This is a genomic window from Acidovorax sp. FG48, assembly GCF_057809085.1.
Window position 1 is genome coordinate 1 of the sequence record NZ_JBMDJH010000025.1, and the last position, 51,670, is coordinate 51,670.

General features: G+C 62.4%; 77 protein-coding genes (1 of these 77 cut by a window edge). 52 read left to right on the forward strand and 25 right to left on the reverse strand.

Going from position 1 to position 51,670, the window contains the following annotated elements:
- The 5 genes from ACODSU_RS22680 to ACODSU_RS22700 all read right to left on the reverse strand — a co-directional run.
- Window positions 1–184: hypothetical protein (locus tag ACODSU_RS22680; protein WP_488844989.1), on the reverse strand; the 184-nt coding region annotated here is incomplete at its 3' end.
- Window positions 181–672 carry a hypothetical protein gene (locus ACODSU_RS22685; protein ID WP_488844991.1) on the reverse strand — a complete coding sequence of 164 codons (492 nt, stop codon included), beginning with the start codon at window positions 670–672 and terminating at the stop codon, window positions 181–183. The genes ACODSU_RS22685 and ACODSU_RS22680, both read right to left, overlap by 4 nt.
- A complete protein-coding gene (locus ACODSU_RS22690; protein ID WP_488844993.1) occupies window positions 669–851 on the reverse strand; it encodes a hypothetical protein in 183 nt (60 codons plus the stop codon). Before ACODSU_RS22690 ends, ACODSU_RS22685 begins: the two co-directional genes overlap by 4 nt.
- 148 nt (window positions 852–999) lie before the next feature.
- Entirely contained in the window at window positions 1,000–1,281 is a 282-nt protein-coding gene (locus ACODSU_RS22695; RefSeq protein ID WP_488844995.1) for a hypothetical protein, read from the reverse strand.
- Window positions 1,278–2,168 carry a recombination-associated protein RdgC gene (locus ACODSU_RS22700; protein WP_488844997.1) on the reverse strand — a complete coding sequence of 297 codons (891 nt, stop codon included), beginning with the start codon at window positions 2,166–2,168 and terminating at the stop codon, window positions 1,278–1,280. The genes ACODSU_RS22695 and ACODSU_RS22700 overlap by 4 nt, the downstream gene beginning before the upstream one ends.
- A 9-nt stretch (window positions 2,169–2,177) precedes the next feature.
- Here ACODSU_RS22700 and ACODSU_RS22705 point away from each other — a divergent pair, with 9 nt between their 5' ends.
- A complete protein-coding gene (locus ACODSU_RS22705; RefSeq protein ID WP_488844999.1) occupies window positions 2,178–2,528 on the forward strand; it encodes a hypothetical protein in 351 nt (116 codons plus the stop codon).
- Window positions 2,529–2,544: 16 nt separating this feature from the next.
- Here the strand turns inward: ACODSU_RS22705 and ACODSU_RS22710 are convergent, their stop codons facing one another.
- The 14 genes from ACODSU_RS22710 to ACODSU_RS22775 form a co-directional block, all read right to left on the reverse strand.
- Window positions 2,545–3,648 carry a hypothetical protein gene (locus ACODSU_RS22710; protein WP_488845001.1) on the reverse strand — a complete coding sequence of 368 codons (1,104 nt, stop codon included), beginning with the start codon at window positions 3,646–3,648 and terminating at the stop codon, window positions 2,545–2,547.
- Window positions 3,649–3,657: 9 nt separating this feature from the next.
- Complete coding sequence (locus tag ACODSU_RS22715; protein ID WP_488845003.1) at window positions 3,658–4,392, reverse strand: hypothetical protein; 735 nt, start codon at window positions 4,390–4,392, stop codon at window positions 3,658–3,660.
- Complete coding sequence (locus ACODSU_RS22720) at window positions 4,385–5,218, reverse strand: ERF family protein (protein WP_488845005.1); 834 nt, start codon at window positions 5,216–5,218, stop codon at window positions 4,385–4,387. The genes ACODSU_RS22715 and ACODSU_RS22720 overlap by 8 nt, the downstream gene beginning before the upstream one ends.
- A 96-nt stretch (window positions 5,219–5,314) precedes the next feature.
- Window positions 5,315–5,536, reverse strand: a complete 222-nt coding sequence (locus tag ACODSU_RS22725; RefSeq protein WP_488845007.1) for a hypothetical protein — start codon at window positions 5,534–5,536, stop codon at window positions 5,315–5,317.
- Entirely contained in the window at window positions 5,533–5,718 is a 186-nt protein-coding gene (locus tag ACODSU_RS22730) for a hypothetical protein (RefSeq protein WP_488845009.1), read from the reverse strand. The genes ACODSU_RS22725 and ACODSU_RS22730 overlap by 4 nt, the downstream gene beginning before the upstream one ends.
- Window positions 5,715–5,927: a hypothetical protein gene (locus tag ACODSU_RS22735; protein WP_488845011.1), complete on the reverse strand. Its 213-nt coding sequence runs from the start codon at window positions 5,925–5,927 to the stop codon at window positions 5,715–5,717. The genes ACODSU_RS22730 and ACODSU_RS22735 overlap by 4 nt, the downstream gene beginning before the upstream one ends.
- Window positions 5,924–6,115: a hypothetical protein gene (locus tag ACODSU_RS22740; protein WP_488845013.1), complete on the reverse strand. Its 192-nt coding sequence runs from the start codon at window positions 6,113–6,115 to the stop codon at window positions 5,924–5,926. The genes ACODSU_RS22735 and ACODSU_RS22740 overlap by 4 nt, the downstream gene beginning before the upstream one ends.
- On the reverse strand, window positions 6,112–6,351 hold the full coding sequence (locus ACODSU_RS22745) for a hypothetical protein (protein ID WP_488845015.1): 240 nt from the start codon (window positions 6,349–6,351) through the stop codon (window positions 6,112–6,114). The genes ACODSU_RS22740 and ACODSU_RS22745 overlap by 4 nt, the downstream gene beginning before the upstream one ends.
- Window positions 6,348–6,539 (reverse strand): hypothetical protein, encoded by a 192-nt coding sequence (locus ACODSU_RS22750; protein WP_488845017.1) that lies wholly within the window; start codon window positions 6,537–6,539, stop codon window positions 6,348–6,350. Before ACODSU_RS22750 ends, ACODSU_RS22745 begins: the two co-directional genes overlap by 4 nt.
- An 86-nt stretch (window positions 6,540–6,625) precedes the next feature.
- Window positions 6,626–7,123, reverse strand: a complete 498-nt coding sequence (locus ACODSU_RS22755) for an HNH endonuclease signature motif containing protein (RefSeq protein ID WP_488845018.1) — start codon at window positions 7,121–7,123, stop codon at window positions 6,626–6,628.
- Window positions 7,124–7,569: 446 nt separating this feature from the next.
- A complete protein-coding gene (locus ACODSU_RS22760; RefSeq protein WP_488845020.1) occupies window positions 7,570–7,875 on the reverse strand; it encodes a hypothetical protein in 306 nt (101 codons plus the stop codon).
- Between the two features lie 653 nt (window positions 7,876–8,528).
- On the reverse strand, window positions 8,529–8,825 hold the full coding sequence (locus ACODSU_RS22765) for a hypothetical protein (protein WP_488845022.1): 297 nt from the start codon (window positions 8,823–8,825) through the stop codon (window positions 8,529–8,531).
- Window positions 8,826–9,084: 259 nt separating this feature from the next.
- A complete protein-coding gene (locus ACODSU_RS22770; protein ID WP_488845024.1) occupies window positions 9,085–9,291 on the reverse strand; it encodes a hypothetical protein in 207 nt (68 codons plus the stop codon).
- The gene (locus ACODSU_RS22775) at window positions 9,288–9,686 is read right to left on the reverse strand and encodes a hypothetical protein (protein WP_488845025.1); all 399 of its coding nucleotides are present in this window, start codon (window positions 9,684–9,686) and stop codon (window positions 9,288–9,290) included. The genes ACODSU_RS22770 and ACODSU_RS22775 overlap by 4 nt, the downstream gene beginning before the upstream one ends.
- 72 nt (window positions 9,687–9,758) lie before the next feature.
- On the opposite strand from ACODSU_RS22775, the gene ACODSU_RS22780 reads away from it, so the two are divergent.
- The 3 genes from ACODSU_RS22780 (at window position 9,759) to ACODSU_RS22790 (ending at window position 11,344) form a co-directional block, all read left to right on the forward strand.
- Window positions 9,759–10,451 carry an SOS response-associated peptidase gene (locus ACODSU_RS22780; protein ID WP_488845028.1) on the forward strand — a complete coding sequence of 231 codons (693 nt, stop codon included), beginning with the start codon at window positions 9,759–9,761 and terminating at the stop codon, window positions 10,449–10,451.
- Window positions 10,448–10,756 (forward strand): hypothetical protein, encoded by a 309-nt coding sequence (locus ACODSU_RS22785; RefSeq protein ID WP_488845030.1) that lies wholly within the window; start codon window positions 10,448–10,450, stop codon window positions 10,754–10,756. Before ACODSU_RS22780 ends, ACODSU_RS22785 begins: the two co-directional genes overlap by 4 nt.
- Before the next feature lie 198 nt (window positions 10,757–10,954).
- Window positions 10,955–11,344, forward strand: a complete 390-nt coding sequence (locus ACODSU_RS22790) for an HNH endonuclease (protein ID WP_488845032.1) — start codon at window positions 10,955–10,957, stop codon at window positions 11,342–11,344.
- A 41-nt stretch (window positions 11,345–11,385) separates the two neighbouring features.
- On the opposite strand, the gene ACODSU_RS22795 is transcribed toward ACODSU_RS22790, so the two are convergent.
- The 4 genes from ACODSU_RS22795 to ACODSU_RS22810 form a co-directional block, all read right to left on the reverse strand.
- Window positions 11,386–12,354: a P63C domain-containing protein gene (locus ACODSU_RS22795; RefSeq protein ID WP_488845034.1), complete on the reverse strand. Its 969-nt coding sequence runs from the start codon at window positions 12,352–12,354 to the stop codon at window positions 11,386–11,388.
- Between the two features lie 108 nt (window positions 12,355–12,462).
- Window positions 12,463–12,690 (reverse strand): hypothetical protein, encoded by a 228-nt coding sequence (locus ACODSU_RS22800; protein ID WP_488845036.1) that lies wholly within the window; start codon window positions 12,688–12,690, stop codon window positions 12,463–12,465.
- 295 nt (window positions 12,691–12,985) lie between these two features.
- Complete coding sequence (locus ACODSU_RS22805; RefSeq protein WP_488845038.1) at window positions 12,986–14,158, reverse strand: GIY-YIG nuclease family protein; 1,173 nt, start codon at window positions 14,156–14,158, stop codon at window positions 12,986–12,988.
- A 31-nt stretch (window positions 14,159–14,189) separates the two neighbouring features.
- Complete coding sequence (locus ACODSU_RS22810) at window positions 14,190–14,879, reverse strand: S24 family peptidase (RefSeq protein WP_488845040.1); 690 nt, start codon at window positions 14,877–14,879, stop codon at window positions 14,190–14,192.
- A gap of 69 nt (window positions 14,880–14,948) precedes the next feature.
- Here ACODSU_RS22810 and ACODSU_RS22815 point away from each other — a divergent pair, with 69 nt between their 5' ends.
- The 30 genes from ACODSU_RS22815 to ACODSU_RS22960 all read left to right on the forward strand — a co-directional run bounded on the left by ACODSU_RS22815 (window position 14,949) and on the right by ACODSU_RS22960 (window position 36,806).
- Window positions 14,949–15,176, forward strand: coding sequence for a helix-turn-helix domain-containing protein (locus ACODSU_RS22815; protein ID WP_488845042.1), 228 nt, complete (start codon window positions 14,949–14,951; stop codon window positions 15,174–15,176).
- Between the two features lie 150 nt (window positions 15,177–15,326).
- Window positions 15,327–15,575, forward strand: coding sequence for a hypothetical protein (locus ACODSU_RS22820; protein WP_488845044.1), 249 nt, complete (start codon window positions 15,327–15,329; stop codon window positions 15,573–15,575).
- Between the two features lie 90 nt (window positions 15,576–15,665).
- Window positions 15,666–16,082: a transcriptional regulator gene (locus ACODSU_RS22825; protein WP_488845046.1), complete on the forward strand. Its 417-nt coding sequence runs from the start codon at window positions 15,666–15,668 to the stop codon at window positions 16,080–16,082.
- Window positions 16,079–16,342, forward strand: a complete 264-nt coding sequence (locus ACODSU_RS22830; protein ID WP_488845048.1) for a hypothetical protein — start codon at window positions 16,079–16,081, stop codon at window positions 16,340–16,342. Before ACODSU_RS22825 ends, ACODSU_RS22830 begins: the two co-directional genes overlap by 4 nt.
- Entirely contained in the window at window positions 16,342–16,623 is a 282-nt protein-coding gene (locus ACODSU_RS22835; protein ID WP_488845050.1) for a hypothetical protein, read from the forward strand. The genes ACODSU_RS22830 and ACODSU_RS22835 overlap by 1 nt, the downstream gene beginning before the upstream one ends.
- On the forward strand, window positions 16,620–16,820 hold the full coding sequence (locus ACODSU_RS22840; protein WP_108624710.1) for a neutral zinc metalloprotease: 201 nt from the start codon (window positions 16,620–16,622) through the stop codon (window positions 16,818–16,820). Before ACODSU_RS22835 ends, ACODSU_RS22840 begins: the two co-directional genes overlap by 4 nt.
- Window positions 16,820–17,650 (forward strand): hypothetical protein, encoded by an 831-nt coding sequence (locus tag ACODSU_RS22845; RefSeq protein ID WP_488845052.1) that lies wholly within the window; start codon window positions 16,820–16,822, stop codon window positions 17,648–17,650. Before ACODSU_RS22840 ends, ACODSU_RS22845 begins: the two co-directional genes overlap by 1 nt.
- The gene (locus tag ACODSU_RS22850) at window positions 17,647–18,999 is read left to right on the forward strand and encodes a replicative DNA helicase (RefSeq protein ID WP_488845054.1); all 1,353 of its coding nucleotides are present in this window, start codon (window positions 17,647–17,649) and stop codon (window positions 18,997–18,999) included. Before ACODSU_RS22845 ends, ACODSU_RS22850 begins: the two co-directional genes overlap by 4 nt.
- Before the next feature lie 181 nt (window positions 19,000–19,180).
- Complete coding sequence (locus tag ACODSU_RS22855; RefSeq protein WP_488845056.1) at window positions 19,181–19,471, forward strand: hypothetical protein; 291 nt, start codon at window positions 19,181–19,183, stop codon at window positions 19,469–19,471.
- Complete coding sequence (locus tag ACODSU_RS22860; RefSeq protein ID WP_488845058.1) at window positions 19,468–19,815, forward strand: RusA family crossover junction endodeoxyribonuclease; 348 nt, start codon at window positions 19,468–19,470, stop codon at window positions 19,813–19,815. The genes ACODSU_RS22855 and ACODSU_RS22860 overlap by 4 nt, the downstream gene beginning before the upstream one ends.
- A 5-nt stretch (window positions 19,816–19,820) precedes the next feature.
- Window positions 19,821–20,264 (forward strand): DUF1367 family protein, encoded by a 444-nt coding sequence (locus tag ACODSU_RS22865; protein WP_488845060.1) that lies wholly within the window; start codon window positions 19,821–19,823, stop codon window positions 20,262–20,264.
- Window positions 20,265–20,329: 65 nt separating this feature from the next.
- On the forward strand, window positions 20,330–20,734 hold the full coding sequence (locus tag ACODSU_RS22870) for a DUF968 domain-containing protein (protein ID WP_488845062.1): 405 nt from the start codon (window positions 20,330–20,332) through the stop codon (window positions 20,732–20,734).
- The gene (locus tag ACODSU_RS22875) at window positions 20,721–21,461 is read left to right on the forward strand and encodes an HNH endonuclease (protein ID WP_488845064.1); all 741 of its coding nucleotides are present in this window, start codon (window positions 20,721–20,723) and stop codon (window positions 21,459–21,461) included. The genes ACODSU_RS22870 and ACODSU_RS22875 overlap by 14 nt, the downstream gene beginning before the upstream one ends.
- Window positions 21,458–21,604: a hypothetical protein gene (locus ACODSU_RS22880; protein ID WP_488845066.1), complete on the forward strand. Its 147-nt coding sequence runs from the start codon at window positions 21,458–21,460 to the stop codon at window positions 21,602–21,604. Before ACODSU_RS22875 ends, ACODSU_RS22880 begins: the two co-directional genes overlap by 4 nt.
- 18 nt (window positions 21,605–21,622) lie before the next feature.
- Window positions 21,623–22,129, forward strand: a complete 507-nt coding sequence (locus ACODSU_RS22885) for a hypothetical protein (RefSeq protein WP_488845068.1) — start codon at window positions 21,623–21,625, stop codon at window positions 22,127–22,129.
- Complete coding sequence (locus tag ACODSU_RS22890) at window positions 22,126–22,332, forward strand: hypothetical protein (RefSeq protein WP_488845070.1); 207 nt, start codon at window positions 22,126–22,128, stop codon at window positions 22,330–22,332. Before ACODSU_RS22885 ends, ACODSU_RS22890 begins: the two co-directional genes overlap by 4 nt.
- A 38-nt stretch (window positions 22,333–22,370) precedes the next feature.
- A complete protein-coding gene (locus ACODSU_RS22895) occupies window positions 22,371–23,033 on the forward strand; it encodes a terminase small subunit (RefSeq protein ID WP_488845072.1) in 663 nt (220 codons plus the stop codon).
- Window positions 23,030–24,613 carry a terminase large subunit gene (locus ACODSU_RS22900; protein ID WP_488845074.1) on the forward strand — a complete coding sequence of 528 codons (1,584 nt, stop codon included), beginning with the start codon at window positions 23,030–23,032 and terminating at the stop codon, window positions 24,611–24,613. The genes ACODSU_RS22895 and ACODSU_RS22900 overlap by 4 nt, the downstream gene beginning before the upstream one ends.
- A 5-nt stretch (window positions 24,614–24,618) precedes the next feature.
- Window positions 24,619–24,828, forward strand: coding sequence for a hypothetical protein (locus ACODSU_RS22905; RefSeq protein WP_488845076.1), 210 nt, complete (start codon window positions 24,619–24,621; stop codon window positions 24,826–24,828).
- Between the two features lie 4 nt (window positions 24,829–24,832).
- Complete coding sequence (locus ACODSU_RS22910; protein ID WP_488845078.1) at window positions 24,833–26,965, forward strand: portal protein; 2,133 nt, start codon at window positions 24,833–24,835, stop codon at window positions 26,963–26,965.
- Window positions 26,962–27,384 carry a hypothetical protein gene (locus ACODSU_RS22915; protein ID WP_488845080.1) on the forward strand — a complete coding sequence of 141 codons (423 nt, stop codon included), beginning with the start codon at window positions 26,962–26,964 and terminating at the stop codon, window positions 27,382–27,384. The genes ACODSU_RS22910 and ACODSU_RS22915 overlap by 4 nt, the downstream gene beginning before the upstream one ends.
- Window positions 27,384–27,833, forward strand: a complete 450-nt coding sequence (locus ACODSU_RS22920) for a hypothetical protein (protein ID WP_488845082.1) — start codon at window positions 27,384–27,386, stop codon at window positions 27,831–27,833. Before ACODSU_RS22915 ends, ACODSU_RS22920 begins: the two co-directional genes overlap by 1 nt.
- Complete coding sequence (locus ACODSU_RS22925) at window positions 27,830–28,270, forward strand: hypothetical protein (protein ID WP_488845084.1); 441 nt, start codon at window positions 27,830–27,832, stop codon at window positions 28,268–28,270. Before ACODSU_RS22920 ends, ACODSU_RS22925 begins: the two co-directional genes overlap by 4 nt.
- Before the next feature lie 36 nt (window positions 28,271–28,306).
- A complete protein-coding gene (locus ACODSU_RS22930; protein WP_488845086.1) occupies window positions 28,307–29,341 on the forward strand; it encodes a hypothetical protein in 1,035 nt (344 codons plus the stop codon).
- A 168-nt stretch (window positions 29,342–29,509) separates the two neighbouring features.
- The gene (locus ACODSU_RS22935; protein ID WP_488845088.1) at window positions 29,510–30,610 is read left to right on the forward strand and encodes a N4-gp56 family major capsid protein; all 1,101 of its coding nucleotides are present in this window, start codon (window positions 29,510–29,512) and stop codon (window positions 30,608–30,610) included.
- A 71-nt stretch (window positions 30,611–30,681) separates the two neighbouring features.
- A complete protein-coding gene (locus ACODSU_RS22940; RefSeq protein WP_488845090.1) occupies window positions 30,682–31,083 on the forward strand; it encodes a hypothetical protein in 402 nt (133 codons plus the stop codon).
- 85 nt (window positions 31,084–31,168) lie between these two features.
- Window positions 31,169–31,519 (forward strand): hypothetical protein, encoded by a 351-nt coding sequence (locus ACODSU_RS22945; protein ID WP_488845092.1) that lies wholly within the window; start codon window positions 31,169–31,171, stop codon window positions 31,517–31,519.
- A 2-nt stretch (window positions 31,520–31,521) separates the two neighbouring features.
- Window positions 31,522–32,193 (forward strand): phage adaptor protein, encoded by a 672-nt coding sequence (locus ACODSU_RS22950; protein WP_488845094.1) that lies wholly within the window; start codon window positions 31,522–31,524, stop codon window positions 32,191–32,193.
- Between the two features lie 189 nt (window positions 32,194–32,382).
- Entirely contained in the window at window positions 32,383–34,656 is a 2,274-nt protein-coding gene (locus ACODSU_RS22955; RefSeq protein ID WP_488845096.1) for a hypothetical protein, read from the forward strand.
- The gene (locus ACODSU_RS22960) at window positions 34,656–36,806 is read left to right on the forward strand and encodes a hypothetical protein (protein ID WP_488845097.1); all 2,151 of its coding nucleotides are present in this window, start codon (window positions 34,656–34,658) and stop codon (window positions 36,804–36,806) included. The genes ACODSU_RS22955 and ACODSU_RS22960 overlap by 1 nt, the downstream gene beginning before the upstream one ends.
- Window position 36,807: 1 nt before the next feature.
- Here ACODSU_RS22960 and ACODSU_RS22965 read toward each other — a convergent pair whose 3' ends face one another.
- Together ACODSU_RS22965 and ACODSU_RS22970 are read right to left on the reverse strand one after the other, a co-directional pair.
- Entirely contained in the window at window positions 36,808–37,062 is a 255-nt protein-coding gene (locus tag ACODSU_RS22965; protein ID WP_488845099.1) for a hypothetical protein, read from the reverse strand.
- Window positions 37,063–37,205: 143 nt separating this feature from the next.
- Window positions 37,206–37,802: a DUF4124 domain-containing protein gene (locus ACODSU_RS22970; protein WP_488845101.1), complete on the reverse strand. Its 597-nt coding sequence runs from the start codon at window positions 37,800–37,802 to the stop codon at window positions 37,206–37,208.
- A 93-nt stretch (window positions 37,803–37,895) separates the two neighbouring features.
- Between ACODSU_RS22970 and ACODSU_RS22975 the strand changes: the two genes are divergently transcribed.
- The 18 genes from ACODSU_RS22975 to ACODSU_RS23060 all read left to right on the forward strand — a co-directional run.
- Complete coding sequence (locus ACODSU_RS22975; protein WP_488845103.1) at window positions 37,896–38,852, forward strand: hypothetical protein; 957 nt, start codon at window positions 37,896–37,898, stop codon at window positions 38,850–38,852.
- 1 nt (window position 38,853) lies between these two features.
- Window positions 38,854–39,357: a hypothetical protein gene (locus ACODSU_RS22980; RefSeq protein ID WP_488845105.1), complete on the forward strand. Its 504-nt coding sequence runs from the start codon at window positions 38,854–38,856 to the stop codon at window positions 39,355–39,357.
- Between the two features lie 12 nt (window positions 39,358–39,369).
- Window positions 39,370–39,819, forward strand: a complete 450-nt coding sequence (locus tag ACODSU_RS22985) for a hypothetical protein (RefSeq protein WP_488845107.1) — start codon at window positions 39,370–39,372, stop codon at window positions 39,817–39,819.
- A gap of 8 nt (window positions 39,820–39,827) precedes the next feature.
- A complete protein-coding gene (locus ACODSU_RS22990) occupies window positions 39,828–40,322 on the forward strand; it encodes a hypothetical protein (RefSeq protein ID WP_488845109.1) in 495 nt (164 codons plus the stop codon).
- Window positions 40,322–42,370: a hypothetical protein gene (locus tag ACODSU_RS22995; protein WP_488845111.1), complete on the forward strand. Its 2,049-nt coding sequence runs from the start codon at window positions 40,322–40,324 to the stop codon at window positions 42,368–42,370. Before ACODSU_RS22990 ends, ACODSU_RS22995 begins: the two co-directional genes overlap by 1 nt.
- Before the next feature lie 554 nt (window positions 42,371–42,924).
- Window positions 42,925–44,604 carry a hypothetical protein gene (locus ACODSU_RS23000; protein WP_488845113.1) on the forward strand — a complete coding sequence of 560 codons (1,680 nt, stop codon included), beginning with the start codon at window positions 42,925–42,927 and terminating at the stop codon, window positions 44,602–44,604.
- A 2-nt stretch (window positions 44,605–44,606) separates the two neighbouring features.
- On the forward strand, window positions 44,607–45,587 hold the full coding sequence (locus ACODSU_RS23005) for a hypothetical protein (RefSeq protein ID WP_488845115.1): 981 nt from the start codon (window positions 44,607–44,609) through the stop codon (window positions 45,585–45,587).
- Window positions 45,588–45,590: 3 nt separating this feature from the next.
- Entirely contained in the window at window positions 45,591–46,640 is a 1,050-nt protein-coding gene (locus tag ACODSU_RS23010; protein ID WP_488845117.1) for a hypothetical protein, read from the forward strand.
- A 52-nt stretch (window positions 46,641–46,692) separates the two neighbouring features.
- Window positions 46,693–47,049 (forward strand): hypothetical protein, encoded by a 357-nt coding sequence (locus ACODSU_RS23015; RefSeq protein ID WP_488845119.1) that lies wholly within the window; start codon window positions 46,693–46,695, stop codon window positions 47,047–47,049.
- Window positions 47,042–47,542, forward strand: coding sequence for a hypothetical protein (locus ACODSU_RS23020; RefSeq protein WP_488845121.1), 501 nt, complete (start codon window positions 47,042–47,044; stop codon window positions 47,540–47,542). Before ACODSU_RS23015 ends, ACODSU_RS23020 begins: the two co-directional genes overlap by 8 nt.
- Window positions 47,543–47,551: 9 nt before the next feature.
- Window positions 47,552–48,058 (forward strand): hypothetical protein, encoded by a 507-nt coding sequence (locus ACODSU_RS23025; RefSeq protein ID WP_488845123.1) that lies wholly within the window; start codon window positions 47,552–47,554, stop codon window positions 48,056–48,058.
- A gap of 3 nt (window positions 48,059–48,061) precedes the next feature.
- Window positions 48,062–48,640, forward strand: coding sequence for a hypothetical protein (locus ACODSU_RS23030; RefSeq protein WP_488845125.1), 579 nt, complete (start codon window positions 48,062–48,064; stop codon window positions 48,638–48,640).
- 8 nt (window positions 48,641–48,648) lie between these two features.
- Window positions 48,649–49,164: a DUF4376 domain-containing protein gene (locus ACODSU_RS23035; protein WP_488845127.1), complete on the forward strand. Its 516-nt coding sequence runs from the start codon at window positions 48,649–48,651 to the stop codon at window positions 49,162–49,164.
- A complete protein-coding gene (locus ACODSU_RS23040; protein ID WP_488845129.1) occupies window positions 49,139–49,456 on the forward strand; it encodes a hypothetical protein in 318 nt (105 codons plus the stop codon). Before ACODSU_RS23035 ends, ACODSU_RS23040 begins: the two co-directional genes overlap by 26 nt.
- 127 nt (window positions 49,457–49,583) lie before the next feature.
- The gene (locus ACODSU_RS23045; protein WP_488845131.1) at window positions 49,584–49,907 is read left to right on the forward strand and encodes a phage holin family protein; all 324 of its coding nucleotides are present in this window, start codon (window positions 49,584–49,586) and stop codon (window positions 49,905–49,907) included.
- Complete coding sequence (locus ACODSU_RS23050) at window positions 49,904–50,473, forward strand: lysozyme (protein WP_488845133.1); 570 nt, start codon at window positions 49,904–49,906, stop codon at window positions 50,471–50,473. The genes ACODSU_RS23045 and ACODSU_RS23050 overlap by 4 nt, the downstream gene beginning before the upstream one ends.
- Window positions 50,470–51,033: a hypothetical protein gene (locus ACODSU_RS23055; protein ID WP_488845135.1), complete on the forward strand. Its 564-nt coding sequence runs from the start codon at window positions 50,470–50,472 to the stop codon at window positions 51,031–51,033. The genes ACODSU_RS23050 and ACODSU_RS23055 overlap by 4 nt, the downstream gene beginning before the upstream one ends.
- 7 nt (window positions 51,034–51,040) lie before the next feature.
- Window positions 51,041–51,670 carry the 5' portion of a Gp49 family protein gene (locus ACODSU_RS23060; protein ID WP_488845137.1) on the forward strand. It continues 120 nt past the right edge of the window, so the window shows 630 of its 750 coding nt (coding positions 1–630); its start codon is at window positions 51,041–51,043; the stop codon falls past the right edge of the window.

Below are 51,670 nucleotides of genomic sequence, written 5' to 3' on the forward strand. Positions count from 1 at the left end.
CCGGGAACTGCTCCCAGTTAGCAAAAATCCACCGCTCGCAGTCGCCCACGATGTAGGTCATGCGGCCCAGGCAGTAGCGGAAGGCTGCAACGGCCATGAGCCCATCGCTGCCCCATGCGCCTTGCTCTGAGAGGGTGGTGGGCACGTAGCGGCGGCCCTGCTTTTTGTAGAGCTGCTGGGTCATGCCTGCATCCCCAGCGCGCGCCGCACATCAGCAGTGCCCATCCCGCTCGCGCTGTGCAGCAGGTTGTCCAACTTCATCGAACCCGCCGCCAGGCTGAACGTGTGCAGCTTGGGCATCAGCCGGTCAATGGCCTGCAGCCCCGCAATCACGGCACCGCGCTGGCGCTCCAGTTCGGCGGGTGTCTCGGCAATATCGGCCAGGGCGTTTGCCGTGCCTGCCAGAATGCGCGCCTCGGGTGTCTCTCCCAGGCCATGCACTCCTGCCGCGTGGCAGACGATGTAAACCAGCCGCCCCGCCATGTTGGCAACACGGGCTGCGTCGTCGCCCATGTACGCCTGCAGGCCGGTGTCGGTGCGCAGGCGCTGAATGTCGGCCTCGATGCGGCTGCGGATCACGGCCTCGGTCACGGGATTGATGACTTCGTGCCGGTTCTTGTCGAAAGCGCACTGGCGGGCGCGCTTGCGTGCGTAGGCGGTGGTTTTCCTCACTGCCGCCCCCGGTACTGCAATTCCCTGCCCTCATATCGCCCGCCCATGGTGCTGTTCAGGTGCGGGATGGTCTGGTGGTCTTTCAGGGTGATGCGCTCTTTCTCGCGCTGGGCTTCCCACTTGGTAGGTGGGACTGGGTTTGCCAAGGAGAACCCGGCTGGTTTGGTGGGTTTGGTCATAGTCAATGTCCGCAGGGGAGGGCACCGCCCACTGGTGTGCCGTCTGGGTTGATAGGGTGGCGGGCGCCGCAACCCAGGCAGGTGCGGTGCTCTGGCTTCGGCTGTTGGATGGCGAACGGCCAGCGCTGGGGTTGTTGTGGTTGTTGGGTCATGGTGCTGGTTTGAACTGGTTACGGAATGCCGCCACGGCCCGGCGCTGGATGGCCTGCACGACGATCTGCGCCTCGGGCGCGCGGAACCACTGGCGAACCTTGTTCAGGCTCTTGATGGTTTCGGCCTCGATTTCTTCCCTGCCTGGTTTCCCGGCGGGCCAAGTGGCGAAGGCCACGGAGGCCTCAAGCGCGCGGCATCGCCACTCGCGGCGCTTGCGCATCACGCGCAGGGTCTTGGGGTTCAGGCGTGGTTTTTGCGGGGGGGGGTGAGCGGTCATGGTGTTGACTCCCCGCCCAGCGCCTCGATCAGGTCCGGGATCAGCTTGACCAGCTCGCCAGTGGCAATCGCCACATCGGTATCGAATCCGCCTTCGTCTGCCTTGGTGCCTTCAAACACCGTGTCCAGAAACGACACTTTCTTGATCTGCAGGCCTTCGGTGAGCATGAAGCTCACCCGGTCATCCCAGGTCATCGCCAGCTTGGTAGGCAGCTTGCCCGCGTCGATGTGGCCCTGAACCTCGGCAATGTCCAGCGGGTGACGGCCGTAGCGCACCACGGCCTTTTCCTCGCTGGCGCTTTTCAATTCGCACTCACGGTCCACCGTGAAGCCCACGGGCGGCTCCTGTTCCTTGAGCCAGTGGGCCATGGCAGCCTGGGGGCTGGTCTGGGTGTCGAGCAGCGACACCGACAGGCCGGGCATCGCCTCGACTAGCAGCGTGACCACCTCATCGGCGCGGCCCTGGCTGCCCGTATCCAGCACCAGCAAGCGGTTGGTCGGGTCGATCCACACACACATGCTGGCCTGCTTGGTGAACGCCATGGGCAGCAGATCCAGCTTGGCCTCGTCCTTGAGCTCGCGGGATTCCTTCTTGCCGGGCTTGCGGCCCGTCTCTTGCTCGATGCGGTCGGCCTTCTCCTTCACCTTCCGGGCCAGCACGCTGGCGGGAATGGCCTTGGTTTCGGTCATCAGGCGGGCAATCCACTGGCCGCCGATGCTTTCGACCAAGGCGCCATGGGCCTCGCCGCGCGGGGGAACCCAGCCAATGGATTTCTCTTGGGTGGCACCGCACTCCATGAAGGGGGCCTTGGCCAGGGCTTCCTCTGCAGCCTGCAGGTCTGGTGCCCAGCCTTGGGCGATGCGGTAAATGACAAGGGACTTGAACATGGGGACTCCATGAAAAAGCCCGCACTGGGCGGGCTTGGGTTAACTGCGAAATTGGGCCGCAGGACGGTACGGCTCGCTCTGACGCAGAATTCAATCAACCAGAAAGGAGCCAACGTGGTTGAGTTCAAAAGCGACAAGGAGCGGGTCGAGTTGATGTGCACCAAGCTCGCGAGCAAGCGAGGGGTGTCTTACGTGCGCGAAATCTACGATGCAGACCAACATTTCCAGCAGTCAGATAGACCACTTGTGCGCGCCTGGCTGCTGAGGCGCGAATTTGCAATGGTTGCGCCCCGCTTGTTCACTGGGGCGTTGGCGGTTGTGGGCACTGCCGCAGCCGTAGTCTCCTGCATCAAGACATAAATGGGCGAGCGAATACTCAGGCTGCAGCTTTGGCCTGCACGCTCTCAATGTGGCGCACCATAGCGGCCAGGATCAGAGGGAAATCCGCCTCGCGGTACACGCCGTGGGCTCCCACCTTGCCAGCGGGCTCAAAGCCCAGGATGCGCAAGCCCTCGGCGCTGGTGGTGATGGCGCCGCCCAGGCGCTCGTTGATCGTGCCCAGCTTGAGGCCAGGAGCGGCGGCTTCCACGACAGGCGCGGGAGCGGGGGCGTTGCGCGCGGCGGCCCAGCTGCTCACGCGCTGGCGGGCCGGGGCGAGCGGGTCAACGGGCTCTGCGGCAGGCTGTGCCACCTCGGTGGTTTCGTCAGCATCCCAGGGCTCTGGCACGAACGCCACGGGGGCAGGGGCGGCTTCGGCAACGACTTCCGCCACGGGGGCAGGGGCGGGCGCCTGAGCTGCCAGCGCGGCGCGGGCGGCCTCCAGCTCTTTCTGCAGGCGCTCGTTTTCAATGCGGCGCTTTTCGCTCTCGACCATGGCCAGCAGGCGCTGCACGGTGGCCAAGCAAGCGGCCTCGGCCTCCTGGGCGAATTCTTCCCATTCATCGCCAAAGGTCATTTCGCCCAGCGTGGCAATGGCCTTTTCAATCACCTCCACCGGCTGGCCCTCGGCCTGCTCCACGTAGGCCTTGAGCTGTTCGATGTTGGCGCGGTGGGCGCCAACACGCTCGGCCTCCTTGCGGTCGCGCTCGGCCTTCTCATCGGCCTTGCGCTTTTCCTCTGCCTTGATCTGGGCGTCAATGGCATCTTCGACCGGCTTCACGATGCCCACCAGCCGCTCCACCTCCGCGCTCATCACGGCCTTGAGTTCGTTCACGTCCGCTTTCACAGCGGCCTCTGTGCGGGTCAGCATGCGCCGGCCGTTGTCGCGCAGATCCGCTCGGGCGGCTTTGGCGTCGGCCATGCCCTTGGAGTCGGTCACGTTGTAAACCACGTTGCGGTAGCGCTCGGCCATGGCGGTCAGCCCGGCCTCGGTGTCTTTGAACTGCGCCAGCACGGTGTCCTTGATGGACATGGGCTTGGTGGCAACATTTGTGGCCTGCTGTTGCGCCACGGCGGTGGTGGGGGTTGCGGTTTCAGTCATGAAATCTCCTCAGAAAAGGGTGGGCAGCCGCACGCGCGAGGCGGCTGTGCTGGAAAGTTGTGGGGTTGGGGTGACAACCTTGGCCTGAACGTCGATCACGTCCATGCGGTGTGTGTCGTCAAACTCGCGGATCAGCTGCTCGTAGTACGCGCTGGCAGCCTCACAGCGATGGCGGATCAGCGATTCCTTCTGGAAGTCGCGTTCTATGACCCAGGTGGTCAGGCGGTGGTGCGGCGGGATGTGGTCAACCAGGTGCTGATCCATGGGCTCGTTGCGGATCAGCTCGTGCGGGGTGTTCACCATCACGTAGTTCACCTCCCACTCGTCCGCGTCCCAAAGCATCATGTAGCCGCGCATCTGCCAGTCGTAGAGCGGGTCAATGGCGTCCACGGTCCAGGCCGGGAAGGTCTTGAGGGACCAGGGCGCTTTGATGTCGTGCCCACGGCGCCGGTGGGCGTCGAACAGGTCGCACTCGCCGGTGATCCATTCATTGCGGCGGCGCTCGGTGTTCTTCGCCAGATTCAAGCCGCGCACCTTGTTCAGCAGCGCGATGGCGGTGTTCTCCACCGCAATGCCCTTGTCGGTTTCCTTGCTGGAAACCTCAAACTCCACGCTGAACAGTTCTTCCTTGACCAGCTGGCGGATGTAGGAGCGTGCCCCTATGGACAGGTCGCCCTCGGCCTTGGTGCGCGGGTCCGTCATCAAGTGCCCCAGGCTGGAGCACCGGAACAGGATGTCACGCATGGGCGGGCTGGGCTGGTTGCGTTGGAGGATCTGCGGGCAGGCTGTTGCCGTGCTGCGTGATGATGTGCATCAGGGACTGATAGCCCGCAAAGTCGTTCGCAACCTTGAACGCATCCTTGGCCTCGCGCATCACCTGAGTGAGCACTGCGCGCGTCTTGGTGGCTTTGACCTTTTGCGTCCACTGCTCCAGCATCGTCTGAGCGCCCATGTGACCATACGCAGCCCCGTCGTCGTCTTCGTCGTCATCGCTCTCGGCCGTGCCGGTGATGAGCTTGAGCGTGTGGCGCGACAGGTAGGTGGTGGTGGACACGATGGCCTGAATTGCGTTCTTTCCGCCCGAATCGTCGGCCCGCGCTTCGAGCGTTACTGATTCCTGGTGTCCCAGACGGTGGCGCAGGATGCAGGACACGCGAATCAGGCCGTTCGACTGCTCGGGCTTCCAGGACCAGCCGAACCCGTGGCGCGAGAGGGCGGGCCCCACGGCGTCCACCACCTGCGCCAGCTCGGCGTGCATGTAGGTGGTTCGGCCCACGCGCGTTTCAAAATCCACCAGTTTGTTCTTGGCGATCTTGATGTTCTCGGCCTTGAACGCGGCCAGCGCAAGGTTGTACGCCTTCTCGGCTTCGCGGCGCTCCCACTGCTGCTGCAGCTCCATCATCCGCTCAATCTGATCGAGGTTTGCACCCCGGCTCAGTGCCATCATCATCAGCGAGGCGGGCGCGGTATCGGCCATCTGCAGGCTGCTGGGCTCGGAGGTGGCCAGCGGGTGGTGCTTGGGCTGGTGGGGTTCCAGGGTCAGCACGTCGGCTGTGTCTGTTGCGTTCATGTGAACCTCAAATAAACGGTTGATGCACCCAGGCCATGTAGAGGGCTAGGGCAGCGGATGTGGAAAGGAGCCAGGCGGCGAAGGCGAGGGCGGCTTTCACGGCTGCCTCCACTGCACCCAGGCGCCGCGCACGTAGACCGCGCTGTAGGCCAGCGATAGGGCCAGCAGGCCCCAGGCCGATGACTGCAACGCGAAGGTGATCCAGAACGGTTGCCCGCAGAGGCCCACCAGGGGCGCCCAGCGCCGGGCGCGTGCGTTGTTTCCAGTGGCCATGTAGAGGGCGGCCAGACCGAAGAATGCGAGGGCGAGCTGGATCATTTGGAGCCACCCCATACATGCCGCGTGCACACCGGGCAGATGACAAACCAGCGTGCGCCATCGCGCGGGTCTGGCGACCATTGCACCTCGGAGTGCTTGAATTCCAGCTCGCTCTTGCAGTGGCCGCAGGTTTCGCGGTGGATCTGGTCTTGCGGCAGCTGGCCTTGTTTGATGACCTTCATGGCTGCTCCTTGAAGCAAACCAGCACATCCCCCTGCCACTCAAACGGCTTGCCTTCGCAGGCACGGCGCGCGGCGAAGTCGCGGGAGTGGTGGGCCTGCTGCAGCTCGGATGGTTCGGGCTCTGCGCGTTCCTCGTAGGTGGTGCCCGCTACTGCGGCCATGCCGAAGGCGATCAGCGGGCCCAAGGTCCAGACGATCACTACTTTCATGTGGGATCTCCCTGTTCGATTGATTCCGGGTCCAGCTGCGCGCCAATGGCGGCAGCCTCTGCCCTGAGTGCGGCCGCGCGGGTGGCCTCGTCGTTGCGGCGCTTGGCCTCTGCCTGGGCTGCCATGGATGCAGCCAGGGCATCGCGGCGGGCGGTGGTGAAGTGCGGGGCGTTGATGGGGTCGATCACTTCCCGCCCCCAAAGCCGCGCACGGTGATTTGCAAAAGATCGGCATTCCTCTGCACCGAAAAATCCTTTTCGATCAGGGTGATGCACATGGCCGCCACCCGTTCACGAATAGCCTTTTCTGCTTGCGCGACAGCCTGCTGAATGACGGGCTCTGCCGCGCGCTGCATTTCGACAGACATTTCCTCCTTGAGGCGCGCCAGTGCGTTGTCGGCGTGGATAAATGTCTTCGTGCTCACGACCGCACCCCCATGTGCGCGTTGTGCTGGACCTGATCGACCAGCGCGCGGTGCACGCGGCTGGCCTCGCGGTGCTGCAGGTACTCCAGGTCGGCCCGGACTCGCAGGGCTTCCAGCTCTTCGGGGGTGGCCGGTGGTGGAGCGAAGGGCGCCACGAACTGGCGCACAGTGGGGTGTACGTTTTGCATTGCGCCTCCTGGGCGGGAAAAGAAAAAGCCCTCTCTTGGAGGGCTTGGGTGGATATGTGATGAGCAGTCACCGATCGGGTTGCCAGCTAGATCGCTGGTCGATGGGTATGCAACTCTGCTGCGGCTGCCTCGTAGGCGGCACTTGCTGCTTCTGGGCTCTCAAACAGTCCAAGGTGGCGCTCGCGCTTGTTGACGCTGATCTTTGCCCGCCAGCGCTTGTCTCGCTTGTGCCAAGACACTCCTTGGTATCCGCTGCTGTTGTTTTCCCGAAGCGGCTTGTTTTGCTCGTTCTGAGAACGTGTCACGTCCCGTAGGTTGGCAATCCGGTTGTCGGATTTCATCTGATTGATATGGTCAATATCACCGGCCGGCCAATATCCGTGCACGTAGAGCCATGCAAGGCGGTGTGCTCCGTACGGCTTGCCATCAACTCTGATGTAGATGTACCCGCGAGCATCTGGTGTTCCCGCCACCGCCCCGGATCGTGCAGCCCCTCTCCGGCCAATGCGCCATGTAAAGACACCTGTTGCCGGGTCGTAATCAAGCAGCTCGCGCAGTCGTGCTGCAACTACTGTTGCGGTCATATATCTCCTATCTGCGCTGAATAAAAAGCGCCCCGACTGGCGGGGCGAACCCCTGCGCAAGGCAGGAGGGGAGGGAGAGGGTGGGCTACTCGCTGCACATCACGCAGGCGGGGCCTGGCTTCGGATGCATCTGCTTTTGCCCGTAAAAGGAAAAGCCGCTTTTCTTTCGCAAGAAAGATGGGCAAGCGGCTTGTGTAAATTGGGGATTGCTTTGAAGGGCGGGCAGGGTTGGTTACCTGCTATCGGAAGAGTGCGCGAGCTTGATCAGTGCCTGAGCCGTGTCCGCCACGCTGTACCCGGTTGCCCGGTATGGGTGCCGCTCGCCTTTTGCGTGTCCATCCACGCCGCCGCCCATCAAAGCAATCCAGCCCCGGCGCTGGGCCGGGACGGGACGGTGGATGCAACAGTCAAGCAATCCTTGTCAATTGCCGAGGATTGCTCGTTAGTTAGCCGCACACGGCCAGCAGCGCTCGCACAACACTGCGTTCGTGCTCCGCTCTTGCGGCTTTCGCCATGCATTCAAAGGTCGGGTGGTAGTACGCCTCAGGCTTGTTCCCGTCTTTCTTCATGTGCCCCAGCTCTCCGCGCTTCACGGCTGCGTTCAGGGCTTTGCGCACCTCCATCGGCATGCTCCCAGCAAGCACAACCCGCTGGATTCGCACCTTTTCGACGTTGGCCTGCTCTGCAGTCATCAGGCCTTGGGCCATTGCGTCTTTAAGCCGCTCCATGTCGTTTTGGCTGATTGGCTTCATGTCTATCTCCTGTTGAATACCAAAGCACCGGCCCGCGATGCTGTGGGATTGCCACTCGTGAGAATGGCTTGCCGGATTGACCGCTCCGGTTGGCGTAGCGCTGCTTTTGGTTTCTTTTCTTGGCGGTACAGAACCCGCCTCAACCCCGTACTTAGCCCCAGGGTGTGGACTTCGAGGTGCATTGGCAGCCGGTCGTTTCCTTCCTTCGCCCTATCTCGTTCGCGTTGCCTGATCCCATCCGGGGGCAGAGCGCTACTAGCCTTCGCACCGACGATCTTTTCTATCCCGCTACCGCCTGCGGTGCACTGCGTTTACCCAGCCGTACCTGCTGCAAGAACTCCGTGGTGACCGCCGATCCGCTCACCCTGTCGCTGCGTTTTGCTGCGACCTGGGTTTAATGTAAGCGTGCTAACAATCGAAGTCAAGTGCTCTAACAATATTTTCGTAAATGCACTAACATTTCATCCACGCCCAATCCGGGCGGGCAACAAAAAACCGCCTCAAGGGCGGTTGGAAAGTTTGAGATGGATGGAGAGCTACTTTTCGAGCTACACGGGCCCCTGGGCCAGGTCTGGAAGCTTTATGAGAATGGCCGTGCTGAAGGCTTCCCCGAAGGCACAGTTATTGTGAACAGGGCCAAGCCACTGTTGGACTCACTTCTGAGGGAACAACAGATCCCATGCTCTGGCGTCTCCCACCAGCAAGCCAAACCGGGATGAGCGCTGCGGCGGATCGCATGGTTGCGCGCCAAATATTTCTGCCAACAATTTTGCCGCAGGAGAGAAGTAGGCGGTGACTGTGTTGCGGCGGTGATCATGTTCAGAGAACACTGCTAGGTCGTATGGCAGTTGTTTCTGCATGGCAAGCGCCATGAATGCTTCCTGAATTTTCCCGGACGGAGCAAATGCTTGCGCTCCATCCCCTAGCTCTTTGCTGTACCACGTTGTCATTGATAGGCCCTCTCGGGATGGTTGTTGAGGAACTTCCATCGTAGCCCGAGAGGGCCTTTCTTCTCTTACGCCATACAGGCGAAAAAAAGCCCACCTCAGTGGGTGGGCTTGAACCCCGCTCTTGCAGCGAGGAGGGGAGGGATGCCGCAAGCGGCTAGCGGCAACGAAATAGTAGGACGGCTGCAGGTCGGTGTTTGTCAGACGAAACCGCAAAAAAAGCCCGCGCAAGGCGGGCCAAGGGCACTGCGAAGTGTTTGGTTCAGAACGGCGCGGGCGACCTCACGATCTCAATAGGCCCGATGCCTGAATAGATGAGTTCGTTGGAGCCGGTCGTGCGCACCTCCCACCAATCCGGGTGCACCTCCTTGAGTGCATAGGCATCTGGCTCCAGCGGCAGCTTCCGCTCCTCGGGAAAGCCGAACCAGGGCGGCAACCGCAGCAGGGTGGGGTGGTTGGTCGTGCTCATTGGTAGTTCAGGGGTTCGAACGGGTCGTCGATGTCGTTGTCGTTCTCAGCGCTGAACCCTGTGGAGTGGGTGACGCGGATGCGGGCCAGCAGCGGCTGAGCGTCGGCCGGGTCCAGCGCGCACAGCCAGGACTGGCTCACCCGGCGGCTGCTGGCCTTGGTGTTCGACCGCCCGACGCGCTCATTGCCAGTCAGGTGCATCACCCCATCGATCCGCGCCAGGCGGGCGTAGTACAGCGGCAGGATCAAGTCTTTTCCGCCGCGTCGGTCAAGCAGATGCGCCTCCATCCTGGGGCCGTAGCTATCCAAAGGAGAGCGCTTGAACTCCAGCCAGCCGCGCACCGGCTGCTGGTGGATCAGTTCTGCTCCGGCGAGGCGGTGGCCGTTGGAGCGCATGCGGAAGATATGGCAAAACACTGGTTAAATTTACAGTATTTTGAGAGCCCGAGGAATAGGTAGGATGACCCAATGTGCAACCGATACGAGGCCCCGCCGCGCTCCCAGATCGAGCTGGAATGGGCTGCGCGTCAGGTGGTGGAGCAGGACTGGGACAAGGTGCTGTTCCCGCGTGGGCGTGGCGCGTTCATCCGCCGGGCGCGGGACGATTCCGGTTTCAGCCGCGAGCTGGTGACGGGGCAGTGGGGCCTGATCCCATGGTTCGCCAAGGAGGCGAAGCTGCCGTACCAGACCAACAACGCCCGATCAGAAGAGCTGGCGGCCAAGGCCAGCTTCAAGATGCCTTGGGCGCGCGGGCAGCGCTGCATCATCCCGGCCGAGTCATTCGACGAGCCGTACTGGGGCCCCTACGACGCCCAGTTCAAGAAATGCGAGTGGTGGCGCTTCCGCCGCGCCGATGGCCGCCCATGGGGCCTGGCCGGGTTGTGGAACACCTGGACCGACAAGGTGACCGGCGAGGTGCATGAGAGCTACACCATGCTGACCATCAACGCCGATGGCCACCCGCTCATGGGGCGCATGCACAAGAACGAGCTGGACCCCAAGACCAAGAAGCCGCTGCCGCTTGAGCAGCAGGACAAGCGCAGCGTGGTCCCCCTTGAGTTGGCTGACGTGGATGCCTGGCTGGCGGGCACGCAGCAGGAGGCGGCCGCGCTGCTTCGCGTTCCCCCAGTCGAAATCTTCAACGCAGGACCAGCCTCATGAAACTCGTCGTACGGAAACACATTGGCGGCGACGCTTCGCCTGCGCAACATGAGGCGGTGGAGAAGGCTCTGAATGGAGTGCTGGCGGGAAGCCGATTCACCTTTGAAGATGCCATGCTGGCCATGGACGAGATCATCAGGCGGGCCGAGGTGGAAGAGGGCGACCCGGAGGAGCCGTTCGAGCCCTTCCATGAGGAGCGGATGGCGCTATACGACCAGATGATGGCCGCCGCCGCCCAGGCCGCAGGGGAGCAGGTCTACTTCTTCAGGATCGAAGACGGCGAAGACCCTGCGAGGTTCAGGTGAGCACTTTGCACGCGGATATCTGGGAGCCGCTGTCGCCTCTTGCCTTGAGATTCTTCACCCGGTAATATTTCGACGTCCGGGCTTCTGCGAACCCGGCCGCCGTGGGATCACTCCGGCATAGCCAATTGGGATCACCCATGGCGCCCGCCTTGTCCAGTGACTGGCAGCGGGAATAGCTTCAAACCTATTCCGTTGACCATGACCCGTCTGGCAAAACTCCGTACCCGTGCATTCTTCGCGCAGCAGTGCCGCTGCATCTACTGCAGCCTCCCCATCTGGGAAGGCCCCTACAAAGACCGCCTGGTGTCAGCACTCGGAATTCCCGAGTCGGTTGTGCCTTACCTCCAGAGCACCGCAGAGCATCTGGTCGCTCAGCAGGATGGCGGGCCAGATGTGCCGGTCAACATCGCGGCAGCGTGCTGGTGGTGCAACTGGAAGCGGCACGCCCATCGGCACGACTGTGCGCCTGACCCAGTGACGTTCCAGGCCGAGGTGCATAGGCTGATGGCGGCGAAGCGCTGGCATCCTGCCGCCAGGTGGGTGATGAAGTCGCTGCCGGGCTGCCCTCGGCAAAGTGACCGGGCGTGAAAAAGCCACCCGGAGGTGGCTGGTGGATGACTTGAAGTCGCCTACAAGGGCAATGGCTTCTGGCCGTGCACTTTCTCGGATATGAACTTTTCGTACTCTTCGCGGGAGTTGGAGACCGATGCTATGCCCATGATTTTGCCTACTTGTGTGCGCAACGCTTTTACTCCAACCTCCGACAGGAACTGGTGAATTTTGTCACCGCTTTCCCCGTTGTTCGCCTTGCTCGACTTTGCTAAATCAAACACTTTCCCGTGACTATTCGCGAGCGGGCGGTAGATGTGGTCAATCGTCAAATAGCGGAACTCCCAGGGGCGCCCACGCTCTGGCTTCGCCAGACCATAGAGCCTGTACCAGTGCTCATAGAGCTCTGGAGAGAACTCTTTTTCGTACTCCCGGGCCTCTTCGCGCACATACATCTTGTATGCCTCGATGACCTCTTCTTTGGTTCTGTCGTAGCCCGCCAGGGCGTATACAAGACCTTGGATCCCGGCCTTTGCGGAGGCACCAACGATGATGCCAGCCTGAGACACAACAGCAGGGTTGATGTTTTTCCCGTCCGACTTGGCCCTAAGAATCGCCCGGCAAATATCAATGAGGATGCCCGCGTCGTAACCGTTGGCCTTGACCAAACTTGCACCGCCTTGGCCAGCGCTAACTATATGAAAAACAACGGGGTTTTTGATTTTTTCAGCCAACTCTGGCCCGAGGTACTCGGACATCGTTTTGTTGAAAACGAATCGGGGCAAGCGGCTGCCACCAGAGCCCAATCCAAGAATTTCCCCCATGCCCAGCTGCGTGATCACCGCGGTCTTTTCCAGGTCGTTCAAGACGTAGCACTCAGCTTCAATGCCGAATTCATCCTTGAAATTGCCCTTGTGCGTTGCTTTAAGTCCCCAGCGAGCGATGCTGCCTTTGGTAGCCCTGGCCTTCCGCTCGGCTTCAGACATGTTGGCGGCAACTTTCAAGCCGCCCTTCGCGCGTCCAGTGGGCTTGTCTTTTTCAGATGACATTGCAGGCTCCTGCAGTTGAGATGCTTGCATTGTTCGTGATGCTTGCATGAAATGCAAGCATTATTTTGGAGGCATGCTTACTCGCGCAACTCCCGGGGCGCCACAGCCTTACCCGTTCCCCACCTCATGCCCATCGGGCTTGGCGTCAAGTTCAGCCAAGGTGTCCTGCAGCGTCTTGATCAGCTTGGCCACATCCTCTGGCTGCATTTCTACCCAGGCTGTGGATACAGGCAGATCCCCGGCGGCCGTGGCCGTGTGCTTGAGGCCGATGAGGGGGCGACCATTCACCAGGCGGGTACGTACGCTGGTGAATTTCAGGCGTGCAGCGTTCGTCATGGAGCCTCCTTTGTCCGCGCCTTGCGGCACTCTCTCACATCCACCAGCGTCTTGAACCGGTGGTCTTCCTTGCGCAGCCACTGCAGATTGGAAGGGTGGTCGGCTCCACCCGCACAAAGGGGTACTGCGTGGTCAATTTCCCATCCGGCGCACGGCCCGCGCGTGCGGCCAGTGACGGGGCAGGGGTTCTCGGCGCGGAAGGCTCGCACCTGGGCGCGGTCGCGATTGATCTGAGCGTGGGTTGATATGGCCGCAAATGACAGTAGCAGGCAGAGCGCCATTTGAACCGCTGGTTTCATTGTCGAGGCTGGTGCTGCGGAGCAATTTCCATTGCAGCAAGACGCAACGCAGATTCAGGCGATATGCCCGTAGCAATCAGTGCATCACGGCGTTGGATGATCAGATCAATGGCACGCGCCCCCGCTTTGGTGTTGAGGTATGGATATCGAGCAGCCATTTCATTCGCAACTTCATCCATGAGTTGCTGTTGGGTTTTTTGTGGTGGTGCTGGCGGCTTGAATGATGTTTGGGGCCTTGGATCAACGCTTGCGGCCGGTTGCGGCTGAGATTGCCAATTGCCCACCACAATGAGAAAAGCGAAACCCAGGATGCCAGCCGCTACCACGCCATCTGCTTTGATGAACTTAGAGGCACTTGACACGGGCTTTCTCGTAGCCTCCTGGGTGTACCTGGGCGTGAATTCTTCATCAGGAGTCGGTGCTTCATCGCTTTTGGACAGAATGCGTCCATCTGGCAAAAACACCGCAAAGCAGTTTTTGCAGCGCAGCTTTTGGCTGCTGCTTTCAGCAGCGCTACCCGGGATCGTGAGAACAAGCGAGCAAGATGGGCAGGTCATATCAACCATAGGGAGCGCTGCGCGCGCTTCCTGTTCCTCACGTTCACGCCGGATCTGCTCAAGCTTTCGCCACTCGGCTTCATGCCGCTGCCAAGCCGCTTCCGCTTGGTTCCGCCGCTCTTGTTCAGCAGCCTGGTTTCGGCGCTCTTCCGCAGCCCTGATGAAGTCGTCATTTGCGCGTTTTGCTGCTGCCTCTCTCTGAGCAGCCGCTTCGCGTGCGGCTTGTTCGTGCTGTGCGAGCGTTCTTCGCACCATTGCGTCCATCTCTCCGCACACCCTGGCGATCACGCCTTTGGCGAATTCAATGTCAACCTCAAAGAACTCTTGGCGCCCTTTTCGGTACTGGCGCAGCTCATGAAAAACGGCTTTCTCGGCGGCTCCACAGTCCATAGTTCGGCACTCATAGACGCAGACATGATGTGCTGGCAACCCTGTTGATGCGGCCCTGTTCATGTCCCTGGCGCGGACATGCCCTGAGTGCCGACTCTGCCCAATCTTCAGCCAGTTCTCTTTGAATGCATCGTTACGCAGGATGTAAACAACTCCTGCAACGCCATCGTTCTGGTCGAAGTTTCCTGCTGTGGGTCGTTTCGAGTGATATCGCCGTGACATCGCAGCCAGCTTACCCTTCTATTTCTGGTGGTCAGTGGCTTCTTGCCTCTTGGAAGGCATCCTGTGGAACGCCTCCAGCTACTCGATGAATGCTCTCAATTTCATCTGATGAAAGTGTTGTCGGCGCATAACCGTCATTGATGCTGAGTAGCTGCACCTCATCACCACGCACCCAATTGAGCAGCTTGAGCAGTTTTCGGCCGTCTTTGAGTTTCACCACAACATCGCGGCCAGGCTGAGCTTCAATGCTTGGCGTGACCACAATGAACTCTCCTGCCCGGTAGCGTGGGTGCATGGAGTCGCCTTTGACGCGGAGAGCGTAGGCGGCCGAATCTTTGGTCCAGAACTCCACGAATCCCTCCCCATAACCGGGTGGGAATTGCATTTCCTCGAGGTAGCCGTCGGTTCCACCTTTGACGTGCCCAACCACGGGTACTAACCGGGACGCAGCAAGAGCCGGAGCTTCCGCCACGTTCGACGCCATCGGCTGCGGAGCACTTTCGGGCGCCATCTTTGGCCCTTCACCACTGGACAGCCAGAGAGCACTAAATCCAGTTTTTGCGGAGAGTCTGGCCGCAGGCGCAGCTTTGAGAGATTTCGTCGGCCCATCTTTCCACTGAGTTGCCGCCGAAGACGACACCCCAGCGGCATCAGCCAATTCACCAACCGTCAGATTCGTGGCGGCCATTAGTTCAGCGATTCGATCTTGAAGCGTCGTCATGTAAGCGAGCTTACTGTTTTTGATTGTTAGTATGCTTGACTTCATTTGTAAGAGTGCTAACATGACCAAATGGAAAAGACCAAAGCCATCGAATTGCTGGGCGGAACCGTCGCAAAAGCGGCAGACGCAATAGGCATCAACTCGCAAGCCATTTCGCAATGGCCCGACACATTGCCGCCTCGGCTTGCAGACCGGGTGATTGCCGCCTGTGTTCGGTCAGGCATTGCAGTACCCCGTGAATTGGCCAAGCCCAACAAGCCAAAGCAGCCCGCACCCGAAGCCAAGGAGGTCGCATGACCTCAATGCCTCTTCGTGCTCCGGCGCCACTTGGCCCGCTCCGCTCTCCGCCTCAGCTCCAAGCGGCTGTAGTGCAGGTCCACCAGCACGTACCCAACGGCGACGCCAACGTACGCAACTTTGATCCACACCTGGTTGGAGCTGGTGCCCATGACTGAGCCCAACACCCAGAGTGCGCTGGCCACGCCAACGAATCGTGTCCAGTGCATCAACGCCGCCGCCCGCAAGAAGCGCTTTTGGCGCGCCTGCAGCAACGCCTTCTTGGCAATCCATCTGTTCGCGCTGGCAATTGTTGGCTTCATGGTCGGTGACGGCTGGCTGTTTCGCGTGGTTGCTGCATCCATTGTGGTCGGCCCCGTGCTGGCCTATCTGGCGCACAAGCCCACCCAAGCGGCCTGAGCCATGAATTTCCATCTGTGTTTTGTTTTGCATGGCCCAGATGGTTGCTTTTTTTTGCCCTGACAGGGTACTCAACCCGGTTCAAACATCATGACCTCGATTGAAGACCAGCACGAACTGGCCCTGGCGCGGGCCCCGCAGCGGGCCTCTGTCCCGCTCGAAATGATCCGCGCGCAAAAGACAGCAGCCGCAGCGTTCACGCTGGCCTGCAGCGTCTCCGGCCTGGAAGACAAAGAGATCTATCTGGCCTTGGGGATCGATGCCGGGTACTTCTCCAACATCAAGAAGGGCAAGGCCACGCTGCAAGCTGATCTGCTGGCGCAGTTCTGCGAGGTCGTGGGCAACACGATCTATCCCGAGTGGACCGCGTTCCAGGTCGGCTGCACGCTGGTGATGATCAAGACCGAGGCAGAGCGCCGCGCCGAACTGGCAGAGCAGCGTGCCCAGGCCGCAGAGGCTGAAAACCGCCTGATGCGCCAGCTGCTGGCCGGGAGGGTTGCAGCATGAACCACTCCCTCCCCCTCAACGCTTTTCTAAGCGTCAGACCACGCGGCCCCGATCTGGACATCCCCGCAGCAGCCCCCCGCAAGACCAACCACAGCCGCGCACCCATTGAGGGCAATGTGCAGCAGGCCCTGGACCGCAACGGCCGCCGCACGGTGAGCCTTGCGCCACGCACTGCGGGTGCCATCACCATCGAATCGCGCACAGCCAGCGCTGCCAGCGTGGAGAAGCGCCGCAAGATCAGCAAAGGGGGCACCAAGTGATGCAAGCCCAGCACCTGGTTCGCGCCAGCGACCCTCTATCCAGCGTTCTGGCTGCAGAGCGTGCCATCAAGTTCGCAGGCAACCACTGCGAGCGCATCCTTAAAGCACTCAAAGCAGCAGGCCAAGCCACACCACACGAGCTGGAAGCCACCACCGGATTGACCGTGGTGCAGATCGACCGCAGATTGCCCGACCTCCAGAAGGCCGGCAAAGCGCAGGTCGTGCAGCGTGGCGGCATGGACCTCATGCGCGGCAAAGCGCGGGTGTGGGAGGCTGTATGAGCGGAGACGCAGAACTCGCCCGCCTGATCGACCAGCGCCGCGAGCTGGCCGCCAAAGTCGCAGGCCTTGATCTTGAGATCGCAATGTCTGTTGGCGACCGTGAGGCTGCCAAGCGTGCGCTCAAGGAAATGACAGCCCAGGTTGAGGCACGCAAGGCAGCTCGCTTTGCCATGTGCCGGGCGATGGGGGCGCACTGATGGCCAACCAGTGGCTCCGCCTGTGGCATGACATGCCCACTGACCCCAAGTGGCGGACTATCGCGCGTCACGCAAAGCAGCCCATCAGCTTGGTGCAGGCCGTGTACCTGCACCTTCTTGTTGATGCGTCACGCAATGTCACGCGAGGTCACGCGACTGTCACGACGGAAGATTTGGCAAGCGCTCTCGACTGTGACGACGCGGACATTCAGGCGATTCTCGACGCCATGCAGGGACGAGTGATCGAAGGCCAGATGATTTCTGGATGGGATCGCCGCCAGCCCAAGCGCGAGGATTCTGGTGATGCGGAAACGGGCGCCATGTCCGCCGCTGAGAGGAAGAGAGCCCAGCGCGAGCGCGAAAAGCAACAGGCTCAGCCAGCTTCGAATAGCCAATGTCACGACGAGTCACGCACCGTCACGACAGATAAAGATAAAGAGACAGAAGAGAGTAAAGAACCTAACGGTTCTGTCGGCAGCGCCGACCGACTGCCACGCTGCGACACGCAGACCGTGGTGGACCTGTATCACGAGATCCTGCCAGAGCTGCCATCCGTGCGGCTCATGAACGACCAGCGCCGCAAGGCGGTTGCAGGGCTGTGGAAGTTCGCCCTGACCAGCCGGAAGTCCGATGGCTCTCCACGGGCCACCACCGGGCCCGAGGCCGTGGAGTGGATTCGCGGCTACTTCACCCGTGCCCGTGACAACGATTTTCTGATGGGCCGTGGCCACAAGGCGCCGGGCCATGAGGGCTGGCAATGCGACTTCGACTTCCTGCTTACCGAGAAGGGCAAGAAGCACGTCATCGAAAAAACACATGTGCCCGCATGAACCCGATTGATCTCCCATCCGAAGAATTCAGCTACTCCCACGAAGCCGAGTGCTCTGTGCTGGGCGCTGTTTTGTCCGTTGGCCCGGATGCCTACGACGCGGTGAACCTGACCGCAGAAATGTTCTTCCAGCCTCTGCACCAGACGCTGTGGGCCGAGATGGAAAAGCTGGTCTTGGCCGGGAAGCACGTCGGCGTGGTGGAGCTCATGGAGTCCATGCGCGGCGCCGATGTGAACTGGGGCTACGTGCAGGAGCTCGCGGGTTCGTACCTGTCGATGCGCGCTGCACGGGGCCACGCCAAGATCGTGCGCGATTACGCCCAGGCCCGCGCCCTAAAGGCCGCCGCCCGGATCGTGGTGGAAGTCGCCGCCGACGAAAGCATCAGCATCGAGCAGCGCGTGGGCCAGTCCGTCGCGGCGCTGGAAGGCGTGATCGAGGAAAAGGCCGAGCGCGACGTGCTGCCGGTGGGCGACTTCGCCACTGATTTCATCGACCGCCTGCAGGCCATGGCCGACGGCGATCTGGTCCCAGCCCGGGCGACCGGCATCCCGACCCTGGATCGCCTGCTGTCTGGTGGGTTGCGTGACGAGCAGCTGGTGATCGTCGCAGCGCGGCCCTCGGTGGGCAAGTCCTCCTTCGCGCAGCAGCTGGCATTGAGTTCCGCGCGCGATGGTGTGCCGGCCGCCTTCTTCGGCATGGAAATGACCAGCCGAGAACTGACCAACCGCACGGTGGCCAACCTGGGGCGCGTGCGCCTGAGCGGGCTCAAGAACGGCAAATTGGAGGGCGAGGAATGGGACCGCGTTACAGAGGGGGTTGAGGGCCTACGCGGTCTGCCGTTGTTCCTGTACGACCAGCCAGCCATGACCCTGTCCGAGGTGGCTTCAAAAGCCCGCCGCGTGGTGCGTAAGCATGGCGTGAAGCTGATCGTGGTGGACTACCTGCAGCTCATGAAGGGCTCCGGCGCCCGCGTTGATCGCCGCGTGGAACTGGAAGAAATCACCAGAGGGTCCAAGCAGTTGGCGAAGCAACTGGGCATCACGGTCATGCTGCTGTCGCAGCTGAACCGCGAGGTGGAGAAGCGGACCAACCCGCGCCCGGTCATGTCGGACCTCAAGGAGTGCGGCGCCATCGAGGAAGACGCCGACGTGATCATGGCCATGTGGACCCACCAGAAGGGCGGTGAGGGCGAGGCGGACATCAAGGGCTGCGCGATCCTGAAAAACCGCGATGGCCAGACAGGGGAGGTGGCACTGCACTTCGATGGCCCGTACCAGCGGTGGTCGGAATCCACCGAGTCGCTGCATTCGCCAAAGAAGGCGGCCACCCAGTACGGAGGCGGCCTGTGACCCAGAAATTGCACTGCGCCCGCTGCGGCCGCGTCACCCTGCACCCCGCCGTGGTCATCGGCGCCCAGCCCTTCGGCAGGGTATGCGCTCGTAAGGCTGGGCTGGTTGAGCCCAAGCGCCGCGGCCGGGCGTCCGAGGCATGCCGGGATACCCGCACCCTGGATCTGTTTGGAGGTGCCCTGTGAGCTACATGACAGAAGCCAACGCCATCGCCGATCAGTTGCGCGGCAAGGCCCCGGCCCGCCGCAAGAAGGCCGCCGCAGCATCAGAACTGCAGCTGCAGGTACTGGAGTTCATGCGCACCTTCCTGTCCGAGAATGACCAGCTCCCGCCAGTGCACAGCGTCGCCGAGAGGTTCGATTTGGCGATCTCCAGCGCTGACTGGCACATCCGGGCACTGCTGCGTCTGGGGTTCCTGGAACGCAACGCCGTGGGCAAGCTGCGGTTTGCCAGGGGAGGGCGCACCGCATGACCACGCTGCAGCTCACTCTGCCATGGCCTCCCAAGGAGCTGAGCCCAAACACCCGCCAGCATTGGTCGGCCCTGTCGCGCGCCAAGAAAGCCTACCGCCACGCCTGCGCCATCACCGCCCGCCAGCAGGGCGCTGGCCGCACCGAGGCCAAGAAGCTGCACGTCTCCCTGGTGTTCGTGCCACCTACGCGCAGGGCCTACGACCTGGACAACCTGCTGGCCCGCATGAAGTCCGGCTTGGATGGTCTGGCCGACGTGCTGTGGGTTGATGACCGCCATTGGAAGCTGGAGATCGACCGGTCCGACGAGATCGGTGGATTCGTGCGCGTGGAGGTCACAGCGTGAAAGCCATGCTCATCAAGTCCCCCAAGGGCCTGGTCGGCAGCACGCCAGCCGATCAGGACGCCTGGGCCAAGTTCAAGCGCCGCCTGGAAACCATGAAGCCCGGCACCTGGCTGCGCATGGAGTGGAGCCGGCCGCGCAACGGCGCCCACCACCGCAAGATGTTCGCGCTGCTGCAGCTGGTGGCTGAGAACAGCGAAACCTACAACACGCCCGAAAAGGCGCTGGTGGCCGTGAAGCTGGCCGCAGGCTATTTCGACCCGGTGCCCGACCCGCGCACGGGCGAAATCGTGCCGGTGCTGCACAGCGTCAGCTACGACGCCATGGACCAAGACGCTTTCGAGGCTTTCTACAGCGCCGCTCTGGACGGAGTGCTGCAGGTCATCTTGCCGACGATGCCGCGCGAGATGGCCGACCACCTGATGGAGATGATCGTGGAGGGCTGGGCGTGAAAAGAACCGGGTTTCGTCCCCGCGCACCCCGCCGCGAGCAGCGCGACCCAGACCGCGTGCGCGCCATGCCAACCGTCACGCCCGGGGCGTTCCGCGCGCCGCTGCCGGTGGAGGCTGCGCCCACCTCCGCGCCGAAGGACCAGCCCATCCGCAGCAAAGCCTATCTGCGCCTGGTCGCCCAGCTCCCATGCCTGCACTGCGGCATCTGGGGCCACAGCCAGGCGGCGCACGCCAACACCGGGAAGGGCATGGGCACCAAGGCCTGCGACCTGCAGACCTTCCCGCTGTGCGCCGACCGCCCCGGCCAGCGCGGATGCCACAGCCTCTTCGACCAGGGCGCGCTGTTCAGCAAGGAGGCCCGCCGCCTGATCGAGCCCGCATGGGTTGCTGACACGCAGCGCCGGATTCAGGCGATGGGTTGTTGGCCGAAGAAATTCCAATTTACGGAGGGGCTAAATGTCGTGGTTTGAAAAACGATTCCAAGAGAACGCCAAAAAGGTGCGCGTGGAATGCAAATCCTGCAATCGCCCGATGTGGCTACCACCCAGCAAGGCATCGAAATATCTCACTTGCGGGCCAGAGTGCGCGGCGCTACGCAAAGCCGATTTATTGAAGGCTCGCGAGCGAATGTGTGCGCATTGCGGTCAATCGTTCCTAGCTAGGCCTGCGAGCCTTCGGAACGGTGAGGGGAAGTACTGCTCCCGTGCGTGCACGGAGCATCTTCTGGCTTCTGGGCGCACTCATGTCGCGGCGATGAAACGCGGGGAAGATCGCCGCGCCAAATTCAAGACAGGTGAATTTGTTCCTCTGCGTGGCGAAAAGAACGGCCGCTGGAAGGGTGGGTTAGATGCGCATATTGCACGGGCCACAGCTGACGGACGCCGCGCCAAATGGACGCGGCAGTATCGCCAGAACAACCCTGAAAAGGCTCGGGAAATGGCCCAGAACCGCAGAAACAGGATTGCGGGGCGGCTTCCCCGTGGGACCGTCAAACGGATTGGTGAGGCGCAGAAGTGGAAATGTGCGGTTTGCAAGGTGCGAATTCAGCACCGATTTCATGTGGACCACATTGAGCCGTTGGCGAAAGGCGGTTTGCATGAGCCGCGAAACATCCAGCTGTTGTGCCCGAGTTGCAATGTCCGTAAGTCGGCAAAAGACCCGCTGCAGTTCATGCGGGAGCGGGGGTTTCTGCTGTGAGCGCCCATCTGGCCCAGGTTCTGGAGTGGCGGGCCATTGCCTTCGACAGCCGCAGCCAGGCGCGTGACCGGGCCGCCGCTGAGTGGGCGCTGGAGCGGCTGAATGCCACGCGGACAGACGGGCAGATGCAAGCGAATTTTTGAACAGGGAGGCATGACCACATGAGCGCAAACGAAGAAAAACGCACCACCCGCCAGATCATCTGGGGCGCCCTGGTGGACCTCCGCGCCCAGGGCCAGATAGCGACCCGTCAGGTTCTGGCCGAAGTCACCTCCCTGAAGCTCACCACAGTGGACGACCACCTCAACCGCATGGTGGAGGATGGACAGCTGCGCCGTCCAGTTGCTGGGGTGGTGGAGATCATTGACCAGATGCCTGCGCCACGGCCCATGTCCATCACTGACCTCCCAGACGGCATGACCATCGTAGAGCTCGGGGACTATGAAATCCGCATGTGGCCACAGGAGCGCCGCGCGCTGGCCAAGCGCCTGGCCGGGGACGTGGTTCAGTACAGCAACATTGAGTACGGGCGGGAAACCAGCGTGGCCATGGCGGAGATGCTTTCCGAGTTGCGCAAAGAGAAGGCCGCCCGCAAGGCGCTGGAGGCCGAGGTGCGCAAGCTGCAGGGGCAGGGGGCGCAGTTGGATCTGCTCGGAAGTTCCGCATGAATGCCCGATTGCTGGCTGCCTTCATCATTGCAACGGCGCTGGTGCTTGCCTTCGTCTGGAAGTTCGCACCAGAGAGTGGCCCATCGTGTGAAGAGCGTGGCGGTCGCCGGGTGTTGGCTGGCTTTGTGACCGTCAATAACATGGTTGGTAAGGTCATGGTGCCAACGCTCATTCCTCAGTACCGCTGCGAACACCCCCAGTAGGGTTCGCCTCATTGGCTCCGCCCCGGAAAACTCGGGGCATGGCACCAAAAAAGGTAGCAAAAGCTGCCCGTTCCACCAAAAAGACTTCCGCAGCATCTGAAAAGGGTGCTGCAGCTACCGCGCGCGTTGATGGTTTGCTGCCAAAACAGGCGAAGTTTGTAGCGGAATACCTGATTTCGGGAAATGCCACGCAAGCCGCGATGGCTGCGGGTTACAGCCCCAAGACCGCCTACAAGATCGGGGCGGAGAACCTCAAAAAACCACAGATCGCTTCCCTTTTGGAAGTAAAGCAGTCGGAAATCGCCGCGCGCCAGGACGAGCGCCTTGCCGCGATGGAGCTGACACAGGCCCGCGTGCAGCGCGAGATTGCCCGCATCGCCTTCTTTGACCCCCGCAAGATGTTCCATGCGGACGGCCGCCCGAAGGATGTGACGGAGCTGGACGACGACACGGCCGCGTGCATCGTCGGCCTGGATGTCCTGGAAGAGTGGGAAGGCCATGGCGATGACCGCGTGCTGGTCGGCCACGTCAAGAAGTACAAGATCGCCAACAAGAACGCGGCTCTCGACCAGGCCGCGAAGATCCTGGGGCTGTACGAGAAGGACAACGACCAGAAGTCCAACCCAATTTTGGCGATGCTGGCGGCGATGAAGGGCAGCGCCCTGCCAGTTGTCCGCGATGGGAAAGAGGCGGGCAAATGAAGATACCGCTCGACTTCGTGCCCACCACTGAGGAAGAACTGCTGCGCTGCCTGGCTGACCCAATGTGGCGCCTGTGCTCCGGGCACCTCTACAAGATCATGGTGAAGACCGACGACGGCGAAGGCACCGTGGTGCCCTTCAAGCCGAACCGGGCCCAGCGCCGATTGATCAGCAAGCTGTGGCACCGGAACGTGATCTTGAAGGCACGTCAGCTTGGGTTCACAACTCTGGTCGCCATCTTGTGGCTGGATCACGCCCTGTTCAACGAAAACCAGCGCTGCGGGATCATCGCGCAGGACCGCGAGGCGGCCGAGGCCATCTTCCGCGACAAGGTCAAGCTGGCCTACGACCACCTGCCGCCAGAGCTGAAGGCAATCATGCCACTGGCGCGCGACAGCGCCAGCGAGCTGCTCTTTGGGCACAACAACAGCAGCATCCGCGTGGCCACGTCCATGCGCTCCGGGACCATTCACCGCCTGCATGTGTCGGAGTTCGGGAAGATCTGCGCCAAGTTCCCCGACAAGGCGCGCGAGGTCGTCACCGGCTCTCTACCAGCTGTTCCTCTGAGCGGCATCACCATCATTGAGTCCACCGCCGAGGGCCGCGAGGGTGAGTTCTTCCGCATGACCCAGAAGGCCATGGCCTGCGCAGAGCAGGGCAAGGAGCTTTCCGAGCGCGACTACCGTTTCCACTTCTTCCCATGGTGGGAGGCTCCTGAGTACCGCATCAACCCGCAGACGGTGTTGATGACTCAAAAGGACCGCGAGTATTTTGAGAAGGTGGAGGCGCTGATCGGCCAGCAGATCGAAGCCGAGCAGCGCGCCTGGTATGTGGCCACGCGCGACAACGACTTTGGCGGCGACCCTGAACTGATGTGGCAGGAGTACCCAAGCACGCCGGAAGAAGCCTTTCAGGTGTCCACAGAGGGCACCTACTACGCCGTCCAGCTCGCCGCCGCACGCAAGGATGGCCGGATTACGCGGGTGCCCTACATGCCTGGCGTTCCGGTGGACACGTTCTGGGACATCGGCCTCAACGACGAGAACTTCATCTGGTTCCACCAGAAAGTGGGCCTGCGCCACTGCTGGATCAAGTCGTACGGCAACAGCGGCGAGGCTCCCGCGCACTACGTCGCAGAGATGCAGAAAACCGGCTGGGTTTGGGGTCGTCACTACCTACCGCACGACGGCAATGCACGCCGTATTCAGGCGTCCACGACCAAGACTTACGCCGAGTTGTTGGGTGACTTGGGTCTGAAAAACATCGAGATCGTGCCCCGCATCGAGTCGGTGACCACCGGCATTCAGATGGTGCGCAACATCTTCGGGAACTGCTGGTTCGATGAAGAAGGCTGCGCCTCCGGTCTGGCTGGCCTGCAGTCCTACCGCAAGGAGTGGAACAAGCGGCTGGGCGTGTGGGCAGACCACCCGCGCCACGACGCCGCGAGCAACCCGGCCGATGCGCTGCGGCAGTTCGCCCAGGGCTATCGAGAGATCTACGCCAAGGGTGAGCGCCCACGCAGCTGGCGCGACCGCCTCGGCATCAAGAACAAATCACAGGGATCGGCTCAGGCCGCTTGAACACCATGGCAACGAAAGATCAAACCATCATCGGGTTGAGTCATCAGGTGGCGCAACTGCGTTTGGAAGTTGCGCAGTACAAAAGCCAGTACGAGGCGGCCCGAGGTATCTCAAACAGGATTCAGCAAGAGCGGGCGGCACTGGCACAAAAGCTCTTCGCGGAGCATGGGCTGATTTTGTCTGCGGACGGCGTCATCGCCAAGCGGGAGGACTGAGGCAATGGCAACAGCATCGACCCCAGCCGACCAGTCCGCGCGCGAGAACTGGCAGCGCTACTGCTACGGCAAGGACCGTGGCCACATCGAATACACCGAGCAGGCCGCCAAGTGCGAGGGCATGTACCTGGGCGGCGGCGAGCAATGGAGCGCGGCCGACAAAGCCATCCTGACCGACCAGAAGCGGCCGTTCTACGAGTTCAACGAGGTCATGCCCAGCGTCAACAGCGCCGTGGGCTACCAGATCCAGAACCGCATGGACATCGCTTTCAAGCCGCGCGGCGGCAAGAGCGACCTGGAAACGGCCACTGTGCTCCAGAAGGTGGCCATGCAGATTGCCGACTCGACCAATCTGCACTGGCTCGAAACCAAGGTCTTCAGTGATGGGCTGATCGAGCAGCGCGGCTATTTCGACGTGCGCATCAGCTTCGACCGCAACATGTTCGGCGAGGTGACGATCTTCGACCTGGACCCGCGCGACGTGATCCCGGACCCGGACGCCAAGAGCTACGACCCGGACAAGTGGAGCGACGTGATCATCACGCGCTGGCTCACTCTGGACGAAATCGAGCAGATTTACGGCAAGGACGCCAGAGTCAAAGCGGAGGCGTCGAACGACCATGGCCAGGACTTCGGCGACTCCGACGAGGAAGTGCCTCGCAACCGCTTTGGCACGGTCAAGACCGGGCTGTACGATGCCTACGGCGCCGAGGGCGACGGCATCAACCGCTATCGGATCATCGACCGCCAGAAGTTCGTCTATGAAATGACCGACTGCCTGGTGTTCCCGGAAACCGGCGATGTGCACGTCATGGACAGCATGGCAGCCGATTCGATTCAAGACGCCATCGCGAAGGGTGCCGTCAAGGCCCGCCGCATGCGCCGCCGCGTGAAGTGGATCGTATCTACCTACAGCCGCACCATCCACGACGAGTTCAGCCCATATGAGCATTTCACGCCAGTGCCGTACTTCGCCTACTTCCGCCGGGGGAAGACGCGCGGCATGGTGGACAACGCTATCGGCCCGCAGGAGGCGCTGAACAAGGCGGTCAGTCAGTTCGTCCACATCATCAACACCAGTGCAAACAGCGGCTGGGTGGTGGAGGAACAGTCCCTGACCAACATGGACACGGAGGACTTGGAGACTGTCGGCGCACAGACCGGCCTGGTGCTGGAGTTCAAGAAGGGCTCGACCAAGCCCGACAAGATCCAGCCCAACTCAGTGCCAACCGGCGTTGATCGCCTGATCGACCGCGCGACCAAGGCCCTCAAGGATGTGACCGTGCCAGAGGCCATGCGCGGCATCGGCGGCAATGACGAGGCTGGCATTGCCATCCAGTCCAAGCAGTTCGCCAGCCAGCAGCAGCTGGCAACGCCGCTCGACAACCTGGCCTACACGCGCAAGCTGCTGGCCCAGCGCATCCTGAAGCTGATCCAGCGGTACTACGACAGCTACCGCATCTTCCGCATCACAGAGACGGACCCCATGACGGGCAAACCGAAGCAGGAGACGCTGGAAATCAACAAGTTCGACCCCGAGACCGGCAACTACATCAACGATGTGACGGTGGGAGAGTACGACGTGGTTATCTCCGAGCAGCCAATGCAGGTCACCTTCGAGAACAGCCAGTTCCAGCAGGCTCTGGAGATGCGTAAGGCTGGTGTCGCTATCCCAGATGCCACGGTAATCCGTTACTCGGGCCTCACGGACAAGCACGAGATCCTGGGGAATATGCAGAGCCAGGCCGCGCCAGCTCCAGACCCGAAGGCAGAGGCCGACGCTGCGCTCAAGGCCGCTCAGGCGGAGAAGGTCAAGGCCGAGACGGAGAAGGTGCACACCGAAACCATCGCAAAGCGTGGCGAGACCCTGTACAGCACGATGCAGGGCGCCCAGGTGGTGGCGGGCAATGCACAAATCGCTGGCGTTGCCGACCAGATGCTCGGGACCATCGGTTTCGAGGACCAGGACGCAGCGCCGTATGTGGATGTGCCACCTGCTGACGCTGCCGTTGAGGCCGCTGGAATGGACATGCCAAAGAACACCGACCCCATGACACCAGCCAGCCCTGCGCGCGGGCTGATGGATGGCATCGAGACGCCCGAGGCCGATGGCATGCAACCGGGGATCGGCCAATGAACATCTACATTGACACCGAGTTCAACGACTTCGGCGGAGAGCTTATTTCCCTGGGCATGGTGGATGAAACCGGGCGCGATTTCTACGCTGTCCTGAACTGCCAAGACCCTTCGCCATGGGTGGCAGCCAACGTGATTCCAGTGCTTGGGCAGCCTTACGCATCTCTGCGGATGCTGCAGCAGCGCCTGCAGGCGTGGCTCTCCGCCTATCGGACGGTCCACATCGTGGCCGACTGGCCAGAAGACATCGCGCACTTTTGCCGAGCCCTGATTACTGGCCCAGGCATGCGTCTCGACACGCCTCCACTGACCATGGAAGTCCGCAGAGATCTGGATAGCGGGGCGTCGGCTGTGCCACACAACGCTCTGGAGGACGCCCGGGCGATTCGGCGCGCTGCTATGAAGCAGGAGATCGGCTAATGACCATCATCGCCTGGGACGGAAAGACGCTGGCTGCCGACAAGGCAGCGTCCAACTGCGGCTATCTACGCACCGTCACAAAGATCTACCGCGTGCCCAGCGGGCTTGTCGGCTTCGCTGGTGACGGAAGCCGCGCTTTCGCACTGCTGGAGTGGTTTCGCGCTGGCTGCGACCCTGCCAAGTACCCGGCATTCCAGGCATCTGACGACGCCGTGGGGTGTCTGCACATCGGTCTGGACGGCAGGGCGTCTGGTTACGCGCATACCCCGTTCCCCGAGTTCCACGAAGACAAGTTCGATGCCATCGGCTCGGGCCGGGACTACGCCCTTGCTGCCATGTATCTCGGTCACTCAGCAGTGCGCGCCGTTGAGGTAGCCATGGCGTTGGACAACGGGTGCGGCAAGGGCATCGACACCCTCGAATTGACCACCACTGAAGGAAGACCATGACCACTTATTGCGGATCACGAAGAACAACAGGCCACGGCGAGGCCGACATTTGCGGCGAAATGGGACCTGGTGGCGTGCACCAGTGCTACGCCTGTCAGTTGAAGGACCACAAGGCCGAGGAAGAAAAGGACGCGGCCAAGTATGCGAATTCGACCCAAGACGCACTGGTGAAAGCCATCGCCCGCGTGGCCCATGAAACCGTGGCCGCCCACAACTCAGCCTACGGAGACTACGCCACACCACCATGGGAGCGCCTGCCCGAGAAGGACAAGGACCACACCTGCGCCAAGGTGGCGGCGTTCCTGAACAACCCCTCACTGCACCCCACGGCCCACCACGGGACATCCGTCGCGGTGCTGACCGCCAGCCAGCGCGCGGCGGCCTACGTTTTCCACGGCGTTGTGCACGCCATCGCTCGCGAGCAGAGCCGCGACTGACCCTCACCGATTGATTAACCACTGGAGAGCAACACCATGAACATCCGAGAACTCAAGCGCCGCCTGCAGCCTTACAGCGGTTTCATGAAACCCGCAGAGGACGACGGCTCCGATCTGGGCGGCGAGGTCATTCAGGTGACCAACACCGGCGATGCCGACGCAGGCGATGGCCAGGAAGATCGAGGCGACACATTCACGCCATCGGCCGATGCAGAAGGCGCAGACGCTGGCGCTGATTCCTCGGCTGCAGGTGCCGCAAGTGCTGCTGGCGATGCAGATGGCGGAGACGCCGGTGATGGCCGCCGCCAGGCTGGTATCCCCAAGGCCCGTTTCGACGAAGTGAACGAAGGGCGCAAGGAGGCGTTGCGCAAGCTGGAGGAAGCCCAGGCGGAAATTGAGCGCCTGAAGAAGGCTGGAGCTGGAGCCGATGGGGCCGCCGCAGCGCCTGCCACCGCAAAGCCTGCAGCCCAGGCCGACGCAGCCCAAGCCCCTGGCGGTTTCGATGTGGATGCCAAAGAGCAGGAATACGCCGAAGCGCTGTATGCCGGTGACGGCAAGAAGGCCGCGTCCATCCGCCGTGAGATCAATGCCCACCTTGTGACCGAGGCGACCTCCCGGGCCCGCGAAGTCGCTGCGACCGAGTTCACCGCGCGCGAGACGCAGACCCTCTTGGCGGCTGCCGTGCAGACTGCCGTGGCGGCCTATCCGTGGCTCGACACGAAAGAGGGTGAAGAGGCCCTGGACCTGATCGTGGCGGCCCGCGACCAGCGCATCAAGAAGGGCATGCCACCCCATTTGGCGTTGCAGGAAGCCGTGAACAAGATCGCTCCGAAGTTCGCTCCCGATGGTGATACCCCCAGTAGGGAATCGACAGACACACCGGAGCGGAAAGACACTAGAACCGCACAAGCACTGGCGCGTGGCGCTGCAGATTCTCTGCTGCAACCACCCCCGGTGCAGGCTGGTATCGGAAACCGCGCGACGGCGGCCAGGATCGATGTCGAATCGCTCACCGACGAGCAGTACGACGCGCTTCCCGAGGCCGAGAAGAAGCGTTTGCGCGGCGACTGATCCAACCACAACGACCAGCAGGTTTCGCCCGGCCTGCTGGTCTAGAAATCAGGGTGATCTCGTCACGGGAGGACGTTAAACCACCCGGCGCCCTTGACCGCCACCAAGTCATGTCTCTCGCATTGGCAGCGCACGCCTCAGTCCGTAACCAATTCAAGGAGCATGGCAATGCTTACCAACTTTGCGGCATTGACGCCCAAGCAAAAGATCGTCTGGCAGCGGGACACCTGGAAGGCCGCGCGCGACCAGATGTTCATCAAGAACTTCATCGGCACGGATGACAACAGCGTCATTCAGCGCATCACCGATCTGACCAAGACCGAAAAGGGCGAACGGGTCATCATGCACCTCGTCGCCGACCTGGTTGAAGACGGCGTGATCGGTGACAACGAGCGCGAAGGCAACGAAGAAGCGATGCAGTCGTACAGCCAAGAAATTGGCATCGACCTGCTGACCCACTCGGTGCGCAACAAGGGCAAGCTGGCCGAACAGAAGACGGTCATCAAGTTCCGCGAAATGGGCCGCGACCGTCTGGCCTTCTGGCTGGCCAACCGCTGCGATCAGCTGGCATTCCTGACCATGTCGGGCATCAGCTACGCCTTCAAGAACAACGGCGCTCCCCGCGTGAATTCGCCGTTCCCCAACCTGGCATTCGCAGCCGATCTGACGCCGCCTTCTTCGAAGCGCGCCCTGATGTTCGACGGCACCAGCCTGCAAACGTCCAATACGGGCAGCATCACGACTGCCTACGTGCCCAAGTACACGATGATCGTGGACCTGATCGCCTATGCGAAGGAGCACTACATCAAGCCGCTGATGTCCGGTGGCAAGGCGTACTACGTGTTTTTCGTGCAGCCCGGCACGCTGGCGGCCCTGAAGAAGGACCCCGACTACCAGCGCGCCGTGGTGGCTGTGGCTACCAAGGGCGGGACCGATTCGCCATGGTTCACTGGTGCGACCGTGACCGTGGACGGTGCCGTTATTCACGAACACAACCTGGTCTACAACACCAAGGGCGCCGCATCGGGCTCGAAGTGGGGTTCCGGTGGTCTGGTGAACGGCACGCGTTCGATCCTGGCTGGCGCTCAAGCGCTGGGCATGGCCGACCTGGGTGCACCTGAATGGGACGAAAAGACGTTCCAGTACGGCAGCCAACAGGGCATCAACATCGACAAGATGCTGGGCTTCCTCAAGCCGCAGTTCTACTCGATCTACGACCAGTCGGTCGAAGACTTCGGCCTGCTGACGGTCGATACCTACCTGCAGTAATGCGGGCCCCGGGGACGGGGCCTGCTGGCTCTGTCCTTTCGATCTCCCCTTGTTGTTGAAAGGAGCCCATCGTGGCAATCAAGAAAAACTCGTCGCGCCAAGAACTCATCGTGGCGCATCTGGATATCGGCTATGCCGACCCTACCGCCTACGGCACTGCCGAAGCGGCTTTTGACCTGCCTGCAAATGCCATCCTTTTTGGTGGCGATGTGGTGGTCAAGACCGCTTGGAACAGCGCCACGACTGCGACCTTGAAGCTGGGCGATGCGGCAGATGATGACCGCTACACCTCGTCTGCCATTGACCTCAAGACCGCCGGCCGCACCGCGCTGACGCTCACTGGCTACAAGCACACGGTCTCTGAAGCGCTCAAGGCACTGATTGCGCAAACCGGAACCGGCGCAACGGCGGGAGCTGCTCGCATCACCATCAGCTACTACGTCGAAGGCCGCGCAGCCTTCAGCCAAGGCTGACCCATTGTTTCTCAGTGGTCAGGCCAGCAATGGCCTTTTGCACCCGGCGGCTTGATCCCCGCCGGGTTTTTTGAAGGACACCATCATGAAATTCCGCTCCCCCACTGATGAGCCGCTGTATGTGGCTCTGACCACCGGTCACACCTGCGTGATCTCGCCCGAGGGCGATGAGATCGATCAGATGTTCCACCGCGAAGCGATTTCGCGTGGCGCAGTGCCTGCGTCTGTGACCGATGAAAAAGCACCTGCAGGTACTGGTTTCGATCGCAAACAGGTCATTGCCGACGCCATGAACGCCATGCTGGACAGCGGCGCCGAAGACGAATTCACCAACGACGGTAAGCCGGACCTGCGCAAGCTGAGCGGCCGCACTGGTTTCAAGGTGGCGCGCGAAGAGGCAGACGCCATCTGGTCCGAAGTCTCCGCCAAGGACTGATCGTGAAGGTAGCGGACTTCATTGAAGGTTTCAGAAGCACGGTATACGACAACGAGGTCCCGTACTTCTGGTCCGCCGAGGAGATTGTCCGCTACCTCAATGAAGCGGTGCAGGAGGCATGCGAGCGTGCCAAGCTGATCGAGGACCGCACGACCGCTGCCGTTTGCTCCATTTCCGCGCAGGTCGGCGAGTCCACCTACAGCCTGCATCCTAGTGTTTTCGAAATCCGGCGCTTGACATTCAACGGTAGGCGCCTGGACGAGACCAGCGTGGAAGAGCTGGACCAGGATTGCCCTGGATGGGAAAACCGCAGCGGTCAGCCGCGAGTCTTCATCTTCGAACAACCCAGCGGCCTGCAACCGGCAAAGGTGCGCCTGGTGCCAACTCCAACCGTTGCTGGTCCCATTGCGCTGACCGTCGTCCGTGGAGCTCTCAAGCCGCTGAGTGCTGACATTGACCAGGCCCGCCCAGAGCTGCCAGAGCGGTTTCACGAGCGGCTGATGGACTGGGTGCTGCACCGCGCCTACCTCAAGCAGGACGCTGACACCTTCGACCCGAACAAGGCGGCCACGTCGCTTGCCCTGTTTGTGCAGGCGTTCGGTGAGCGCCCCGACGCAAACGTCCAGAGAAAGCGCAGAGACAAGCGGCCACCAGTTGTGCGCGTCAACTGGTGATAGAGGCCCCCAGTAGGGTTCGCCAAAGAGCCGTCACACGGGAAAACTAGGCCGCAAGACACCCCGAAAGGCACCCCGATGTACGGCTACCAGCCACCGGCAGCGCGCCGACTCGCGCAACTCCCTGGGCAATATGCTGACGGCGGCGCCGTAGGCTTTGGCTCTCGCGGATTGAACCAGTTGCGTGACATGATCCCGAAAGTGCAGGCGATGGGCTACCAGCAAGCCGCTCCGGCGCCCGCCGCGCTATCCGCTGCGGATCGTCTTCGCGCCATGATTCCTCAGATGGAGGCCATGGGATACAAGCAGCAGCCCCAGTACCTTGCCCGGGGCGGCATGGTGCGAGGCCCTGGCACCGGCACCAGCGACTCCATCGAGACCGAGGCCGAGCCAGGCACGTTCATCATGCCGGCCGACAGCACCAAGGCGCTGGGCAAGAGCGCGCTGGAAAAGCTGGCCACCGTGCCGGTGAAGCTGAGCAATGGCGAGTTCGAATTCCCGCCCGAGCAGGTCATGGCTGTGGGTGCGGCTGTGCTCAAGCTGCTCAAGGACACCACGCACAAGCCGGTGAACGGCGAGGACGGCGGCCAGACTGATGATGAGGCGGGCGAAGGCCCAGGACACGAAATGGCTGAGGCCATGCCCGGCGGTCAGGAGGACGATGCCGAGGAGGGCATGGGTTACCGGCCTGCCGACCGCATGGCTCAGATGCCGCCCATGATGTTTGCCGATGGCGGCATGGTCGAGAACGACATCACCCGAGTAGGCAACAGCTACAGCGGCGGCAACGTGGGCGGCAATGTCTCGATCAATGGCCAAGCTGGCGCCGGCACGGTCAGCACTGTCCCATCGGTTTCCTCGCCTGCTCCTGCGGCGTCGCCAGCTCCAGCAGCTGCACCCGCCGCATCGGTCATGGCAGCCGTAGCGCCGGCAGCATCCCCAGCACCTGCGCCAGCTCCAGCTGCCCCAATGGGTTGGGCCGAGCGCAATGCCCAGAGAAACAACCAAGTCACGGCCAGCTCCATCATGGACAGCCCGGAGCGCCGTGCAGCCCAGGCAGCGCTGACGCCGACACCTGCACCTCCGCCGCTATCCGCGACGGCTGCACCAGCCCCAGCCGTGGGCGGGTTCCAGTCTGCGTCTCAGCGCCTGGGATCGCTGCCATCGCCGGGCCAGACGCAGTTCGGGTTCCCTCCGCGCCGGTACGCTGACGGCGGCACGGTGCTGGACGACGAGCGGGCCCAGCGTTTGGCGCAAATTCCTGTCGGTGGCCCCCCAGGTTGGACCGGCGGCGGTGCACCTGCACCCACGGCCCCAGCGCCCGCGCAAGTAGCTGTCGCTTCGGCTCCACCTCCAGCAGCGCCCGCACCGGCTGGAGCGCTCTCGCGCGCTGCCTCTATGGCGCCAGCTCCCGCGCCTGTGGCGCCTGCTGTCGCTGCCATGAGCGCATTGCCCGCCGCAGACCCAAGCCCCCGCAATGAGGATGTGGCCCAAGGCCTGCAGCGCCGACAGGCAGCTGATGCACTGGCATTGATGCCGAACGCACCTCAAACTGAGGTACGCGCCCCCACCATCAGGAACAGCACCAACGACTGGGCGGCCCGCAAGCAGTTGGAGAACCTGGCCACCGCCGCATCGAGCATCACGAACGACCGCCGATGGGGTGGAGATGGTGAGAAATCCCAAGATCGCCGGGCACTGGCACAAGCGCAGGCCACTGACGCCGCCCTGCAGCAGGCGCAACCTGGCCTGGACGCAGCGGCCATGCGCGAGAACGCCGACAACATGCGCGCGCAGATGCAGGCTCGCAGCGGCGCGGCCATCGCGGACGCGCAGAACGCAAACGCCCTGGATCGCGCGCTGATCACCGAGCGCGGGAACAACACTCACGCCGGCATCGCTGCGCAGGGCGTGACCGAGGCTGCACGATTGAAGGCCCTGCAGGAGGGCAAGGCACCACCCGGCTACCGCTACACGGCCAGCGGGAACATGGAGGCCATCCCAGGAGGCCCTGCCGACCTGAAGCAAAACAAGGAAGGCGTGCAGCAGGGCAAGGACACGCAGGATATTTTTTCGATCTTGAACGAAGCCCGCCCCCTGATGGACAAGACCACCGGCAGCTATGCGGGTGTCGGGGTAGACAAGCTGGCGCAGACGTTCGGTTTTGCCACCGAGGGCGCGAAGGCTTCGGCACAGCTCAAGGCACTGGAAGGCGCTCTGGTGTCCAAGATGCCCAAGATGTCCGGTCCGCAGTCCGACAAGGATGTGTTGCTCTACAAGCAGATGGCGGGCCAGATTGGCGACCCAACGATCCCCGTGGAGCAGCGCCGCGCGGCGATGAGCACCATCGAGAACCTGAATATCAAGTACCTCCCTGCGGTGCAGGATGCACTGGGTTACGAGGCTGTGCCCTCCGGCGCGTACTACAAGACGCCTGCCGGTGAAGTGCGGAGGAAACCGTAATGGCCAATCCTTGGGACAACGACGAGATCATCCGGCCTGCAGGTGGTGGGGCGCCACCTGCTGCTCCGGCTCTAGCAGCACAGCCAGCAAGGGCAGCGGCGCCTGCGGCAAACCCGTGGGACAAGGACGAGATCGTGCGTCCTGCGCCTGGCGCGCCAGCGCAGACCACGACTGCTGCGCCTGCTCCAGCATCCGGCGGCCAGCAGCGCACGTTGGGCGAGAGCGCGGCGCGCGGCCTCGGCATTGGTGTCCGTGGCGTCGTGCAGGGCCTGACCGACCTCCCTGCAACGCTCACCGACAACCTGGTAGCCAAGCCCATCAATGCAGGCTTGAATGCCGTCATGGGCGAAGGCAATGGACCCCGCCTCAAGATGCTGGGTGAATCCACCAACGACCTGTTGACAAAAGCCGGGATCCCGGTGGCAGAAACCGCTTCGGAGCGCGTGGTGCAGGACATCAATCGGGGTGGGGCATCTGCAGTTGGCGGTATCGCCACTGGCGCAGGGTTGACCAAACTTGCTGGTGGTGCGGCCGAAGCAGCACAGGTTGCTGGGCGCATCGTCCCTCCACCGCCCAGCACCGTCACCGAGGCTGTAGGTCGATCTTTGGCGGCAGCCCCTCTCACGCAAGTGGCCAGCGGCGCCGCCGGACAGGGGGCTGCAGCGGTAACGCGCGAGGGCGGAGGCGGCGAGGGTGCCCAGCTTGTGGCCAATGTTGCAGGCTCGCTGGCTCCGTCAGTGCTCCCATTCGTTGCTCAGACGGCAGTGCGTGGGGCCCTGCGTGGTGGAGAAGCGGGCCGCCAGCGCGTGGCCGACAACATCGCCACCTTTGAGGCAGCATCTGGAACGGTCCCAACCATGGGCCAGGCCACGCAGTCGCGCACTCTGCAGGCGGCTGAAACCGGGCTGTCGAACGTCATTGGCGGGTCCGGGATCATGGCCCGCCGTGGCGAGGCCCAGGCCAAGGCACTGGAAGATTCGGTGCAGCAGCTTTCACAGCAGCTTGCGCCAAACGCCACCGGCTGGGGAGCTGGCGAAGCCATCACCAAGGGCGTGAATGCGTTCAAGGACAGCGTGAAGACCACACAGAAGGAGCTGTACGGCAAGCTGGACAACTTCATCCCGGCAAACACGCCGGTGAGTGTGAACCGCACCCAGGAGGCTCTGAAGGCGCTGAACGAGGGCATCGACGGCGCGCCCAACCTGTCCCAGTTCTTCCGCAACGCCAAGATCGGCAACATTGAGCGCGCGATGCTCAAGGACGTGGAGGGCGCCACGCTGGCCAACATTGCTCCCGGCATGTCTTCCACGGGTGTTGCCCCGACTGCCGGCCAGTTGCCGTACCAGGCCATTCAGAAACTGCGCACGTTGGTGGGCCAGGAGATTTCCGAGAACTCCCTGACCTCCGATGTACCCCGCAGCAAGTGGCGCGCGCTGTACGCGGCCCTGAGTGATGACCTGGGAACGGCAGCAGAGCAGGCGGGCCCACAGGCGCAGCAGGCCTGGAGCCGTGCCAACCAGTACACCAAGGCCAGCATTCAGCGCCTGGACCAGCTGGAATCCATCGTTAACCGCGAGGCGCCTGAGCGCGTGTTCAAGGCTGCCACGAGCGGCCTGTCTGATGGCGGCACCCAGATCAACCGCCTGATGAAGTCCATGCCCGAGGAAAACCGTCGCGAAGTGGCTGCCGCCGTGCTGCAGCGCCTTGGCCGCGCCAAGAACTCCGCGCAAAACGAGATGGGCGACGCATTCAGCAGCGAGACCTTTCTGACCAACCTTGCGGCCATGTCCTTGCCAGCGCGGCGCGCGCTGTTCTCCAACTCGGGATTCCCTGGGCTGGAAGAGAAGGTGATGATGATGGGGAAGATGGCGGCCAACCGGCGCGAGGGTGCACAGGTGTTCTCGAATCCATCGGGAACTGCGCGTCAAATCGGACTGGGCGCCTGGGCCAGCACTCTGATCGGTGGGCTCGCGTCCGGCAATCCCGTGGTCATTGCCGGAGCCTTGGCCGCACCAGCGACTGCGAATGTGCTGGCGCGCAAGATGACTTCAGAGCAGGCTGTGCGGAATTTGGCTGAAAAGGCAGTGTTGAACCCGGCTGCAGGCGGTGCAGGTGTCGCTGCGCTTGCGCGGGAAGACCAGCAGCGGTGAGTTACTTCTTGCCGGCCTTGGAGATTTCTACGATCGCGTACACCAAAACTCCACCGGCAAGAGCCCAGCCCAAGGCTGGTACAGCAACGCAGAGGTATGACACTGCTGCAATGACAGCGACCCAGGCTGAAACCTTCAGCAGATCCAACACTAGCCCGTACCAGAACCCGAACGTGTCCGCATCTGGGTTACGTCCGTGCAGCAGCTCTTCGCTCTCCGCGAGTGACATTGGGCGCTTGTATTGGTCTTGTGCCATGGGCGGAATGTAGCAGCAGGGCGGCAGAATGCAAAACGCCCGCCGAGGCGGGCTCATAGCGTGCTGCGTTGATCGGGTGATGGTTGTGTGAGAACTCCATCGTAGCCCGGGAGGGTTTTCTTCTTTCTGCTGAGACAGCCCGACTATTGGCAGTGGGCAGTATTCCCCATCACTGAACACGAACGCCCGTCACTTCTCGTCAGAAAAGCTCCTGAGCCAGAGTAAGTGGCACCCCATTCGTCGGTGCACATGCCGGCCGTGCAGGTGAGCATGAATTGCTTCTGGGCCGCATGGCGCCTGCGTAGCTCTTCACGACGCTGTGCGGCACGTTCCGCTTCGGCCTTGGCGTCCCATCTTCCTTGGTTATTCGTAATCGAACTGGCAGAGGTCCGCGCGTTCTCGCGATCCTTTCGAGCCTGCCAGTCATCCTTTGGTTGTTGGCCCGCAGGAAGCGGCATTGGCGCCATCTGAGCTTGTCCCTGGCTTTGGCGCAATTCCCGCTCCTGCTCAGCGAGCCGCTGGTCTTGTTTGCGTGCCTCGGCCTCAAGGGCTTGTTCGCGCTCGCGCCGTATCTCAGCAGGGGAGGGTTTGCGAATGATCTGCTCCCCAGCTTGACCTACGTCGCATGGTCGATCTGAAAAGATGAGCTTTCCAGAGCCGTCTTTGCATCTGTGAACTTGAGCGTTTGCGGCAAGAGCGGTCAACGCAACACAGGCGATGACGAATGATCTGCTTTTCATGCAGGGTCCTCCTGATCTGACTCTATCAGGGCCAAAGGTAAAGCCCCCCAGTAGGGTTCGCCAAGCCCTGCCGCGCCGGGAAAACTACCGCGCATGGCAATCTCCCAGACGCAGCGCATCGGCCCATTCCCTCGCGGAATGGATAACCGGCTGCCCGACTACAACCTGCGGATACCCGATGGCTCCGGCCATCTGCTGCGCGACGCCCTCAATGTGGACGTGACCGCGACAGGTTCGGTCAAGACGCGCGAGGGGTACTCAGTGGCCTTTGCCGGAACTGATGCCCATTGCGGCTGGCAGGGTGACGGCTTCGCGCTGTACTGCGACGCTGGGACCATCTACCGGCTTGACGATGGGATGCAGCGCACTGTTGTTACCGCTGGGTTCGGCATGACCACCCCCGTGCGTTACACACAGGTCAACGAAGCGGTGTACTTCACCGATGGCATCCGGGTGGGCTCTTATCACCCCGAAACCGGGCCAACGCCAGTGTGGACTGACGGGCTGGAGTTGACCATTGCCGATCAAGCCCTCACACCCATGCCACCCGGCCAGTGCATTGCGCACCACAACGCCAGGTTGCTGGTGGCCGTGGGCTCTGTTCTGGTCTACAGCGAGCCGTTCACCCCCCATTTGCGCGACGCGGCCAAAGGCTTTGAGATTTTCCCGGCGCCTATCACCTGCCTCGCCGCAGTCGAAGGCGGTGTGATGGTGCTGTCCGACAAGACCTATTTCATTGCTGGTGGATTCCCAGCCCAAGAGGTACGCGCTGTGCTCCCTTATGGCGGCCCAGCGCAGCAGGAGGGATACCGCGATGACGGAGGGGCGCACTGGATGAGTGCGCGCGGCCTGTGTATGTGTGACCGGGCTGGACAGATCTCCAACATACAGGAGCAGCGCATTGCCCTGAACGTCACGGGCTCTGCGGCGACTTTGTTCCGCGAGGCTGACGGACGTAACGCTGTGGTGGCCTCACTCTCTCAGCCCGGCTCCATGGCGGCCGGTATCGGCTCCTATGCCGAAGCACGAATCGTCAGAAAGGACGCTTGAAATGAACCAAATTATTCGGCCTGGGTTTACCTACACCATGGCCGCGCGAGACAAGCGCACCAACCAGTTGATCGCCACCGAGCACGCCAAGAACCGTGTCCCTACGGAGGGACTGAACGACATGGTGACGGCCTATTTCAAGGGCGGGGCAGGTCCGGCAAACCTCTACATCGGCCTCTGGTCCGGGGCACATATCCCCAACGGCACCGAGACAGCCGCCACGCTGGGATCACTGGTCACAGAAGTGACGGACTACGTGCAGGCCGGGCGCCTACTGCTGGAGTTGGGGAGTGTGACGGCTGGCGCAGCATCCAACGCCGCTGATCCAGCCCGCTTCGACATGCTGGCTGCTGCCACGGTCAACGGCGCGTTCCTGAGCACGGTGCAGGCCAAGGGCGCAACCACCGGGAAGCTGCTTTCCGTGGTGCGCTTTGCCAATCCCAGACCTGTTGACGCTTCGGTGTATCTCGAAGTGCTGACCGGCTTTCAGTTCGTTTCCTTGTAAGGAGTATTCACCATGGCATGGCAAGTATCTACCGGTCTCCGTAACGCAATGCTCGGCACCAGCAGCCTCAAAGACGCGCTGGCTGACGGCTTCATCAAGGTGTATTCCTGCACCCTTGCAAACATCCCTGCGTCTGCTGACGCCGCCATCACCGGCGACCACACGCTGCTGCTGACGGTGTACGGCGACGGCATCAGCGCCGGGCTGAACCTCGGCACAGCAGACGGTGGCGCCATCGGTAAGGCCGCAGGCGAGACCTGGGCTGGTCCGGTGCTGGCTACCGGCAGCGCTGTGTTCTTCCGCTTCGTCGGTGCGTCCGATACCGGGGCAGCTTCGACTACGCAGCCACGCCTACAGGGGCGCGTTGGTACGGCCGGTGCGGAGCTGAATCTGAGTTCGTTGACACTGACCTCGGGCAACACCCAGGCTGTGAACTACGTCAACATTGGACTGCCCGCATAAGGACCTCCATGGAAGTCCGCAACCTCCACACGTTCGAGTGGGCCCCTGGCACCGGACACGTTCTGCGCCCGGTAGATGCAGTTGGAGTTGCGGACACGGACGCGGCTGAGAACTGGGGGGTGTACAGCGGCGACCCTGCGACCCTCGATGCGGGGGACATGGCGATCTGGGTGTATTCCTACGACCCAGAAGAAGGCCCGGACCCGTACACGGAGAGCTGGGTGAAGACGACCGGGTGTCAGATCTGGCACGAGGGGGGCAGCGGGAGCTGGTTTACGGGCAAGACTATCCAGGTCGGCCTGATCTATGCGGGCGCGGACATCGGCGCGCTGACCGTGGACCTCGTTGACGTTTACAGCGGGGACGGCTACTACGCCCTGTTCGTAACGTACCCGTCGAAGTCTCCGCCCCCGCAAGTAGTGTGGCTGGTCGGCGCATCCTACGTGCCGACCGAACCGACCGAGTTCTGGACCGGTTTCGTCGGATCGCGCGAGATCCTCTGATGCTCATATTCGATGACTCCAAAGGCACCTCAGACGGCAAGGAGAAAGACCAGCTCCAGGCCATGGTCGCTGTCGGCTCGGAGTTCATCACCTACCGCGACGCCGAGAGCACGGTGCAGAAGTCGGGTGAGTTCGTGCGGATCGAAAAAGAATCCAGCGATTCGCAGCCGCGTTTTGTACTGCTGCACGAAACCTCCCAGACCTATTCCGAGCAGGCGCCCGGCGAACTTGTTGACCTCATCGGTAACGAGCTGCTGTCATTGCCTCCTAACACCAAGCTGCGCAAGCGCACGCGGCTATACATGTCGGAGGTCGATCCCGTCAACGGCGACCTGCCGTTCCGCGAGATCGGCGGCTTCAAGACCCAAACCCGCGTGTCGCGCCATCGCGGGTTCACGCGGTCTTCTGCGCCGCGTTCTCTGGAAGCCATGTACGAGGCCAATTACACGGCGCACGCGGGCAAGCGGCGCCTGTTCGCCAAGGGCGACGGCAAGCTCCTGATGCTGCGCGAAGTGGCGGTCCCTGGCGACCCGCGTTTCTTCAACGACTCGATGCGTGAGCAGCTCAACACGCCGCAGCCACACACCAAGAAGCGCGGGCTGCGCGCCGCGCGCGTGGAGTTGGTTGAGGTGAACCCTGTCGTGGGCGCCACCAGCGCACCGATTTTTTCGTTCGACGTCCACAGTGGCCTCGATTTTGACCCGACCCCGCGTTCATTTTCTAGCTCCATCCGCTCTACGGTGGATATGTACTCTGACACTCAGGTATTTGCTGCGTTCTCCGGGGTGCTTTTCGGGTCATCCCTGGACCCCGCGATGGTGTCAAAAGTACCAACGGGTGGGGACGCTTCGGACACCTACGCTGTGGCCGAGCCCGCTATCGCTAAGGCCCAGGATGGGCGCGAGTATCTGTCCATCATCGCCGTCTACCCGGCGTCAGACGATGTGTACGACAGCCGCAGTGCAGGCCCCTATCGGCTGACGTTCAAGCGCACCACGCCAGGTGGTGGTGTTGCCCTCGGAAAGATCACCTTCCCGTCGTTGCCGTCGCTCCCTCTGCACTACCTGGCAGCGCGTGGCATGTCTTTGCACCGCCTAAGCCCAACGACGGTCTGCTTGCGCGTGAATGTCCATGTCATGCAGTACGGAGCTGGCGGTTCCATTCAGGCGGTGAACAGTGATGCGTTTTTCATGTGGACACAGGATAACGGTGAGACATGGACCTACGCGCCGGTTACTGCAGGTTTCCCCGGAGTGTTCCCTTATGGCGGCCTACTGGTGAAGGACAAGGAAACGCTGCTAGCTTTTTCCTGGTTCCAGGACTTCGGGTCGCCCCAGATGCAGGTACATCGCATCACCAGCGCTGGGACCGCTCAGATCGCATCCATGAGTGGATCGGTGTTTAGCTCAGGGCTGATGACGCCCGGCATTGGCCAGCTGCTGGTGCCTTACGTGCCCGTCGGCTTCGGCGGAGCTACGTACCGCATCGACCCGCAGGACAAGAAAAAGAAGAAGCGCCTGTGGATGCAGTTCGATCCGTACTGGATCTACGAAGAAACGCTGCCCCAGGTGCTGGAGTACCCCGGCTCGCGCCCCATGCTGCTGGTGTCTGACGACGGTGGCCTGACCTGGGTGCGCAAGTTCCTGCCGTCGGTCTGGTCGTTCCGCGTGGGGTTCGTGGTTTCCATCGACGAGCGCACACTCGCGGTGCCGGTGTACTCAGCGCGCAAGGAGCCCGGCGCGGTTCTGCGCGCAACGATCCATGTCTCCAAGGACGGCGGCGAGTCGTGGAAGGTGGCGGACGCAGCGGTGACATTGCCGGGTGAAACATACGTTGACGGGCAGACGGTGCTTGGCTCTCAGTACACGCGCGTTTCGCCACCCAAGACGTTCTTCGACCAGGACATTGTGGACACTGCCCTCCGATACAACCGAGGCGAGCTGCTCCCCATGATCGCCCTGCGCGATGCGGACGGCAAGCTGCTGCCTGCAAACCCCGCGCGCCCATGGATGAACGACCACAACATCAAGGAGCCAGAATATGGCTAACACGCTCATTAAAGACCCGATCCTAGGCGGCGGTGGAGGCAGCGGCGGTGGAGGCAGCGGCGGTGGAGGTGGAGGTGGTGACGGGGGCGGCGTCGGTGGGGGTGCAACTACGTCTCCCATTCCGGGATCGGCGTGCTTCGGTTCCGTGCTCACGCGCATCGTCGAGCTGTGGCCCCCATACGCATACACCCACACGCACGTCGAAGCTGGGAACTACTTTCTGGTGGCGTCGCTTGACGGGCAGTATGTGTACCGCGTCACTGGTGTCTGCTCTGGCGGATATGTCCAACTGAACTACGAGGCCACCCAGACCCCTGGCGTCGGGAACGGATAGAACCATGCCATGCACGACTGCAACTTTCGTTGACTACACGACGACACCCACTACATATTTCACCAGCACTGTTTGCTGGCCGGACGACGGGGGCGATGACACGTACCGGCCGCCCGTAGGTGGGGGCAGCGAGTCGGGCATCAGCGACGGCGGGCCCGTCGTACCGCCGAACTTCGGCGGAGACCCTAGCGGCGGCACGATCGTTGTCCCGGACACGTCTGTGCCCGAGGCGCCTGTCGTCGACCTTAACCCTGGCTGGAACAGCGGCGCGTTCAGCATCGACTCGGTGCCCCCGGACTGGGGCGGAACGGTGTCATTCGACATCCCAGACGTTGGCGACTCTCGCCCCGCAGGCGTCGCTGTCGGGTTCTGTGCCGAGTCGCAATTGCCATCGACGTACCGTAGCGGATACAGCCACCTGCGGTACGGCCTCGTGTTCGCCGATGACGAAGTAAAGGTAATCCACGAGGGCGTGGTGGTGCTGACGGAGGCTTACACCACAATCAGCGCGGCACGCACGGCGACGGGGACCGACGAAGTGCAGGCCTTGATGTACGGCGACTCCGTCCAGTGGGTGGTCAATGGGGTTCCGCTGTACGGCGGCGCCTTCGCCATGGCCGAGGATTACGCGCTGGACGCTGTGCTGTACCTCGCCTTCGACCGCGTGGACAACCCCAAATTCCTAGAGGGCGAATGGCCTGACCTGGACGGTCAGCTGCGCGGCATGCTCTCGGGCATCGCCGGGTCCCTCGCCGGACTCTCAGACGGCGACCTGGCAGGTGACTTGCCAAAACTTGTCGGCGTGCTATCGAGCGGGGCCTACAGTACGCTCGCCGGTACGCTTGTCGGGCTGGTAGGGTCCCTGGGCGAAGGGGACGGTATCCATGGCAACATCGGCCCCATCATCGGCGCCTTGTCCGGCTCCGGGAGCTACACGACCCTGATCGGCATGATCGGCCCGATCACTGGTGCGCTCGCAGGTGATGACTCCGGCGTCAAGTTCTCGGCAATGACGGGGGTGTTCCCACGGTTCGTCGGGTACATGACTTCGCCCGCCACTGGGCGCGTGGACGGCGCGCTGCCCCGGTTCCTTGGGCGCATCACCGCCGAGACTACGTATTCCGAAGTCGTCGGCGTTCTGCCCGGCCTGCGCGGCGCCGCCTACGGCGGGGGTATGACCCCGCTGATACAAGTGATGGAGATGGTGGGGTACGCGGCATCCTCTTTCCTTCGCGCCTATCTCACGATTACCGCTACGGAGTATGTGCAGGCCACATCCACGGCGACAGTGGATGCCACTGTGACCGCCGACGCATCGGAAGAAGTCACGGTGCAGGACACCGCATCGGTATTTGCCACCATGCTGGAGGCCGTGGCCGAGCGCGTCGGCCTGGGGGAGCGCGTGTCGTCCCTAGTGTTCCGCGTTACCACGGGCGGGCTCGTGGACGATGGCCAGGCCTGGGTTGTGGATACCGGCAGCAGCGCCTCCACGCGGTATGACGCCTACGGGTTCAACAGCTTCTTTGCCCTGGGAGGCAAGCACTACGGTGTGCGCAATGATGGCGTCTATCTGCTGGAGGGTGCGGACGATGCGGGCCAGCCCATCACATCTGGCGTGGCGCTGGGCAAGCACGATTTCGGCACGCAGGAACTCAAGTCCCTGTCGGCTGTGTATGCCGGTGTGTCCTCGACCGGCAAGATGCTTCTGCGGGTGGGCGACGGCAAGAACACCTACACCTACAGGGCCAGAAGCGCCGATACCGATCTGCGCATACAGCGCTTTGACACAGGGCGCGGTCTGCGTACCAACTACTTCACCTTCGACCTGGTAGGCGAGGGCGAGGCGTTTGAACTTGATAACGTCACATTCAATGTGGTCGCGTCTACCCGGAGGATTTGACCATGGCAAACGGACGCGCGCTGCCTTCGGCGCTGCTTTTTGACTGGCTGCTGGGCCGTGCATGGAACATGGCAATGACCAGCTACGCCAATGCCCAGAGGTTCAGCGGCAATGACCTTGGCGGGAATGTGGAGTCAGGTATCAGTGCTGGCGGCGGAGGCGCCAGCATTGAGAGGTTCCTGAGCCGGTATGCAGGCAATGAACCTGCTGCCCTGGTGGCTGCACATGACCAGTCCCTACGCGGGCAAATGAAGGATGTAGCTGATGAGTGGGCAGAGCAGTTCCGGGATGTGCTCACTAAGTCTGTGCCAGTCGGTCCCGGTTTCCAGCTAGCGGTGGCTTGGCTGCGCAAGGTGGTCAATGGCGGCGACGGACTTGGGTATCTCGGGCAAGACCGCAGGATAGCGCAGGCGACCAGCTACGCCAACCAGAGTGTGAACCCCTACGGCCTGCCGCTGCCACCGGGCGCATCGGCTGCGCTGCAGGGTGTGTCCGCTCGCATGTCGGGCTTGCACATTGAGCGCCTGGGCGCCCAGATGCAGGCCGACCGAGTGGCAGAGGCGCACAAGATGCGCGTAGACGCCGCTGAGGCCCTGATCCGCGCCTACCACGCGGCACTGGACGCGGTGATGGACCACATGTTCACCCAGATGCACCTGATGTTTGATGTGTTTGGTCGCAATAACGACTACCTTACTGCGCTACAGCGCGATGAGCAGGCGATCAAGGCCCGCATGGACATCCGCACGGCAGAGTTGGCCGAATGGAACGAGCGGATCATGACCACCGACGACTCGCGGGCAGCCAACACGCAGCGCATCAAGGCTGCAGTGGAGCGCGCTAACACGCTGGCGCAAATGTCCGCAGAGGCAAACATCAAGCTGCTGCGCCGCTACTCAAGCCGCGCGGCTGCAGCGCTCAACAGTGCGGGCGTGAGCGTGAATTCGACCGCCTCCGAGTCCAACAACATCGACGCAGGGTAAGACATGGCAACTTCCAACGGTATCGCAGCCCAAGGCATTTCTGCCGCCATCGTCTACACGGCGATCAACCGCATCTCCGAGATGATAAACACGGCAGAGTCAGCCATGGCCGCCAGTGTGAACACGGAGATCAATGCAGCGCTGCGCAGCGTCAGCCCGAGGCCAGATGCTTACGAGGTGCGCTACTCGCCGGAGTTCTCGTCGGCCCAGTCCGCGCTGGCTGGGGCAGACCTCACCGGCGAAGACCTAGACATAGCCCCGCTGCCTTTGTTTCTTGATGGAGTGATTGGGTCATTCTTCGATGACTACATTGGAAAGCTCGACATGCTGTTCCCCGGCCTTGGTGCTGCAGGGGCAGACGCTGAGGCGTTTGTAGCCCGCGCGCTGTCATCGGCTACAGGTATGTCATACAGCGAACTGGTGGACAGCACACCCGCTGAAACTGCCTATTTGCTTGCGCAGAGACAAGTGGCAGCAGAAGAACGCCAAGCCATGCAAGCCGCTGCTCAGGCTGGGCACCGCTTTGCACCCGGCCAAATGATGGAAGCACTGGCCCGCATGCGCGGCGAGAGCATCAAAAGCGTCACCGAGGTGCTGCTGCGCACGCACGCCCAGCGGTTAGAGCAGGAGCGATCCGAGAAGATGCGCCTTGCCCGTGTATCCATGGACACCAGTATGGACCGCGTGAAGCGCCTGCACCAGCAGGTTGCGGAAACTGTCAAGCTCAAGCTGCGTGCAAGAGGAATGTGGATCAATGACCAAAATGCCGTGGCGGATGCCTACAACAATATCTATGCAGTCAATGAGCAGTTCAGCGCCCGCGTGGCCGGGCTGATGCGTCAGACGGCGACGCGCCGGTTCGGTCTCGCTTTTGATGAAGCGGCGACCCGCGACCGGGACGACTTCTTAGGCAAGATAAAGATGGCCAATGCCAACGAGGTGGTGGACCTGTTCGGCAACATGGTCACCACTCTGATGAACCAGGTCAGTGCCAAGGGTGGGTACAGCGGTACAGAGCGCGACGTTACGGACTGGGACAGTATCCTCGCGTAAACACCCCCAGTAGGGTTCGCGTGAATCCCCTGCAGCCGGAAGACTGCAGGGCATGACAACCCCGGCCAAGCTCAAATTCACCATCTACCAGGGTGCGACCTTTCGCAAGCGCCTGACGTGGACAGCGCCGAGCGGCACGCCTATCGATCTGACGGGCTGTACCGCGCGCATGCAGGTGCGCGAGGAGGTGGAATCGACCACCGTCCTGCTGTCGCTCACCACGGAGAACGACGGTATTGCGCTGGGTGGCGCCCTCGGGACCATCGACCTGTACGCCAGCGACGAGGACACGAGCGCGTTCACTTGGGATGCCGGCGTCTGGGATCTGGAGATTGTTCACCCAGGAGGTGAGGTCACGCGCCTGGCCCAAGGCTCCATCAGCGTGTCGCCGGAGGTGACCCGTGACTGACCTGGTGACGGTCGAAGAAATCCAGATCCTTGCCCAGCAGCCCGATGACTCGGTGCTGGTGGATGAGGTCGAAGCCGTCAGCGTTGTCGCCGTGGCAGAGCAGGGGCCGCGCGGCCCTCAAGGCGTGCCCGGCCCAGCTGGCGGCGCAACGACCGTCACTGTCGGCGCTACCCCGCTGAGTGGGCACAGCGTGGTGGCGGCTGATGCCGCCGGGCTACTCATCAAGGCTGATTGCACGAACCCATCCCATCGCGGCGCCGTGCTGGGCCTGCTGGCCAACGCCTACAGCCCCGGCGATCAGGCCGTGGTGCAGACCGCTTTCACGCTGGAGCACGCTGGATGGACATGGACCCCAGGTCCGGTGTTCGTCGGCACGACAGGCCAGCTCACGCAGACCCTGCCAGCGGGCGCAGTTTTCTCGCAGGTGGTGGCGTATGCGCTGTCCCCGACCCTCGTCCTCGTGGACGTTCAACCCCCAATCACCGTTGCATAGGAGCCCACCATGGCCGCAAAGAAATTCCTCCGCCTCGTAGCTGGCGTGTTCACCGAAGTAGCAGCGACCGTCACCTCCGCTGGTGCCGGGAACGACGGCGATCTGGTGGCCCTCGACGCCACTGGTCGCCTTGACAACAGCGTGATGCCGCCTGGCATCGGCGCAGACACAAAATCCATCGCGGCCAGCGAAGCGCTCGCTGCGGGCGACTGGGTGAACGTGTGGAACAGCACTGGCGCCAAGGTGCGCAAAGCCGACGCGACCACTGCAGGCAAGGAGGCCCATGGGTTTGTGCTGGCTGCAGTGTCCAGCGGCGCAAACGCGACGGTGTACTTCGAGGGCACGAACACGCAGGTATCGGGCCAGACGCCGGGCCCTGTTTACCTGCAAACGACCGCCGGCACGGGCGGCGCCACGATCCCCAGTGCATCGGGCAACGTAGTGCAGAACCTGGGTGTTGCACTCAGCGCCACCGAAGTGAATTTCGAGCGCGGCACCCCCGTGGTGTTGGCATAAGTCATGGCAGAGCGCCGTCCCCTTGTCGTCGTCTCCGGGCAGGTTCGGGAACTGCCTGCTGGGGACTCGCCCGTGGGCCGAGGGTGTACGCTGCTGGCGACTATCACGCCAACTGCGGCTGCGGCTGTAGACGCCTTGACGGTGTTCAGTAGCGACTTTGACAACTACTTGGTGATCGGAGCTGGCATCCTGCCCTCAGCCAACGACTACTTGGTGGTGCGCTGCGCGAACGCGGGAACGGTTGACGCGGGGACCGTCTACTCGCGGAACACCGGTTTCCCGACTGCGGTGGCGTTCACATCAACGTCCATGCAAGTAAGTGACAGTAGCAACACCGTACTTGCAGCCGGGCGTGGGCTGAATTTCAGCTTCCATTTCGTGAACGCGAACTCGACGTCAGGCCTCAAGAGCATTCACGGACAAGAGCTGCATCAAAACGTTGCGACACCAAGCGTCTACCCCCAAATTTTTTGGGGCGGGTACTCCGCTGCAAACGCCGTGTCAGGTCTGCGCTTTTTCTGGAACAACGGCGCAAATTTCGCGGCCGCAGGGAAGATCCGTATCTACGGCTACAACGGCTAAGGCGTGCGATGACCTACAAAATTTGCTACTGGGACACGGACGCAGGCGAGCAGCGCGAACGCGACGCCACGCCCGAGGAAATCGCGGAAATCGAGGCCCGAGCAGCCGGTGCTGTCAACGCAATGCGAGCCGCTGCGTGGGAGGCCATCAAAGCTGAGCGCGACCGTCGTGCCTCCATGGGCGTCAAGGTTGGCGCCCACTGGTTCCATAGCGACCAGAAAAGCCGAACCCAGCAGCTAGGCCTTGTGCTGCTGGGCCAGAACATCCCCGCCGGTCTGCAGTGGAAGACGCTCACCTACTCACCGCAGCCTGTGTTCGTGACCATGACACCCGCGCTGGCGCAGGCCATCGTGCAGGCCACGGCTGCCAACGACACCGCTGTTTTTACCGCTGCTGAGGTTCACCGCATGGCCATGGATGCCAGTGAGCACCCTGAGCAGTACGACGCCACCGGCGGCTGGCCGCCGTCTTTTGAGGACGAAGCAAATGCAGCAGGTTTTGCAGTTGATGCGAGCGTACTTTGAACAGGTGTTCATCGCGGCTGACCAGCTGGTCAACGCGCTGATCCCGCCGCTGGACGGCACCGTGAGCTACGCGGACGAGACGCTTTCCGCGCGTGCGTACCGCGCCCACCGTGATGGGAAGGTGCTGGGTAAGTTGTTCATGCCCATCATCAACCTCTTGTTCTTCTGGCAGGGCCCGGACCACTGCAAGAACGCATACACCAAAGAGTTCGACCGTAAGAACTACCCGAACGAGTACCAGCCGCCCAATCAGCCGCGCTACACGTCGCGCAACGTCGTTCCCCCCCAGTAGGGTTCGACCGCCTGGCGCATGCCCGGAACACTCCGGGCTCATGAAAACAGCATTTGTCGCAGCCTGCTTTACTGCCGCCCAGCATAGGGTTGGTGGAAGTTGGCATGCGCCGGAATGATCCACTGTCATGAAAACTGAAACCCTCGAAGCCATCGGCGCAGCTGGGAACAAGGCCACGATCCTCGGGGGTTCTGTTGCTGTCGCCGGGAAGTTGTCAGCCGCTGATCTGGCGGCCTATGTCGGTGCTGCAGTTGCAGTCATCGGCCTGCTCATCACCTGGTTCTACAAACGCGAGGCGAACAAGCGCCAGGCTGCAGATGATCGCCGCCGGGAAGCTGAACACCAGCGCCGCGAGGCCGAGCGTGACATGCGCATGCAGCTGATGCGCACCAGTGGCGTCCCGGTATTCCATCAGGACACTGACCTGGGCGAGCTTGGAGCCGAAGATTGACCGCCAAGATCCAGCCCAAGGTGATCTGGGTGGCCGCCCTGGGCGGCTTTGTCACCCTGCTGTCTCCGCAGCTGGTCGAACACCTGCAGAAGTGGGAAAGCGGCAAGGGCCGCGTGCTGGTGGTCTACGAGGACAAGCTGGCGGGAAACATTCCCACCGTCTGCAACGGGCTCACACGCCATGTGACCCGCACCCCCATCATCGTTGGTGAACGCTGGACCGAGGAAAAGTGCGTGGTGGAGGAATCCAACGCTCTGGAGCGGGTGCAGCGTGCGGTGCTGCCCTGCTTCAAGCGCCTGCCACCGCCCAGCGTGCTCGACATGGCCAGCAGCCACGCATGGAACCTGGGCGCCGCCAACACCTGCAGCAGCGGCGCCATGGCCGCATGGAATCGTGGCGAGTGGGAGCGCGGTTGCCAGAGGATCAGCCGGGGTGATGACGGCACAGTGGTGTGGAGCTTCACAAGTCACATCGACCCGAACACTGGCAAGAAGGTTTTCACGTTCGTTCAGGGACTGGCCAACCGCCGCGCCGACGAAACCAAGAAGTGTGGAGCCGGCATATGAACCTCACGCTCATCACCCACCTGATCGCTGCGGCGGTGGCCGCTGCTGCCGCCTGGTTCTACCAGGGCGCACAGATGGATGCCGCCGTGGCCAAGCTCAATGCCACGCATGCAGCGCAGGAGTCGGAGCGCCACCGCATTGCGCTGGATGACGCCCGCGCCACCTTTCGCAAGGGCGAGATCCACGCCCGCAATCAACAGGAGATAGCCGATGCCCACGCTGCCCAAGAAAAGCGCCGCCTTGCTCGCCTTGCTGCTGCCGCTGCTGATGGCGACCGGCTGCGCAAGCAAGTCACCGAATACGCCGCCACCTGTGGTGGGGGAGAAGCCGACAGCCCAGCCGTTGCCCTCCAGCGTTGCCGGGATCGCGCCGCCACCCTCGGGCACCTACTGGGCCAGGCTGACGGACTGGCGGAAGCGTTCGCAGGAGCTGCTGAACAGCACGCCGATGAAGTCCGCACCTTGATGCGTGTGATCCAGAACGACCGCACCCTGTTGCCACCGCCTGGTGGCCTGGGCCTCAAAGCGCCGAACCGGCCGGATGCCGGGTCAACTCCCTGAGAACACCATGACCTCTACTGTCATCAAGCCCTCCGTGGGCCGCAAAGTTTGGTATCGCCCGAGCGAGCGCGACAAAGTTGGCGCTAGTGCCATGGCCGTCTCCGGCGATCAGCCGCTAGACGCCACCGTCATCGCCGTCTGGGGCGATCGCATGGTCAACGTGCTCGTCACCGACATCGTGGGCAGGCAGCATTCCGTACTGTCGGTCACGCTGGTGCAAGAGGGCGATGCAAAGCCGACTGGTCGCTACGTTGAGTGGATGCCCTACCAGCAGGGCCAGGCCCGCAAGGACGCCGCTGGCGAAAAGCCAACGCCTGCAGCGTGCTCCACGCTTCCTGTCGTTGATCCCGGCCCCGATTCACTGGAGCGCGAGATCCAGGCCAAGGCCGACAAAGGTCCGCGTGTGACGCCTGCCGCGCTGCAAGCCGAAATCGTCAGCGAGCACTATTTCACGGCTGCCGAGGGCTGCGCAGGCGCGTGCAACATGAATGTGCGTCCCGATGGCTGGGTGACGCCGCTCAATCTCCTAACGTTCTGCGTCCTGGTGCTGCGCAACGGGTTCACCGTGCACGGCGTTTCGGCCTGCGCCAGCCCGGAGAACTACAACAAGGAAATCGGGGAGCGCATCGCCCGCGAG

Excerpts from the sequence above, each read along its gene's own strand:
- ACODSU_RS22985 (WP_488845107.1), top strand. The coding sequence starts at position 39,370 with ATGGCATGGCAAGTATCTACCGGTCTCCGTAACGCAATGCTCGGCACC.
- ACODSU_RS22760 (WP_488845020.1), bottom strand. The coding sequence starts at position 7,875 with ATGAAGCCAATCAGCCAAAACGACATGGAGCGGCTTAAAGACGCAATG.
- ACODSU_RS22785 (WP_488845030.1), top strand. The coding sequence starts at position 10,448 with ATGAAACTCGTCGTACGGAAACACATTGGCGGCGACGCTTCGCCTGCG.
- ACODSU_RS22970 (WP_488845101.1), bottom strand. The coding sequence starts at position 37,802 with ATGAAAAGCAGATCATTCGTCATCGCCTGTGTTGCGTTGACCGCTCTT.
- ACODSU_RS22910 (WP_488845078.1), top strand. The coding sequence starts at position 24,833 with ATGGCAACAGCATCGACCCCAGCCGACCAGTCCGCGCGCGAGAACTGG.
- ACODSU_RS22820 (WP_488845044.1), top strand. The coding sequence starts at position 15,327 with ATGACTGAGCCCAACACCCAGAGTGCGCTGGCCACGCCAACGAATCGT.
- ACODSU_RS22780 (WP_488845028.1), top strand. The coding sequence starts at position 9,759 with ATGTGCAACCGATACGAGGCCCCGCCGCGCTCCCAGATCGAGCTGGAA.
- ACODSU_RS22730 (WP_488845009.1), bottom strand. The coding sequence starts at position 5,718 with ATGAAGGTCATCAAACAAGGCCAGCTGCCGCAAGACCAGATCCACCGC.
- ACODSU_RS22955 (WP_488845096.1), top strand. The coding sequence starts at position 32,383 with ATGATCCCGAAAGTGCAGGCGATGGGCTACCAGCAAGCCGCTCCGGCG.
- ACODSU_RS22965 (WP_488845099.1), bottom strand. The coding sequence starts at position 37,062 with ATGGCACAAGACCAATACAAGCGCCCAATGTCACTCGCGGAGAGCGAA.
- ACODSU_RS22895 (WP_488845072.1), top strand. The coding sequence starts at position 22,371 with ATGGCACCAAAAAAGGTAGCAAAAGCTGCCCGTTCCACCAAAAAGACT.
- ACODSU_RS23025 (WP_488845123.1), top strand. The coding sequence starts at position 47,552 with ATGGCCGCAAAGAAATTCCTCCGCCTCGTAGCTGGCGTGTTCACCGAA.
- ACODSU_RS22905 (WP_488845076.1), top strand. The coding sequence starts at position 24,619 with ATGGCAACGAAAGATCAAACCATCATCGGGTTGAGTCATCAGGTGGCG.
- ACODSU_RS22750 (WP_488845017.1), bottom strand. The coding sequence starts at position 6,539 with ATGCAAAACGTACACCCCACTGTGCGCCAGTTCGTGGCGCCCTTCGCT.
- ACODSU_RS22695 (WP_488844995.1), bottom strand. The coding sequence starts at position 1,281 with ATGACCGCTCACCCCCCCCCGCAAAAACCACGCCTGAACCCCAAGACC.
- ACODSU_RS22735 (WP_488845011.1), bottom strand. The coding sequence starts at position 5,927 with ATGAAAGTAGTGATCGTCTGGACCTTGGGCCCGCTGATCGCCTTCGGC.
- ACODSU_RS22810 (WP_488845040.1), bottom strand. The coding sequence starts at position 14,879 with ATGACGACGCTTCAAGATCGAATCGCTGAACTAATGGCCGCCACGAAT.
- ACODSU_RS22975 (WP_488845103.1), top strand. The coding sequence starts at position 37,896 with ATGGCAATCTCCCAGACGCAGCGCATCGGCCCATTCCCTCGCGGAATG.
- ACODSU_RS22930 (WP_488845086.1), top strand. The coding sequence starts at position 28,307 with ATGAACATCCGAGAACTCAAGCGCCGCCTGCAGCCTTACAGCGGTTTC.
- ACODSU_RS22875 (WP_488845064.1), top strand. The coding sequence starts at position 20,721 with ATGTCGTGGTTTGAAAAACGATTCCAAGAGAACGCCAAAAAGGTGCGC.
- ACODSU_RS23010 (WP_488845117.1), top strand. The coding sequence starts at position 45,591 with ATGGCAACTTCCAACGGTATCGCAGCCCAAGGCATTTCTGCCGCCATC.
- ACODSU_RS22945 (WP_488845092.1), top strand. The coding sequence starts at position 31,169 with ATGAAATTCCGCTCCCCCACTGATGAGCCGCTGTATGTGGCTCTGACC.
- ACODSU_RS22900 (WP_488845074.1), top strand. The coding sequence starts at position 23,030 with ATGAAGATACCGCTCGACTTCGTGCCCACCACTGAGGAAGAACTGCTG.
- ACODSU_RS22710 (WP_488845001.1), bottom strand. The coding sequence starts at position 3,648 with ATGACTGAAACCGCAACCCCCACCACCGCCGTGGCGCAACAGCAGGCC.
- ACODSU_RS22935 (WP_488845088.1), top strand. The coding sequence starts at position 29,510 with ATGCTTACCAACTTTGCGGCATTGACGCCCAAGCAAAAGATCGTCTGG.
- ACODSU_RS22720 (WP_488845005.1), bottom strand. The coding sequence starts at position 5,218 with ATGAACGCAACAGACACAGCCGACGTGCTGACCCTGGAACCCCACCAG.
- ACODSU_RS22960 (WP_488845097.1), top strand. The coding sequence starts at position 34,656 with ATGGCCAATCCTTGGGACAACGACGAGATCATCCGGCCTGCAGGTGGT.
- ACODSU_RS22995 (WP_488845111.1), top strand. The coding sequence starts at position 40,322 with ATGCTCATATTCGATGACTCCAAAGGCACCTCAGACGGCAAGGAGAAA.
- ACODSU_RS22990 (WP_488845109.1), top strand. The coding sequence starts at position 39,828 with ATGGAAGTCCGCAACCTCCACACGTTCGAGTGGGCCCCTGGCACCGGA.
- ACODSU_RS22755 (WP_488845018.1), bottom strand. The coding sequence starts at position 7,123 with ATGACCGCAACAGTAGTTGCAGCACGACTGCGCGAGCTGCTTGATTAC.
- ACODSU_RS22795 (WP_488845034.1), bottom strand. The coding sequence starts at position 12,354 with ATGTCATCTGAAAAAGACAAGCCCACTGGACGCGCGAAGGGCGGCTTG.
- ACODSU_RS22690 (WP_488844993.1), bottom strand. The coding sequence starts at position 851 with ATGACCAAACCCACCAAACCAGCCGGGTTCTCCTTGGCAAACCCAGTC.
- ACODSU_RS22865 (WP_488845060.1), top strand. The coding sequence starts at position 19,821 with ATGCTCATCAAGTCCCCCAAGGGCCTGGTCGGCAGCACGCCAGCCGAT.
- ACODSU_RS22980 (WP_488845105.1), top strand. The coding sequence starts at position 38,854 with ATGAACCAAATTATTCGGCCTGGGTTTACCTACACCATGGCCGCGCGA.
- ACODSU_RS22830 (WP_488845048.1), top strand. The coding sequence starts at position 16,079 with ATGAACCACTCCCTCCCCCTCAACGCTTTTCTAAGCGTCAGACCACGC.
- ACODSU_RS22790 (WP_488845032.1), top strand. The coding sequence starts at position 10,955 with ATGACCCGTCTGGCAAAACTCCGTACCCGTGCATTCTTCGCGCAGCAG.
- ACODSU_RS22885 (WP_488845068.1), top strand. The coding sequence starts at position 21,623 with ATGAGCGCAAACGAAGAAAAACGCACCACCCGCCAGATCATCTGGGGC.
- ACODSU_RS23030 (WP_488845125.1), top strand. The coding sequence starts at position 48,062 with ATGGCAGAGCGCCGTCCCCTTGTCGTCGTCTCCGGGCAGGTTCGGGAA.
- ACODSU_RS22815 (WP_488845042.1), top strand. The coding sequence starts at position 14,949 with ATGGAAAAGACCAAAGCCATCGAATTGCTGGGCGGAACCGTCGCAAAA.
- ACODSU_RS22920 (WP_488845082.1), top strand. The coding sequence starts at position 27,384 with ATGACCATCATCGCCTGGGACGGAAAGACGCTGGCTGCCGACAAGGCA.
- ACODSU_RS22860 (WP_488845058.1), top strand. The coding sequence starts at position 19,468 with ATGACCACGCTGCAGCTCACTCTGCCATGGCCTCCCAAGGAGCTGAGC.
- ACODSU_RS22700 (WP_488844997.1), bottom strand. The coding sequence starts at position 2,168 with ATGTTCAAGTCCCTTGTCATTTACCGCATCGCCCAAGGCTGGGCACCA.
- ACODSU_RS22800 (WP_488845036.1), bottom strand. The coding sequence starts at position 12,690 with ATGACGAACGCTGCACGCCTGAAATTCACCAGCGTACGTACCCGCCTG.
- ACODSU_RS22715 (WP_488845003.1), bottom strand. The coding sequence starts at position 4,392 with ATGCGTGACATCCTGTTCCGGTGCTCCAGCCTGGGGCACTTGATGACG.
- ACODSU_RS22915 (WP_488845080.1), top strand. The coding sequence starts at position 26,962 with ATGAACATCTACATTGACACCGAGTTCAACGACTTCGGCGGAGAGCTT.
- ACODSU_RS22870 (WP_488845062.1), top strand. The coding sequence starts at position 20,330 with ATGCCAACCGTCACGCCCGGGGCGTTCCGCGCGCCGCTGCCGGTGGAG.
- ACODSU_RS22705 (WP_488844999.1), top strand. The coding sequence starts at position 2,178 with ATGAAAAAGCCCGCACTGGGCGGGCTTGGGTTAACTGCGAAATTGGGC.
- ACODSU_RS22850 (WP_488845054.1), top strand. The coding sequence starts at position 17,647 with ATGAACCCGATTGATCTCCCATCCGAAGAATTCAGCTACTCCCACGAA.
- ACODSU_RS22845 (WP_488845052.1), top strand. The coding sequence starts at position 16,820 with ATGGCCAACCAGTGGCTCCGCCTGTGGCATGACATGCCCACTGACCCC.
- ACODSU_RS22925 (WP_488845084.1), top strand. The coding sequence starts at position 27,830 with ATGACCACTTATTGCGGATCACGAAGAACAACAGGCCACGGCGAGGCC.
- ACODSU_RS22725 (WP_488845007.1), bottom strand. The coding sequence starts at position 5,536 with ATGATCCAGCTCGCCCTCGCATTCTTCGGTCTGGCCGCCCTCTACATG.
- ACODSU_RS22765 (WP_488845022.1), bottom strand. The coding sequence starts at position 8,825 with ATGACAACGTGGTACAGCAAAGAGCTAGGGGATGGAGCGCAAGCATTT.
- ACODSU_RS23055 (WP_488845135.1), top strand. The coding sequence starts at position 50,470 with ATGAACCTCACGCTCATCACCCACCTGATCGCTGCGGCGGTGGCCGCT.
- ACODSU_RS22825 (WP_488845046.1), top strand. The coding sequence starts at position 15,666 with ATGACCTCGATTGAAGACCAGCACGAACTGGCCCTGGCGCGGGCCCCG.
- ACODSU_RS23005 (WP_488845115.1), top strand. The coding sequence starts at position 44,607 with ATGGCAAACGGACGCGCGCTGCCTTCGGCGCTGCTTTTTGACTGGCTG.
- ACODSU_RS23035 (WP_488845127.1), top strand. The coding sequence starts at position 48,649 with ATGACCTACAAAATTTGCTACTGGGACACGGACGCAGGCGAGCAGCGC.
- ACODSU_RS22770 (WP_488845024.1), bottom strand. The coding sequence starts at position 9,291 with ATGAGCACGACCAACCACCCCACCCTGCTGCGGTTGCCGCCCTGGTTC.
- ACODSU_RS22775 (WP_488845025.1), bottom strand. The coding sequence starts at position 9,686 with ATGCGCTCCAACGGCCACCGCCTCGCCGGAGCAGAACTGATCCACCAG.
- ACODSU_RS22840 (WP_108624710.1), top strand. The coding sequence starts at position 16,620 with ATGAGCGGAGACGCAGAACTCGCCCGCCTGATCGACCAGCGCCGCGAG.
- ACODSU_RS22835 (WP_488845050.1), top strand. The coding sequence starts at position 16,342 with ATGCAAGCCCAGCACCTGGTTCGCGCCAGCGACCCTCTATCCAGCGTT.
- ACODSU_RS22805 (WP_488845038.1), bottom strand. The coding sequence starts at position 14,158 with ATGTCACGGCGATATCACTCGAAACGACCCACAGCAGGAAACTTCGAC.
- ACODSU_RS23045 (WP_488845131.1), top strand. The coding sequence starts at position 49,584 with ATGAAAACTGAAACCCTCGAAGCCATCGGCGCAGCTGGGAACAAGGCC.
- ACODSU_RS22890 (WP_488845070.1), top strand. The coding sequence starts at position 22,126 with ATGAATGCCCGATTGCTGGCTGCCTTCATCATTGCAACGGCGCTGGTG.
- ACODSU_RS23015 (WP_488845119.1), top strand. The coding sequence starts at position 46,693 with ATGACAACCCCGGCCAAGCTCAAATTCACCATCTACCAGGGTGCGACC.